This is a genomic window from Pseudomonas fildesensis, from assembly GCF_001050345.1.
Taxonomy (GTDB): domain Bacteria; phylum Pseudomonadota; class Gammaproteobacteria; order Pseudomonadales; family Pseudomonadaceae; genus Aquipseudomonas; species Aquipseudomonas fildesensis.
In genome coordinates this window covers 57,036-114,706 of sequence record NZ_LFMW01000006.1, presented here as the reverse complement: position 1 = coordinate 114,706, position 57,671 = coordinate 57,036, and the positions used below count along the sequence as shown (strand labels likewise).

Genomic DNA, 57,671 nt, shown 5'->3' with positions numbered 1-57,671 from the left:
GGTGCCAACACCTGCGCTGTACTACGCCGCCAACGTACTGGCGGGCAAATCCGGGGTAATGCTCACCGGCAGCCATAACCCGTCGGACTACAACGGCTTCAAGATCGTCATCGCTGGCGACACGCTGGCCAACGAACAGATCCAGGCCCTGCACACGCGCCTCAAGACCAACGACTTGACCAGCGGTACCGGCAGCATCACCAAGGTCGACATCCTTCAGCGCTACTCCGACGAAATCACCGGCGACATCAAACTCGCGCGCCGCCTGAAAGTGGTAGTGGACTGCGGCAACGGCGCCGCCGGCGTGATCGCCCCGCAACTGCTCGAAGCCTTGAACTGTGAAGTGATTCCGCTGTTCTGCGACGTTGACGGCCACTTCCCCAACCATCACCCGGACCCAGGCAAACCTGAGAACCTGGTGGACCTGATCGCCAAGGTCAAGGAAACCGGCGCCGACGTTGGCCTTGCCTTCGACGGCGACGGCGACCGCGTGGGCGTGGTGACCGAAACCGGCGAGATCGTGTTCCCGGACCGCCTGTTGATGCTGTTTGCCCGCGACGTCGTGGCGCGCAACCCAGGTGCCGAGATCATCTTCGACGTCAAATGCACCCGCCGCCTGACGCCGCTGATCAAGGAATACGGCGGTCGTCCGCTAATGTGGAAGACCGGTCACTCGTTGATCAAAAAGAAAATGAAGGAAACCGGCGCCCTGTTGGCCGGCGAAATGAGCGGCCACGTGTTCTTCAAGGAACGCTGGTTCGGTTTTGACGACGGCATTTACAGCGCCGCCCGTCTGCTGGAGATCCTCAGCAAGGAAAAATCCACCGCAGAAGATCTGTTTCAGACCTTCCCGAATGATATTTCTACGCCTGAGATCAATATCCATGTGACCGAGGAGAGCAAATTCAGCATCATTGACGCATTGCACGATGCGCAATGGGGTGAAGGCGCCAACCTGACCACCATTGATGGTGTGCGAGTCGATTACGCCAAAGGCTGGGGCCTGGTTCGCGCGTCCAACACCACACCGGTGCTGGTCCTGCGTTTCGAGGCGGATACCGAGGCTGAGTTGCAGCGCATCAAGGACGTATTCCACGCCCAGTTGAAACGTGTTGCCCCTGATCTCCAATTACCGTTCTGATTTTTTGCACCGGAGCCCTGAATGACCCTCGAACGCGAAGCCGCTGCCAACACCGCCAAGGTCCTTTCCGAAGCGTTGCCCTACATTCGACGCTACGTCGGCAAGACGTTGGTGATCAAGTACGGCGGCAATGCCATGGAAAGCGAAGAGCTGAAAACCGGCTTCGCCCGCGACATCGTGTTGATGAAAGCCGTGGGGATCAACCCGGTCGTTGTTCACGGTGGTGGCCCGCAAATCGGCGACCTGCTCAAGCGCTTGTCGATCGAGAGTCACTTCATCGATGGCATGCGCGTCACTGACGCGCAGACCATGGACGTAGTGGAGATGGTCCTTGGCGGCCAGGTGAACAAGGACATCGTCAACCTGATCAACCGCCACGGCGGCAGCGCCATTGGCCTGACCGGCAAGGACGCCGAGCTGATCCGCGCGAAAAAACTGACCGTGACCCGTCAGACGCCGGAAATGACCCAGCCGGAAATCATCGACATCGGCCAAGTGGGCGAAGTGATCGGCATCAACACCGACCTGCTGAACCTGCTGGTCAAGGGCGACTTCATCCCGGTGATCGCGCCGATCGGCGTGGGCGCCAATGGCGAGTCCTACAACATCAACGCCGACCTGGTGGCCGGCAAGGTCGCTGAAGCGCTGAAGGCTGAAAAGCTGATGCTGCTGACGAACATCGCCGGGCTGATGGACAAGGAAGGCAAGGTGTTGACCGGCCTGACCACCCAACAAGTGGACGAGCTGATCGCCGACGGCACCATCTACGGCGGCATGCTGCCGAAGATCCGTTGCGCACTGGAAGCGGTGCAAGGCGGCGTCGGTAGCTCGCTGATCCTTGATGGTCGCGTACCGAATGCGATCCTGCTGGAAATCTTCACCGACACCGGTGTGGGCACGCTGATCAGCAACCGCAAGCGTCCTTAAAGCGCCCTAAAACAAAAGGCCCCGTTCAATGTGATTGAACGGGGCCTTTTTATTGTTCGGCAATTATTGAACGCCGAACTGCTCGCGGTACGCCTTGACCGCCGGAAGGTGTTGCTTGAGCTGCGGGTCGTCTTCCAGGAACTGCAACACCTGGTTCAACGACACGATGCTCACCACTGGAATGCCGAAATCACGTTCCACTTCCTGGATGGCCGACAATTCACCGTTGCCGCGCTCCTGGCGATTCAGCGCGATCAGCACGCCGGCAGCCTTGGCGCCGTCCTGGGAAGCGATGATCTGCATCACTTCACGGATGGCGGTGCCGGCAGTGATCACGTCGTCGATGATCAGCACGTTACCGGTGAGCGGTGCGCCCACCAGGCTGCCGCCTTCGCCATGGGCCTTGGCCTCTTTACGGTTGAAACACCACGGCAGATCCTGCCCGTGATGTTCAGCCAGGGCCACGGCGGTCGTGGCGGCCAGGGGGATGCCCTTGTAGGCCGGGCCGAACAGCACGTCGAAGGAAATACCGCTTTCAACGATGGCTGCCGCGTAGAAACGACCCAGCTGAGCCAGGGCCGAACCCGAGTTGAACAAGCCTGCATTGAAGAAGTACGGGCTGGTGCGCCCGGACTTGAGGGTGAACTCACCGAAGCGCAAAACGCCGCGATCGATGGCAAAACGAATGAAATCGCGTTGATACGCCTGCATGAAAAAAGCCTCAGATACCACGGATTTAGCTAATTAGGTAGACGGCGTGTATCATACACGCACGCGATTTTTGGGGCCATTTATGCGGATCATCAGTGTGAACGTCAATGGTATTCAGGCTGCAGTCGAGCGTGGTTTGCTCAGTTGGCTGCAAGCACAGAATGCCGACGTCATCTGCCTGCAGGACACCCGCGCCTCCGCCTTTGAACTGGACGACCCAGCCTTCCAACTGGATGGCTACTTCCTTTATGCCTGCGATGCCGAAGTGCCCACCCAAGGTGGCGTGGCTTTGTACTCGCGGTTGCAACCCAAGGCGGTCATCAGCGGCCTCGGCTTCGAGACAGCCGACCGCTACGGGCGCTACCTGCAAGCCGATTTCGATAAGGTCAGCATCGCGACCTTGCTGCTCCCTTCGGGGCAGAACGGCGATGAAGACTTGAACCAAAAGTTCAAGCTAATGGACGATTTCGCCCGTTACCTGGATAAACAGCGACGCAAACGTCGCGAGTACATTTATTGTGGCTCGCTGTACGTGGCGCAACAGAAGCTGGATATCAAGAACTGGCGCGACAGCCAGCAATCCCCGGGCTTCCTGGCGCCGGAACGTGCCTGGATGGACGAGATTGTCGGCAACATGGGCTATGTCGATGCCCTGCGCGAAGTCAGCCGCGAAGGCGACCAGTACAGCTGGTGGCCGGACAACGAACAAGCCGAGATGCTCAACCTGGGCTGGCGCTTCGACTACCAGTTGCTGACCCCAGGTCTGCGCCGGTTTGTTCGCAGCGCACGCTTGCCGCGCCAGCCACGCTTCTCGCAGCACGCGCCGCTGATCGTGGACTACGACTGGACACTGACCATCTGAGGTCTTTTTCCAGGTACAAAAAAACCGACATCACTGTCGGTTTTTTTGTGGGCGCTCATTATTTGATCAGGCGCCAGGTCCACGGATAACGGTAAGCGGTGCCGTTGTTGGCCTTGATACCCCCAATGATCGTCAGCACCAGCGCCGCAACCACCAGAATCAACATCAACAGAAAGCCAATCACCACAAACCCCAGCACCATGCAGACCAACCAGGCGATGGCCACGGTGATCTGGAAGTTCAGCGCCTCCTTGCCCTGATCATCGATGAGCGGGTCCATGTCCTTCTTGATTTGCCACAGGATCAACGGCCCCAGCAGGCTGCCGAAAGGGAATACCAACCCTAGAAACGCCGCGAAGTGACACAACATGGCCCACTGCCGCACTTCCTTGGACGGTGCCGGGACCGGCAATTGACTGTCATTCATGGCGTTGCTCCTTGAGGCCGACTCAGTCAGCCAGTGCGGCGTTCTGCAGTTCGAAGATTTCGGTCATGCCTTTCTGGGCCAGGGCCAGCATGGCATTCAGGTCAGCTGGCTGGAACGGTGCGCCTTCGGCGGTGCCCTGCACTTCGATGAAGCCACCGGTGTTGGTCATCACTACGTTCAGGTCGGTCTCGGCAGCCGAGTCTTCCAGGTAGTCCAGGTCCAGCACAGGCTCGCCCTGGTACATGCCCACCGACACAGCAGCGATCATCGGCTTGAGCGGGTCGCCGGCTTTCAGGCCGCCACGTTTCTTGATCACTTTCAGCGCGTCAACCAGGGCCACCATGGCACCGGTGATGGACGCGGTACGGGTGCCGCCGTCGGCCTGGATCACGTCGCAGTCGACGTACAGGGTCACGTCGCCCAGCTTGGACATGTCCAGGGCGGCGCGCAGGGAGCGGCCGATCAGACGCTGGATTTCCAGGGTACGGCCGCCTTGCTTGCCACGGCTGGCTTCACGCTGGTTACGCTCGCCGGTGGCGCGCGGCAACATGCCGTATTCGGCGGTCAACCAACCCTGGCCCTGGCCCTTGAGGAAACGCGGCACGCCGTTTTCGACGCTGACGGTGCAGATCACCTTGGTATCGCCAAACTCGACCAGTACGGATCCCTCGGCGTGTTTGGTGTAGTTGCGGGTGATGCGGATCGAGCGGAGCTGATCGGCAGCGCGACCACTTGGACGTTTCATAGGGGATACCTGTACTGAGGACGAAAAACTGCCGAGCATTATAGAGCCGCGAGCCGATTCGGGGCACTTCTAAAAATCCGGTTACGAAAGACCGGCTTGTCGCGCTTTGTTAACGCCAGCGTTTGGGGCCTCCCGCCCCACTGCGCTACACTCCTGCGCCTTCGCAGCCTGTCGGCTTCAATTTACCCATCAGCCCGCTTTTGCGGGACTGCAACGCGAGGTACCTCCATGGTGCACAGCATGACCGCCTTCGCCCGCGTCGAAAAAGCCGGCGCCCAAGGCACCCTGAGCTGGGAACTGCGCTCGGTCAACAGCCGTTACCTGGAGCCGCACCTGCGCCTGCCGGAATCGTTCCGCGACCTCGAAGGCGCCGTCCGTGAAGCCCTGCGCCAGGGTATTTCTCGCGGCAAGCTGGAATGCACCCTGCGATTTACCGAAGAAACCACCGGCAAACCGCTGCAGGTCGACCGCGACCGCGCCGCGCAACTCGTCGCCGCCGCCGAAACCATTGCCAGCCTGATCAAGCAGCCTGCAGCGCTGAACCCACTGGAAGTACTGGCCTGGCCCGGCGTGCTGGTGGCCGACGCGAGCGACCCGCAAGCTCTCAACGCCGAAGCTCTCGCCCTGTTCACACAGGGTTTGAAGGAGCTCAAGGCCGGCCGCGAGCGCGAAGGCGCCGAGCTGGCCCGCCTGATCAACGAGCGCCTGACCTCGATCGAAGCAGATGTGGTCACGTTACGCGAGCTGGTGCCGCAGATGCTTGCCACCCAGCGCCAAAAGGTCCTCGACCGTTTCGCCGACATGAAGGCCGACCTCGACCCGGTACGCCTGGAGCAGGAAATGGTCCTGCTGGCGCAAAAGAGTGATGTCGCTGAAGAGCTCGACCGTCTAAGCACCCACATCCTCGAAGTGCGCCGTGTGCTCAAGTCCGGCGGTGCCGCCGGTCGGCGCCTGGACTTCCTGATGCAGGAACTCAACCGCGAAGCCAATACACTGGGTTCCAAGGCGTTTGATCCGCGCAGCACCACCGCGGCGGTCAACCTCAAAGTGTTGATCGAGCAAATGCGCGAACAAGTACAGAATATTGAGTAAGGCAACCTCCATGACCCACAGCACCGGCACCCTTTACATCATTTCCGCCCCCTCGGGCGCGGGCAAGAGCAGCCTGGTCAAGGCCTTGACTGACGCTGACGAGCAGATCCGCATCTCCGTCTCCCACACCACCCGCGCCATGCGCCCGGGTGAGGTGAACGGCGTGCACTACCACTTCGTGGAGCGCACCGAGTTCGTCAAGATGATCGAACATGGTGACTTCCTGGAGCGCGCCGAAGTGTTCGGCAACCTCTACGGCACCTCGCAAAGCCACCTGCAGCAGACCCTGGACGAAGGCCACGACCTGATCCTGGAGATCGACTGGCAGGGCGCCGAGCAAGTGCGCCAGTTGATGCCCAAGGCGCGTTCGATCTTCATCCTGCCGCCATCCCTGGAAGCCCTGCACCAGCGCCTGACCAACCGTGGCCAGGACAGCGACGAGATCATCGAAGGCCGCATGCGTGAAGCCGTCAGTGAAATGAGCCACTACGTCGACTACGACTACCTGATCATCAATGACGATTTTGCCCACGCCCTGGACGACTTGAAGGCGATTTTCCGCACCAATCAGCTCCAGCAAAAGCGCCAACAGCAGCGTTTCGGTAAATTACTCGCCGAATTGCTCGGCTGATTGGCGCTTCCCAAAACCGCTGTAAGGGCTTTACATTGGCACTTGCAGCGGTTTTCAGGGAACTTGGAAAAATCAGCGCTTCCCTAAACGCTGGTGATTTTTTAAACTGTTCAGTCCGCTCGCCCAACCGGGCAGCGCGCATCTTGCATCCGCTCCGAGGAATATCATGGCCCGCGTAACCGTTGAAGACTGCCTAGACCACGTGGCAAACCGCTTTGAGCTGGTCATGCTCTCTACCAAGCGTGCCCGTCAACTGGCCACTGGCGGCAAAGAGCCCCTGGTCCAGTGGGAAAACGACAAGCCTACCGTTGTAGCCCTGCGTGAAATCGCTGAAGGCCTGATGAGCTACGAGTTCATCGCCAACGCCGAAATCGTTGAAGACGAACCGCTGTTTGCAGCGTTCGAGGACGAGTCCAACGAGGCCGTCTAAGCCTATGCCTGGTCGACGTAGCACGGCGCGGGGTCACAGCCAACGGCAGGAGTTAACACTTTGCCGAGCATAGACGCCCTCGCCGATCGCTTATCGACCTACCTCGGCCCAGACCAGGTCAACCTGGTCCGCCGAGCGTATTTCTACGCCGAACAAGCCCACGACGGCCAACGCCGCCGTAGCGGCGAGGCGTATGTCACCCATCCTCTTGCGGTGGCAAATATTCTGGCCGACATGCACATGGACCATCAGAGCCTGATGGCTGCGATGCTGCATGACGTGATCGAAGACACCGGCATCGCCAAGGAAGCGCTCAGTGCGCAATTTGGCGAAACCGTGGCCGAACTGGTCGACGGGGTCAGCAAACTGACCCAAATGAACTTCGAGACCAAGGCCGAAGCCCAGGCGGAAAACTTCCAGAAAATGGCCATGGCCATGGCCCGCGATATCCGGGTGATTCTGGTCAAGCTGGCCGACCGGCTGCACAACATGCGCACGCTGGAAGTGCTGTCCGGCGAAAAACGCCGGCGCATTGCCAAGGAAACCCTGGAAATCTACGCGCCCATCGCCAACCGGCTGGGCATGCATGCCATTCGTATCGAGTTCGAAGACCTCGGTTTCAAGGCCATGCACCCGATGCGTTCGGCGCGTATTTACCAGGCGGTCAAGCGCGCCCGCGGCAACCGCAAGGAAATCGTCAACAAGATCGAAGAGTCCCTGAGCCATTGCCTGGCGATTGACGAGATCGAGGGCGAGGTCAGCGGCCGGCAGAAGCACATCTACGGCATCTACAAGAAGATGCGCGGCAAGCGTCGAGCCTTCAACGAGATCATGGACGTGTACGCGTTCCGGATCATCGTCGACAAGGTCGACACCTGCTACCGCGTGCTGGGCGCTGTACATAATTTGTACAAACCCCTGCCGGGCCGCTTCAAGGACTACATCGCCATTCCCAAGGCCAATGGCTATCAGTCGCTGCATACCACGCTGTTCGGTATGCACGGGGTGCCGATCGAAATCCAGATCCGCACGCGGGAAATGGAAGAGATGGCCAACAACGGCATCGCCGCCCACTGGCTGTACAAATCCAGCGGCGACGAACAGCCAAAAGGCACACATGCCCGCGCCCGCCAGTGGGTCAAAGGCGTGCTGGAAATGCAGCAACGTGCCGGCAACTCCCTGGAATTCATCGAAAGCGTGAAGATCGACCTGTTCCCGGACGAGGTCTACGTGTTCACGCCCAAGGGCCGGATCATGGAGCTGCCCAAAGGCTCCACGGCGGTCGACTTTGCCTACGCGGTGCACACCGATGTCGGCAACAGCTGCATCGCCTGCCGGATCAACCGTCGCCTGGCCCCGCTGTCCGAACCGCTGCAAAGCGGCTCGACGGTGGAGATCGTCAGCGCACCGGGCGCCCGCCCGAACCCGGCGTGGCTTAACTTTGTGGTCACCGGCAAGGCGCGCACTCACATCCGTCACGCGTTGAAACTGCAGCGCCGTTCCGAGTCCATCAGCCTCGGCGAACGCCTGCTGAACAAGGTGCTCAACGGTTTCGACAGCGCCCTGGAAAAGATCCCGGAGGAGCGCGTGCAAGCGATGCTCCACGAGTACCGCCAGGAAACCATCGAAGACCTGCTGGAAGATATCGGCCTGGGTAACCGCATGGCCTACGTGGTCGCCCGCCGCCTGCTGGGCGAAGGCGAACAGTTGCCAAGCGCCGAAGGCCCGCTGGCGATTCGCGGCACCGAAGGCCTGGTGCTCAGCTACGCCAAGTGCTGCACGCCGATCCCCGGCGACCCGATTGTCGGCCACCTGTCTGCCGGCAAAGGCATGGTCGTGCACCTGGACAACTGCCGCAACATCAGCGAGATCCGCCACAACCCGGAAAAATGCATCCAGCTCTCGTGGGCCAAGGATGTCACCGGCGAATTCAACGTCGAACTGCGGGTCGAGCTGGAACACCAGCGCGGCCTGATCGCCCTGCTGGCCAGCAGCGTCAACGCGGCCGACGGCAATATCGAGAAAATCAGCATGGACGAACGCGATGGTCGCATCAGCGTGGTCCAACTGGTGGTCAGCGTACACGACCGCGTGCACCTGGCCCGCGTGATCAAGAAACTGCGCGCCTTGACCGGGGTCATCCGCATCACCCGTATGCGTGCATAGCTCTTCAAATGAGCCCATCCATTACAAGGAGTCATTCATGACCAAGACTGTTATCACCAGCGACAAGGCCCCGGCCGCGATCGGTACTTACTCCCAGGCGATCAAGGCGGGCAACACCGTCTACATGTCCGGCCAGATCCCGCTGGACCCAAAGACCATGGAACTGGTTGAAGGCTTCGAAGCCCAGACCGTACAGGTCTTCGAAAACCTCAAGTCCGTGGCTGAAGCCGCTGGCGGTTCGTTCAAGGACATCGTCAAGCTGAACATCTTCCTCACCGACCTGAGCCACTTCGCCAAGGTCAACGAGATCATGGGCAAGTACTTCGAACAGCCTTACCCTGCCCGCGCCGCCATCGGCGTTGCTGCCCTGCCAAAGGGTGCGCAGGTTGAGATGGACGCGATTCTGGTCATCGAGTAAAACACCGGCGCAGCCTCCACGGGCTGCGCCGACTTCGTTTTAAAAGGATTTCGTGATGCGCAAAGCGCTTGTAGCCTCTTCGTTGCTCGCCCTGTTGCTCGGCGGCTGTGCCAGCAATCCCGCCGACCTGGATGTGAGCGGCACCTGGGTCAACCAGGTCGCCATCGATGCGGCAGCCAAGGGCGGCCCTTTGCGTGAAGCGTTGCAGAGCTTTGGCCCGAACCTCGAATGGGAGGTCAACACCAAGGCGTCGCAGGCGCGCTACTACAACGGATTTGAAGTCGCCGAAGGCAAGCTGCTCGGTGAAAAATCCGGCGCCTGGAGCGTTGATTTCTACGGCAGCTCCGCCACCGAACTCAAGCGCAAAGGCAAACAACTGCTGCAAGTGGCCAACGATAACGAGCCTGAGCAGCTGTTTGCACGCGCCAAGGACCCCGCTCCGGAGGGCGCGCCACTGGGTGCCAACTTCGAACGGGCGCTGTACGCAGCCTATATGGGCGGCGACTGGAAGATCACTGACGGCTTCGGCAACGGCGCCACGGTGCAGTTCCAGGCGGACGGCAAGGTTGCCGGCTTGCCTGGCGTCGACCGCTACTCGCTATGCCTGGCGGGCGATTGCGCTTCCATGAGCGGCGGCTACGACAGCATCTGGCTGCAACTCAACGGCCAGGGCAACCCCTGGATCTTCGCCCGCAAGGGCAAGCAGCTGGAGATATTCCAGGCGATCAACACCGCGCAGACGGACGAAGTGCCTTCGTTTACGCCCGGGCCGCGACAGTGGTTACTGGAAAAACAGTGATACAGAACAAAGGAGCCCACGGGCTCCTTTTTCTTTAGTCTGCGACATGGTTTTTACCCCTTCCCGGATTGCCCCATGCGCACACTACTTATCTTTAGCCTGATACTCCTGGGCGGTTGCTCCCCCAAACCCCTGGCAACAGACATCAGCGGCCTCTGGATCAACCAAGCGGCCATTGATAGTGCAGCCCAAGGCCGCTCATTACTTCAAGCCATCGGCGCCAATGGGTTGAACCTGGAGTGGAATATCGATACCCGCACCGGCAAGGCCCAGTTCAGCAATGCATTTGAAGCGGCTGACGGCCAGTTGCTGCCAAACGCTTCCGGCAACTGGACAGTCGACTACAACGGCCACGGCACCGACGAACTGCAATCGGACGGTACGCAACTCACTCAGCTGCCTACAAAAAGTTATCCCGGGCAAGTGTTCCGACGGGCTGCACAACCAGCGCCTGCCGGTGCAAGGTGGGGCACGACTTTCAGGCAGGCACTGAACGCAGCCTATATGGCCGGCAAATGGAAAATCATTGAAGGCCCTGGCGCCGGCAACACCGTAGAGTTCACGGCTGACGGGCGCTTGTCAGGCCTGACGCAAAATGATCGTTACGAGTTATGCCTCGGAGGAGGCTGCGCCACGCAAGGCGCAGGCAATGACACCCTGCTTTTAGGCAATGTTTATTCGGGAGACGGTTTTATTTTCGTCCGCTACGGAAAACGGATGGAGTTACTGAAGCAGATCAACCTGTCCCGGCCGGACGAAATCCCGCAACTCACTCCTGGCCCGCGCCAATGGCTGCTGGAAAAGCAGTGATAAAAAAGGAGCCTGAGGCTCCTTTTTCATTTAGCGCTTTCCTTCAAGGATCGCCGCATACCCTTCCCGGTAACTCGCATACGTCGGCACCCAACCCAGCGCCTTGGCCCGTGCATTGCTGCATTGCTTGCTGCCGGCACGGCGCACGCTGGCGTCTTCGGACCATTGCGTCACGCCCAGGTATTCGCGCAGCCAATCCACCACCTCCGCCAACGGCGCTGGCGCATCATCAACGCCGATGTAGATCTTCTCCAACGAACCGCCCAGCTCAACCCGCCGCAACAAAAAGGCCAACAAGCCTGCCGCGTCATCGGCATGAATCCGGTTGCCATATAAAGGTGGATCAATCGCCACGCGATAACCCTGGCGCACCTGGGTCAGCAACCACTCACGGCCCGGGCCGTATATCCCGGTCAACCGCACGATGCTCGCCGGGATACCGCTGTTGAGCGCCACCTGCTCGGCTTCAAGCATCACCTGACCGGAATAACCCTTTGCCTGGGTTTCGGACGTTTCGTCGACCCACTCGCCGTTTAGCTGCCCATAGACGCTGCTGCTGGACACAAACAGCAAATGCTTGGGCGTCTGGCCGTAATCCTCCAGCCACTCCAGCACATATTTCAAACCTTGCACATAAGCCGCGCGATAGCCGGCTTCGTCGTGGTCCGTCGCAGCGGCGCAATACACCAGATAGTCCACCCCGCCAATCGGCCAGGTGTCAGGGCAGTCCTTATTGAACAGATCGCCAGCGATGCCGATCACACCATCGGGCAGGCGCGAAATATCGCGCCGCAGGCCGTAAACCTCCCATTCCGAGGCCAGCAATTGGCTAGCCAGCCGACTACCCACATCGCCGCAACCGGCAATCACAACAGAAGGCACAGACATCACAAAACTCCGCTCTTAAAGGTCTAGATTAGCCCTCACAGATGACCAACGGCCAGAAAAAGGGCAAATAAAGTTACTGTATTACTTCTGTTAACAAGAATTACTTGCAATAATAACGGCCCATTTGTCCTCGACCCCTCCAAGGGTCTGGCAGGACGATCACTCTTTTTTTCCTCTCAGGTCCGGCCAGCATGACACGTAATACAACCCCCGCTTCGCCAACCAAGCCTCACAGCCCATCCCGCGCCTGGCGCGCGATTGCTGCGTTGCTGTTCAGCGTAATGCTGGCACCGACCGCCGCATTCGCCGATGCCACCGCACCCGCTGCTCCGGCTGCCGCCGAGCAGAATGCTGCCACCCCGGCTACTCCCGCCGCCGCGCCAGCCGCCACCGATCCGGCCCAGGTTGCAGACCCTGCCGCCGCCGACGAAACCGGCGTTGTGCTGGAAGAAAACAACACCCTGGGCATGGCCCACGACCTGTCACCTTGGGGCATGTACCAGAACGCCGACATCATCGTGAAGATCGTGATGATCGGCCTGGCCATCGCCTCGATCATCACCTGGACCATCTGGATCGCCAAGGGCTTCGAGCTGCTGGGCGCCAAGCGTCGTCTGCGTACTGAAATCGTCCACCTGAAAAAGGCCACCACCCTCAAGGAAGCGAGCGAAAGCGCGACCAAGAAGGGCACCCTGGCCAACACCCTGGTGCACGATGCGCTGGAAGAAATGCGCCTGTCGGCCAACACCCGCGAAAAAGAAGGTATAAAGGAGCGCGTGGCGTTCCGCCTGGAGCGCTTGGTCGCTGCCTGCGGTCGTAACATGAGCAATGGCACCGGCGTGCTTGCCACCATCGGTTCAACCGCGCCCTTCGTAGGCCTGTTCGGTACCGTGTGGGGCATCATGAACAGCTTTATCGGCATCGCCAAAACCCAGACCACCAACCTCGCCGTTGTGGCCCCCGGCATTGCCGAAGCCCTGCTGGCAACCGCCCTCGGCCTGGTTGCCGCGATTCCTGCGGTGGTGATCTACAACGTCTTCGCCCGTTCGATTGCCGGCTACAAGGCCCAGGTATCGGACGCGTCGGCAGAAGTCCTGCTGCTGGTCAGCCGCGACCTCGATCACTTGCCTAACGAGCGCAGCTCGCAACCGCACATGGTGAAAGTGGGGTAATCGGCCATGGGCCTGCATTTGAATCAAGGCGACGACGAGCTCGTCGAGAACCACGAAATCAACGTCACGCCGTTTATCGACGTGATGCTGGTGCTGCTGATCATCTTCATGGTGGCAGCACCGTTGGCCACCGTGGACATCAAGGTTGACCTGCCCGCCTCCAGCGCCAAGCCGACGCCGCGGCCAGAGAAGCCGATTTTCCTCAGCGTCAAGGCGGACCAACGTCTGTTCCTGGGCGAAGAAGAAGTCAAAACCGAAAGCCTGGGCCCGGTGCTGGATGCCAAGACCCAAGGCAAGAAAGACACGACGATCTTCTTCCAGGCCGACAAAGGCGTGGACTACGGCGACCTGATGAGCGTGATGGATGCCCTGCGGGCAGCCGGCTACCTTAAGGTAGGCCTGGTCGGACTTGAGACGGCAGCCAAGAAATGATCACGACGCGCCACAAACTGACGCGTTATGGCACCAGCCTTGCCGTCGTGCTGGGCGTGCACGCCGTCGCGATTGCTATCGCGCTCCACTGGTCGGCCCCGCGCTCGGTCCAACTGCCACCGGCGGCCATGGTCATCGACCTGGCACCCGCGCCGGCACCACCGCCTCCGGCTCCGCCGAAAGTGGTGACGCCGCCGCAACCGCCCGCACCGGTGGAAGAACTGCCACTGCCGAAGCTGGCTGAAGCGCCCAAGCCGACGATCCAGGTGCCCAAGCCGGTCAAGCCCAAGCCCAAACCTCAGCCGCCCAAGCCTGTGGAGAAGAAGCCCGACCCGCCCAAGGAGAAGCCTTCCGAGGACCCACCGAGCGAATCGCCACAGAACAATGCGCCGGCGGAAAAATCGGCCCAGCCCGTGCCCGGCCCATCGCCCCAACAGGTCGCGGCCAAAGCCTCCTGGGAAGGCACCCTGCTGGCGCACTTGCAGAAGTACAAGAAGTACCCGGCGAGCGCCCAGGCCCGTGGCAAGGAAGGCCTGAACCGCTTGCGCTTCGTGGTCGACGCCGAAGGCAACGTGCTGTCGTACGAGCTGGTGGGGCGCTCCGGCAACGCCGACCTGGACCGTGCAACCCTGGACATGATCCGTCGTGCCCAGCCACTGCCCAAGCCACCGGCCGACATGGTGAAGAGCGGGAGCGTCGAGATCGTCGCACCGTTCGTTTACAACATCGAAAAGCGTCGCCGCTAGAGACATAGCGGGGGCAATGTGGGAGGGGGCTTGCTCCCGATAGCGGTAGATCAGTCGATATCTCTTTGACTGACACACTGCCATCGGGAGCAAGCCCCCTCCCACATTTAATTGCGTACAACCAAAATCTCGCGCATTCCCCGCTCAATCCTCTCCAAAGTTCTGATAACGTGCGTCTATCGATTGCAGCCGGTATGCTTGGCCCGCAACCTCATGGACGCCCGCTATGACTCTTACAGAATTACGCTACATCGTGACCCTCGCCCAAGAGCAGCACTTCGGCCACGCGGCCGAGCGTTGCCATGTCAGCCAGCCGACGCTGTCGGTGGGTGTGAAAAAGCTTGAAGACGAACTCGGTGTGCTGATTTTCGAGCGCAGCAAAAGCGCCGTGCGCCTCACTCCGGTGGGTGAAGGCATCGTTGCCCAGGCTCAGAAGGTCCTTGAGCAGGCACAAAGCATTCGCGAGCTGGCCCAGGCCGGCAAGAACCAGCTGACCGCACCGCTCAAAGTCGGCGCGATCTACACCGTCGGCCCGTACCTGTTCCCGCACCTGATTCCGCAACTGCACCGCGTCGCGCCGCAGATGCCGCTGTACATCGAAGAAAACTTCACCCACGTGCTGCGCGACAAACTGCGCAACGGCGAGCTGGACGCGATCATCATCGCCCTGCCGTTCAACGAAGCCGATGTACTGACCCTGCCGCTCTACGACGAGCCGTTCTACGTGTTGATGCCGGCCTCCCACCCGTGGACGCAGAAAGACACCATCGACGCCGGCCTGCTCAACGACAAGAGCCTGCTGCTGCTCGGTGAGGGCCACTGCTTCCGCGATCAGGTGCTGGAAGCCTGCCCGACCCTGACCAAGGGCAATGACGGCGCCAAGCACACAACCGTGGAATCCAGCTCCCTGGAAACCATTCGCCACATGGTCGCGTCCGGCCTGGGCATTTCGATCCTGCCGCTGTCGGCGGTGGACAGCCATCACTACGCCCCCGGCGTTATTGCAGTACGCCCACTCACGCCGCCGGTGCCGTTCCGTACCGTGGCGATTGCCTGGCGCGCCAGCTTCCCACGGCCGAAAGCGATTGAGATCCTCGCCGACTCGATCCGCCTGTGCTCGGTGGCCAAGCCGCCCGCTGCGAGCTAAGCAACCGTATGACTGAGCTGTCGCAGGTGTCGGTGACGGCACTCAAGGGTGTCGGTGAAGCCATGGCCGAGAAGCTAGCCAAGGTCGGCCTGGAAAACCTCCAGGACGTGCTGTTCCACCTGCCCCTGCGCTATCAGGACCGTACCCGTGTCGTGCCCATCGGCCACTTGCGCCCAGGGCAGGACGCGGTAATCGAAGGCACCGTCAGCGGCGCCGACGTGGTGATGGGCAAACGCCGCAGCCTGGTGGTGCGCCTGCAGGACGGTACGGGCGGCCTGAGCCTGCGCTTCTACCATTTCAGCAATGCGCAAAAGGAAGGCCTCAAGCGTGGCACCCGCGTGCGCTGCTACGGCGAAGCCCGTCCTGGCGCCTCCGGCCTGGAAATCTACCACCCGGAATATCGCGCCATTACCGGCGACGAGCCACCACCGGTCGATACCACCCTCACACCGATCTACCCGCTGACCGAAGGCCTGACCCAGCAGCGCCTGCGCCAACTGTGCATGCAGACCCTGACGATGCTCGGCCCGAAAAGCCTGCCCGACTGGCTACCCGAGGAACTGGCCCGCGACTATCAACTGGCGCCGCTGGACGATGCGATTCGCTATTTGCATCACCCGCCCGCCGATGCCGATGTCGACGAGCTGGCCTTGGGTCATCACTGGGCGCAACACCGCCTGGCCTTCGAAGAGCTGCTGACCCACCAACTGTCCCAGCAACGCCTGCGCGAAAGCATGCGTTCCCTGCGTGCGCCGGCGATGCCCAAGGCCACGCGCCTGCCGGCGCAATACCTGGCCAACCTCGGTTTTGCGCCAACCGGTGCCCAGCAGCGGGTCGGCAATGAAATCGCCTACGACCTCAGCCAGCATGAACCCATGCTGCGGCTGATCCAGGGCGACGTGGGCGCGGGCAAAACCGTAGTCGCCGCCCTCGCCGCCTTGCAGGCGCTGGAAGCCGGTTACCAGGTGGCGCTGATGGCGCCGACGGAGATCCTCGCCGAACAGCACTTCATCACCTTCAAACGTTGGCTCGAACCCCTGGGCCTGGAAGTGGCGTGGCTGGCCGGCAAGCTCAAGGGCAAGGTCCGCGCGGCGGCGCTGGAACAGATCGCCGGCGGCGCACCGATGGTGGTGGGCACCCACGCGCTGTTCCAGGACGAAGTGAAGTTCAAGAACCTGGCCCTGGTGATCATCGACGAACAGCACCGCTTCGGTGTGCAACAGCGCCTGGCCCTACGCCAGAAAGGCGTGGGCGGCCGCATGAATCCGCACCAGTTGATCATGACTGCCACCCCGATCCCGCGCACCCTGGCCATGAGCGCCTACGCCGACCTCGACACCTCGATCCTCGACGAACTGCCGCCCGGCCGTACTCCCGTCAACACCGTGCTGGTCACCGATACCCGGCGTGTGGAAGTGATCGAGCGCGTGCGCGGCGCCTGTGCCGAAGGGCGCCAGGCCTATTGGGTGTGCACGCTGATCGAAGAGTCCGAAGAGCTGACCTGCCAGGCCGCTGAAACCACCTATGAAGACCTCACCAGTGCCCTTGGCGAGCTGAAGGTCGGGCTGATCCACGGCCGCATGAAGCCAGCGGAGAAAGCCGCGGTGATGGCCGAGTTCAAGGCCGGCAACCTGCAACTGCTGGTGGCCACCACGGTGATCGAAGTCGGGGTAGACGTGCCCAACGCCAGCCTGATGATCATCGAAAATCCGGAGCGCCTCGGCCTGGCGCAACTGCACCAATTGCGTGGCCGCGTCGGCCGGGGCAGCGCCGCCAGCCACTGCGTGCTGCTGTACCACCCGCCGCTGTCGCAGATCGGCCGTCAGCGCCTGGGCATCATGCGCGAGACCAACGATGGTTTTGTCATCGCCGAAAAAGACCTCGAATTGCGCGGCCCCGGCGAAATGCTCGGCACCCGCCAGACCGGCCTGCTGCAATTCAAGGTCGCCGACCTGATGCGCGACGCCGACCTGCTGCCCGCCGTGCGTGATGCGGCGCAAGCACTGCTTGAGCGCTGGCCCGATCATGTCAGCCCGCTGCTGGATCGCTGGCTCAGGCACGGCCAGCAATACGGCCAGGTCTGATCCGCTCCGCACCCGGCGCATCCCTGTAGGATCGGCGTACGACAGCCGACCACGTCACAAACCACAGTTAGTCGACCAACACCTGTAACAAGCTGGTTATACTCCAACGACTGTAGGAAATTGGATCAGGCCATGTCAGAAGTTGCCCTCGCCACAGCCCCGCTCACCGCTCCGCCGGTCATTCGGGCCCTGCTCGCAAAGCTCGCCATCAGCTACACGGAAGTTGCCGAACATACTGGCCTGAACCCTGCACGAAAGATCCAGGCGGTGCTGCTGGAAGATGCGGTGGGCGCACTCATGGTGCTGTTCCCCCAGAGCCAGTTGCTCGACCTCAACCGCCTCGCCGAACTGACCGGCCGCCGCCTCACGGCCGTGTCACCCGATCGCGTCGCGCGCATGCTGGGCAAACATGACCTGAGCCTGCTGCCGGGCCTGCCGCCACTGACCAGTTCGCCATGCCTGTACGAAGGCAGCCTGCTCAACGAGCCGAGCTTGCTGGTGCATTCGGGCCAGGCCGGGCTGCTGCTGGAAATCTCCAGCGACGCCTTCAAGACCATGCTCACCAAGGCCAGCGCCGCGCAATTCGGCGAGCCGCTGAGCAATATCCGCCCCAACCTCGACCGCCCCAATGATGACCGCGAGGAAATCACCCAGGCAATGCAGGCGTTTACCGCTCGCCGTATCCAGCAACGCCTGGAAGCGACCATCGAGATTCCACCGCTGGCCGACACCGCGCAGAAGATCATCAAGCTGCGCGTCGACCCCAATGCCACCATCGACGACATCACCGGCGTCGTGGAAACCGACCCAGCCCTGGCCGCCCAAGTGGTGAGCTGGGCCGCGTCGCCGTACTACGCATCGCCGGGCAAGATTCGCTCAGTGGAAGACGCCATCGTGCGCGTGCTGGGTTTTGACCTGGTGATCAACCTGGCACTGGGCCTGGCCCTCGGCAAGACCCTGAGCCTGCCCAAGGACCACCCACACCAGGCCACGCCTTACTGGCACCAATCGATCTACACCGCTGCCGTCATCGAAGGGCTGACCCGTGCCATGCCGCGCGCCCAGCGCCCGGAAGCCGGTCTGACTTACCTGGCGGGCTTGCTGCACAACTTCGGTTACCTGCTCCTGGCCCACGTGTTCCCGCCGCACTTCTCACTGATTTGCCGGCACCTGGAGGTCAACCCTCACCTGTGCCACAGCTATGTCGAGCAACACTTGCTGGGCATCAGCCGCGAGCAAATCGGCGCCTGGCTGATGCGCTACTGGGACATGCCGGACGAACTGTGCACCGCCCTGCGCTTCCAGCACGACCCAACCTACGACGGCCAATACGCCGAATACCCGAACCTGGTGTGCCTGGCCGTGCGCCTGCTGCGCAGCCGTGGCATCGGCTCTGGACCGGATGAAGCGATTCCTGACGAGTTGCTTGAGCGTTTGGGGCTGAGCAGGGACAAGGCTGAGGACGTGGTCGCCAAGGTGCTGGATGCTGAGGTGCTGTTGCGCGAGCTGGCTTCGCAGTTCAGCTAGACCTGAAACTGATCGTTCCCACGTTCTGCGTGGGAATGCATCCTGGGACGCTCCGCGTCGCGACTTTAAGAGCGGACGCAGAGCGTCCAAAGCGGCATTCCCACGCAGAGCGTGGGAACGATCAGACGCTCTGCGTGGGAACGATCAGAGTTAGCCCTTCTTTTTCTTCGGCTTCAAATACTTGGTCAATCCCTGGAACCAGATCACCAGCGCCGGGTTGCCCTTGATCTGGATCGACTTGTCCTGAATTCCTGTCATGAACGCCAGTTGCTTGTTCTTCGCCTGCATCGTGGCGAAGCCGTAGGCGGCGTCTTTAAAGGCAATGGCGAAGGCCGGCGCAGGATGGACACCCGAGCGGCTGGTGATGCGCTGGTCTTTGACGATGAAGTGACGGGCAACCTTGCCGTCGAGGGTCTGCAACTGGAACGCCAGGTCTTTGTCACCCAGTTGTTGCTGGAAGGCAGGATTGGTGCGGCTGGCTTTGCCCATCATCAGGCCCAGCACCCAGAGGAGAAGACGAAATTTCATGCACACGGCCTCGGTCTAATTATTGAGTGGCCGCAGCAGTGTAACGATTTGCAAGCGGAACGCCACCGATCTCGTACTTTTAGCGGGAGATCGGCAGGCGTTTAACGCTTATAGCAACATGTTACTCAGACGTTAGGGCAAGGTACCGGTGCCCAGTCAGCCAGGTTCGGATCGCGGCAAGTGCCTTCGATCTGTGCCTTGCCAGCGCTGGCGACCTGCTTGCTTTCAGCTTGCTTGGTCTGGGCGGTCTGGATAGTTTTTTCGGTGGCGACCGCTTCTTTCGGCACAACCGGCAGCGGCGGACGCTTGGTCACGACTTTGGCGGTCGACTTGCCTTTCTTGGCCGGTACGACAGCCGGAGTGACATCCGCTGTAGCAACAGTGACGACGTCGTTACGCTGCACGCCCACTTGTTGCAGGTCTTTCTCGTAGGCCTGGGTGTAATTGTTCAGGTCTTCGCTGGCCTTGCCGTTGACTGCAACGATCAGGTCATTCGACTCTTTCAGGCCCGACACGATTTCCGCCAGGCGTTTACGGCCTTCGGTGTCGTTGACGGTCTTGGCCTTGCGGTCGGCCACCAGCTTGGTGAACGCGCTCTGGTAGCACTGCTGGGACGCTTTGGCGTACGCAGTGCTGCGGTCGATGTCGGAGGCGCTTTTGTTGACGTCAGCTGCGTAGGACGCAATGCGCTGGTTGTCATCGCTGATCTGCTTCTGACGCTCGGTGTAGTAACCCGCAGCGCCACCCGCCAGGGCGCCGCCTGCGGCGCCAATAGCGACGTTACGGCCACGTTTGTCCTTGTCGCCGGTCAGGGCGCCCAGCAGTGCACCGCCGGCAGCGCCGATGGCCGCGCCGGTGACGACCGACTTGGTCATGTCCGAATCGGTCGCACGCAGGTGCTGCACCGGCTCGTAGCAGTTCGGGTAGTACTCGACCTTGGTGCTTGACGCGACCTTGGAAGCCGGCGACGTGGCGCAGCCGGTGAGTACGGTACTGAAACCGGCCGCAATCAGCAGCAAGTGACGCTTGGAAACCGCCTTACGTGAAAAAAGCATAGGTGTGTTCTCTTTTAAGTTTGACTTGCCCAGCACGGCCCACCGCCGCCTGAGTCCCTTCCAAGCTCGCTTTACAGCCAACGATCAAGACCGCTGAGCGCTCGCTGCGAGCAATTCCTTCAAGATCGTTGCCGGGTCGGCCCGCTGTTGCTTGCGGTAGTTGCCGACATGACGAACGAACAATGTCGCGCGCGTCACCAGGCTTTTTCCGAGCACTGGCTTGCGATCCAACTCTTCCTTGATTCGTTGAAACTGCGCCTGGATCACCGCATCGGTGTAACGCGTGCCGGTGGCCAGGTTGTCGATATAAATCGCCACCGCGCCGTCGAGGGCGCTGCGTCCGTTGGTGATGGCCATGTCAAACAGTTGCGCGCTGGCGTCGTCCTTGTTGTCGACGGCTTGCTGGCGACTCTTCTGCAAATTGGTCAGGCGGATGTTGTAGTTATTGATGGTCTCGGCCACCAGGGCCGCCGACTGGATCAGGTTCCCGGCCGCTTCTTCGCGTTGCTGGGCGATGAGCGAGACGTTGCGCTTGAGCTCTTCGTTGACCATCCCCAGTTCGGCTTGCAGGCGTGGGTCGACGCTGGCGGCGATGATGCTGTCGAGGCGTTTGGTCGGGTCCTGGGCGTCGTCGATGGCGTCGGTCAGCGAGGCCAGGCGGCCTTCTTTCTGCCACTGCGCAAACAGCTCCTTGTAACGCGAACGCGGTGCCGACAACGCGCCAATCGCCACGCGGAAACCGGTGGTCTCGTTGCTCTGCTCGGTGCCATCGGCGGCGAACAACGGGTACTCGCGGCGCATGCCGGTGAACAGCGTGCCCTCGCCTTCCAGGTAGTTGCCGCCCTTGACCACAAAGCCGCCGTAGGTGCCCTGGCGGCGCCCGGCGTGCACCAGCTGGAAGGATTCCTGGACCATTTCCGCCGCGTTACCGATCACGTCGAACAAGCCAATCGGGTTGGGCAACTTGGTGCCGATGGGCATCAAGCGCGCAGCCTGGCCAGTGCCGCCGGCGACCTGGTTGAACACTGCGTAATCACCGAGCGGGCCGTCGCTTTCGCTGCCTTCAACGCGCCGTGGAAACAGACGCCCCTCCAGGTCCTGACGGCTGACCGCCTGGCCACCGCGCGCGGCAAATTCCCATTCCACTTCGGTGGGCAGGCGCACAAAGCCCAGGCCGCCGTCGTCCGCCGACGAACCACGGCCGCTGACCGGTAGCAATTCGCGGTGGTATTTCATCAGCCAGGCGCTGTAAACCGCCGAGAAGCGCTCGGCTTCGAAGCGCGATAGTTTCACCTTGGGCAACCGCCCGGCCATGCCGGTGGGCGCATCGCACGCAGGCGCCGGTTCACCACTGGCCAGCGACTGCGCCTGGGACATCACTTGCGCGTATTGGCGTGCCGTCACTTCGTACTTGCCGATGAAGTACAGCATGGGCTTGAGCGGGGTCTTGGCGTCGGTCTTCGGCATCAGCGGCGCGATGACTTTGTTCCAGTCCCTGGGCAAGTCCTTGAGGGTGAACTGACCGTTGATAAAGTCGCGGCGGTAGCCGGAAATAAACGACTGCTGATAGCCCGCCTCGCCTTCGGCGAAGGGGTAGCCGAGACTGATCTCACGGTCATCCAGCGTGCCCTGCGCCAGCACATAGGCGTAGCGGAACACCATGTTGCCTTCGCAGGGCAGCGGCAGGCTGACGTCGTCCGGCAGCGGCTTTGGGTTGTCGAGTTTGTCGCTTGCTTCATCAGCCCAAGCCATCGAGGCCAGGCTCAGCGCCACGGCGGCGCCCAGTAACTTATACATCTCTGATTCCTTCAGAAGCCTGGATACGCGCCACTCGCCAACCCCCACAGGCCGCCGCCACGGCGCTGACGCCGAGGACTGCAACCAGGGCCAGGCCGTAATGACGCGCCAGCAGGTGACTGGCGTGTTCGCCCGGCACCTGCACGAATAATTGATTCAAACCCGCCTCGGCCAGGCCATACAGTCCGGCACTGAGCACAGCGGCAACACCTGCGCTGTACAGCGCCTGCACCACCACGAACAGCAACAGCGCACCGGTGGAAAAGCCCAGCAGACGCAACACCGACAACTCCCGACGCTTACGCGCCACGGCGGCCAACGCTCCGGCGAAGATCGCCGCAAACGCCCCGGTCAAGGCCAACCCGGCGATGATCCAAAATACGAGAGACAGGTTGCGGCTCAACGACTGCACCTGAGCGATGCTCAACGCCTGGGTCGACACCAGCAGATTCTGCCCGGCGAAATACACTCGCAGCGGCTCCACATCGGTGAGGCTGCGCGCATACAAGCGAAACGCTGGATACACCCGCTGCTCGCTCACGCCCACCGCGTCACCGTCCCAACCCAGCGCCGGCACAGCGCGGCCGTCGCGATAATCTTCCGCCGCTTCCAGCAGGCTCAACGCTGCAAACAAACCGTCGCGGGCGAAGGCTTCCAGCGGCAATACCGCCAGCACCTGCACCCGTGTGCGCTGGGCCTCGATGCGCCCCGCTACCTGCCGCGCAAAACTGGTTTCCAGCCAATCCCCCGGCCGCGCCGCGAGCTTCTCGGCAGCGGTATGGCTCAGCACGATCTGGTCCAGGCCCCGAGGCATCGGCAGGCCGGCGAGCAACGGATCACCCGGCGCGGTCGGCAACATTTCCAGGCTCAACGTGCCCACCTGCGCCGTCGCCGCAATCTGCCGCGTGCGCGGTATCGCAAACGCCACATCACTGCGCCGGCCAAGCTGCTCGACCAACGCACTGCTAAATCGACCACCGCCCAACGGAATAATTTCACGGGTAGCGGGGTCAGTCTCCAAACGTTCGGTCAAACTGCTGACCAGTCCAAATTTCAGGCCAAATAACACCAGCAACGGGGCGATGACAGCGACCAGCGCCAGCACCGAACAGGCCGACAGCCAGGCGTCGTTGCGGTAATCCTGCCAGGCCAGGGAAGCCACCAGAGGGATACGCATCAGCCGGCCTCCCCGAGGGTCGCGGTGACGCCGCCGTCGGTGTCGCGACGGCAACTGATGCGCCGTACCTGCAAACCACTGGCGCGGGCCAGCGGCTCGTCATGGGTGGCGATCACACAGGCGGCGCGGTGTTCGCGGGCCTGAGCCAGCAGCGCCTGCATCACCCGCTCGGCATTGAGAGGGTCGAGGGACGCGGTCGGCTCATCCGCTAACACCAGTTGCGGCGCATGGGCCAGCGCACGGGCGCAACTCACGCGCTGGCGCTGGCCCACTGACAACGCAGCCGGCTTCTTGGCCAGCTGATCGCTGATTTCCAGCTGCTCGGCCAGACGCGCCACGCTGCCATCGTCTTTCAAGCCGAGCAGTTGCCGGGACAAGGCGATGTTGCTGCGCACATCGAGAAAGCCCAGCAGCCCGCCGGTTTGCAGCACATAGCCCAGGTGACGGCTGCGCAGTTCGGCCAATGCGGTTTGCTTGTCGGCACGCCACAGCTCGCCGATATCGGTGTGATTGAAGTCGAATTGGCCCACCTGATCCGGCGCCAACACCAGCGCCAGCAGGTCGAGCAAGGTGCTTTTACCGCAGCCACTCGGCCCGACAATCGCCAGTTGCTCACCCGCGCACAGCGTGAGCGCCGGAATCACCAGGCTATAGCGCTGGCTACCGAGGCCCCGGCTCTTGTGCACCGCGCTCAGGTTCAGCATTACGGCAGCGTCGACAACGGCACGCGGTACAACGCATCGCCCGGTTCTGCATCGCCGAAACGGACCCAGTTGGCCACATCATTGTGGAAGGTTTCATAGAGGCGGATTTTCGAATCCAGCTCGTCGATAAAGTCTTCCTGCTCGGCCACGCTCAACGACAACCACAAATCCTGGGTCATGTTCAGCGACTTGCTGCGGTACGGCAGGCCTTCCAGGTATTCGCCGAGGATACCGCCGTCGGCCAGATTGCCACCCTTGCGCAGCGCCTGCGGGTCTCGGCTCATATAAGCCGAAGCGCTGGCGATTTCCTGGAAGAAATCCTTGGGAGAGGTCTGGGTTTTACGCGCGGCGTCGACGATCAGTTTCAGCGACTGCTGCAAATCGTTGAGCTGCAACTTGGTCAGCATCACGCACACCTGGAACGCCGGCAGCGCCGGGTTGGTCAGGTCGCGGTCGGCGGTCCAGGCACTGACGAGCTGCGGCGCCTGGCTCGCGGTTTTGCGGCCGAGGAAGTCCATGTGCATCGCGTAGCCAACCGCTGTGGACTTGTCCGCCAGGCTCGGCGCTGAACTCAGCAACGGCACGGGTTGCGGGGTGTTGCTGCGCACCTGGTGTACGAGATTGGCGAATACGCTGCCAATCTCATCCACACGCTCACCCAACTTGCGCACATCGCCACCGGGCACCGGCGTGTACAGGTCGCCGATCTGCGGGTTGGCGTCGGCGGTGAGGATGCGGTATTGGCTTTCGGCACCGGCGTGGGTTTTCTTGCCAGCGTCGGTGCGCAGGTGCAGGGCGTAGATCTTGATCTGCTTGCCCAGCGCCGCCTGGCGCACTTCGGCTTCGTTCATCTGGGTGGCGGCGAACGGGTCGTTCTTGCGCAGCGCACCGGCGTCGGTGACCAGCAGGATCAGGCGCCCGCCGTAACCGGACCAGTCCATGCCGTCCACGGCCTGCATTACCCCGGCAAACGCGTCTTCGTTGAACGAATGGCTGGACACGGTGGACGCTTTCACCTCGCGCGCTATGTCGAGGAAGCGTTGCGGGTCGCGGCCCTGGTCGAGGCTAATCAGGGTCTTGGCGACGTATTCCAGGCCAGGGGTTTTCTTGACGCTGCTGCGAAAACCCACCAGGCCGAAGCTCACGCTGTCCAGCTCGCCGCGTTCGGCGATGCGGGTTTGCAGCTCGTGCACCACATCACGAATCTGGTCGATGTAGGGCTGCATGGAAACGGTGGTGTCCACGACCAGCACCACGGCGGTGCGGAAAGCGTCGGCATTGGCGTTGATCACCGGCGTCGAGGGCTTGGCGACCGCGCTGCTGCCGGGGTCAATGGACGCGACATTGAGCAACTGCACCGGCTGGCCGTTTTCGTCGAAGCTCTCTTTGGAATCGAAGATCGGCAGCAGGTAGAACTGATTCTGCGGCACTGCACTGGCAGTCGGTTCCAGGGCCAGGACCTGGCCGTTGTCTTCGCTGTTTTTCTGCGCCTTGGCCAACACGCCTTTGGCGGCGGCAGGATCAGCGAGCAGCTTTTCCACCTCGCTGGATTGGCGCAGGAACATCACCGGGGCACGCCCTGAACGCTCGGTGAACTTGAGCACCAGGCTCTGTTTCCAATCGCTGACCTGGGACGCCGGCAACCAGCCGTCGCTGCGCCCATCGGTGGCGGTGCCGACGCGTACCCACGGGCTGCCGTCGACGTCTTTGCGCTGATACACATAGAGCACGGAAAACGCCGGCAGGGCTTTGCCGGGCGCGCTGCCCGCATCGCTGGACAGCTTGGCGCCGGGCTTGCTGAGAACGCGCTGGAACAGGGTTTTCTTACCGGCCATCAACAATGGACGTTGACCGCCATCCGCCTCCGCTACCACTGCGGCTGGCGTTACCTTGGGCACGACAGCCGCAGGCGGTTTGACAGGCTCATCGCTACCGCTCAACCACCAGTAACTGCCGCCACCGATCGCCAGCGCAACGGCGACCGCTACAGCAGCCAGCGCCAGCACCGGGCCACGGCGCTGCTCGGATACGGCGCTGTGTTGCGTCGGCGTCACCACCGGTTGGCGTACCGGTTGCGGCTGGGGTTTGTCGGTCGGAATGTCGATGGTGACCGGGGTCATGCCCGCCAGATCAAAGCTCAGCGGGATCGGCAACGGCCGTACCCGCGTGGCTTCCGGCGAGTCCACCGGCAGTTGGTCCAGCGCCAGCAGCAACGCCGCCGCATCCGGGAAACGCTCCGCCGGGTCCTTGGCCAACAGCTTACGCAGTACGCCCTGATAACGCCCGTGGTGCACCGGCAATTCCGGCAACGGTTCAGTCAGGTGCGCCAACGCTGTAGAGAGCGCATCGGTGCCGTTATACGGCAGCTTGCCGACCAAAATTTCGTAGAGCACCACGCCCAGCGCATACAGGTCGGCGCGGCCATCGATCTCCTGGCCCCGCGCCTGTTCCGGGCTCATGTAGCTCGGCGTGCCCACGGCAAAACCCGCCTGGGTGAACTGGGTGCGATCATCCAGCGACTTGGCGATACCGAAGTCCGACAGCACGGCCGTGCCGTCGGCGCGGAAAAGAATGTTCGCCGGCTTGACGTCGCGGTGCACCAGCCCTTGGGCATGCGCATAACCCAAGGCCGAGGCGATCTGGCGGATCAGCGTGAGGCCCTGCTCCGGCGTCAGGCCGGCGGCAATGCGTTCCTTGAGCGTGCCGTTGGGCAGGTATTCCATAGCCATGTAATACAGCTCACCGACATTGCCGATGTCATGGATGGTCACCGTGTGCGGGTGCGACAAACGCGCCAGGGTCTTGCCCTCGCGCAGGAAGCGCTCGCAGAAGCTCGGGTCGGCTGCCAGCGCGGCGGCCATTACCTTCAGCGCCACCTTGCGCTCCAGCGAGCGCTGGGTCGCCAGGTACACGCTGGCCATGGCGCCTTCGCCAATTTCGCCGTCGATGTCATAACCCGGAATCACGATGTTCATGGCGATACCTTCACGACGATGGCGGTGATGTTGTCCGGCGCGCCCCGGTTAAGCCCCAGGTGCACCAGGCTACGCACGATTTCATCCGGCGCGTTGTGACTGAGCACTTCGCGGATCTCATGGTCTTCGACGGTTTTGTTCAAGCCATCGCTGCACAGCAGGTAGCTGTCACCGGGGGCGATCAGCAGGTCGACGACTGCCAACTCAAGTTGCGCTTCCACGCCAATCGCGCGGGTGACGATATTGGCGCGCGGGTGCACGCGCGCTTCGGCTTCGCTGAGCAGGCCGCTGTCCTGCAGGTCCTGTACGTAGCTGTGGTCGCGGGAAATGCCTTCGAGCACGCCATCGCGCAGGCGGTACAGGCGACTGTCGCCGGCCCACAGGCACACGCCGCGCAAACCTCGGGCGGCGAGCACCACCACGGTGCTGCCCATCATGGTCACACCACGGTTGGCGGTTTCTTCACGCACGGCGGCGTTGATACGGCTCAGGTCGTTGCGCAGGGCCGCCGCGTACTCGTCGAGGGAACGGCCCACGGGCACACTGCGCAGGCTGTCGACGATCAGGCTGCTGACGTAATCCCCCGCCGCATGCCCGCCCATACCGTCGGCCACCACCCACAGGCGGTTTTCCGGCAGGTCCAGGCAGGCGTCTTCGTTGACCTGGCGAACCATGCCCACATGACTTTTGCTCGCGGATTTGTACGTCGACCCCATCTACACCACACCTTCTTGTCCGAGCAAAAACTGCGCAAAATCGCCAGCGGCAGGCAAGCCCTGACACCGCAATAAACCAGGGGAAATCGTCTGCGAGCCACGGCCCCACCAAAGACTTGCGCCGTCGCAGGCCTGTTCGGCGAGTGCGGCCATACGCTGATGGGGCACGCTGGCCGCCACGCGCTGCAGGCCGGCGAAACGGCTGTCCACCGCACGCGGTTCAGTCGCCGGCAAGCCCAGGGCGTCGAGGCCATCGTTGAAATCTTCAAAGCTGGCGCGGGCATCCAGAGTGCTGAGCAACAGCTCTTCGGCCTGCTCGAACCAGCTGTCCGGCCCGCCCACCAGGGAGGCGGGATTGGTGTCGTGATCGAGCAAGCTGACCACCGCCAGCGGGAAGTACCGCCCAACCCGATCAATGCTCGGCATCACCACGCCCGCCGCCGCGTCCGGCCCGCACACACCCGGCGCCAGCACAAAGCGCCACAGCGGGCTGACCAGGTATACGTTGAGCCAATCGGCGCCGAGGCGGTGTTGACTGGCAAGCAAACCCGCCGCCAGCCAGCTGTCCCACGGGCCAACAAAACTCTGGGGCAAGGCGCGGCTGACAAAATCACCGCGGCTGGCCAACTTGCCGTAGAAACCCAGCGTCGTCATAGCCGCTCCGGCAGGCTGAAGCCACTGAGCACGCGGCTCTTGAACGGGTTGAAGGCACTGTTGGCGCGTAGCTCATAGGCGATGCTCGCGCCGTCGACCCGCAGGCGCAGGTTGAAGCGATCCGGCGAGTTACCCGCCGTGAGGTCCGATTGTTCCAGCAGGCGGAACCAGGCCCACGGGCCTTCCAGGGTCACGCCGGAACGCCCGCTGGCCGATGGCGGCATGATCGAAATACGCACCACGCCAATGCTGCCAGGGTTCGGCCATTGCATCGCCACCGGGCGGCTCGGGCCGTGGTCGTAGCTCAATTGCTGGCCGTCGAGGTCGAGCAGGAACTGGGTGATGGTCGGGTCCATCGACACCGGCTTGAGTTCGAAACGCACGATCGGCTGCGTGCCCCCCGATCTAAAGAACGCGTCACGAATAGCCGCCGCGCGCTGGAAGGTTTGCAGCACGCCAGGGCCAATCCCGAGCTTCTGCGCGGCGCCCGGCTGCCAGCGCCAGGTCTGTGCGGACGTATCGACATAAGGCTGCAGGTATTTGCGGAAATAGTTGTCCATCACCCCGCCCACACCGAAGAACTGACCGAAGTCATCCAGGGTGGCGTCCCGCGAACTGCCGGGCGACATCGGGTAACGCCCGGCCAGGGACTGGCGGTACACGTTGACCACTTCGCTGACCCAGGCCGCGTTCAGCTGGTTGCGCACCCCGCCCATCATGCTGTTGGTGGTGGAATTGACCACCGACTTGACCATGCCCTGCACCAGCGGCGGCTGGCGTTCGGCATTCAGGCTGACCCGCGTGGCCGCAGCCGCTGCCTGGTTCTTTGCCTCGCCGAGCAAGGCATCACCACTGGCGCCGACCATGGCGCTGACCTGCACATACAGCGCGTTCATGTCGGCCAGCAGGCCGTCGATGGCCGCTGGTTCGCCTTCGTTCTTGCTGACGATGCTGTTGAGTTCGGCAAAGTGCGCGGTCACCGGATCGTCCGCTGCTTGCGGAGCATTGGCGGTCGGTTGCTCCTGACCGAGCAGGCTGCCGAGGCGCTCCTTGAGTTTGTCGACACCGCCTTCCACCGGCACGCCCTTGGCGGCCAATTGGCGTTCTTCAGCTTGCAGATCGGTTTCCTTGGCCACCGCCACCAGCAGCTTTTTCAGCGGCGAAGTCGGGCCGGAAATCACCCGCAGCACGTCGGCGGCCTGGGCCACACTGGTGATTGGCACAAAGTCGATGTCGGCGAGCAAGGCGTCCCACTGACGCTGGTAGTCCTGGAAATACTGGCGGCGCACATCGGCGGCCAGGCTTACCACGTTCTGTTGATCGGCCTGTTCATGGCCCAATACCCATTGCTCTTCAGCGAGGGTGCCGGTCTGGTTCAGGCTGCTCAGAAGGAACGCCTGGCGATAACCCTTGGCGGTGAAAAACCCACTCAACGGCTCACCCAACGGCTTGCCACTCTTGCGGCTGAACACCAGAGCGGCGTCACGGCCAGCGGCTTCGTTGAGGCGAAAGTCAGGGATGCCTTCAGGCAGTTTCTGGCGCTTGACGCGGTCGTACACGCGCTGGGCCACCGGCAGTTGTTGCAGCTGGCGACGCAGGTCATCGATCAAGCGCGGGTCGAGGCGCGCGTTCGGCGGATGGCGTTCGAACAGCGCCTGCAAGTGCCCGGTCAACGCCTGGCGCTGATCGGCCGGGAGGTCGCGTGGCAGGTTACGGTCCCAATCGAGGGCGATCCAGGCCTTGATGAAGTCCGGGTCGTAATGCTCGGCATCGGCCAGCATCAGGTAAGCCTTGAGACCTTCGTAAAGGAAGTCGGAATTACCGCCGCCGTGCAGTTGCTCTTCGATGCGCGTCACCAGGCGTGGCGCGAATACAGCGATCAACAGCTTGCGATAGACGCTGGCAGACTCGGCTTCGAGCATATCGCCCTGGTACAAGCCCAGGCCCTCGGACCAACTGGGCGAATCACCCGCCAGGTTCTTCACGGCGTTGAGCAACGGCAGCACGGCGAGCACTTCACGCTGCGCCGGGCTCAGGTTTTGTACAGTCTGGCCCAGTGGCGCAACCTTTTGGTCGACCTGGGCGATATACGCCTGGTTGGCGCGATAACTCACCCACCACAGGCTGCTGACCACGACCACCAGGGCCACGGTGGCAGCCAATACGCCGCGAGCAAGCCATTTACGGCGACGCTCAACCTTCGGGTTCACACCCACCAGCCCACGCTCGGCAAAAGCCACAGCGGTGAACAGTTTTTCGATGAAGTAACTGCGCCCGGTGCCGCTCTGGCGCGCCAGGTGCTGGCGGTCCAGGTTCATGCTCTGGGCCATGGCGCCGATCAAGCGATCAATCGGGCTGCCTTCCTGGGTGCCGCTGGTGAAGTACACACCGCGCAGCAACACGCGCTCTTCAAAGGCGTTGGGCTTGAACACGCCTTCGAGGAAGCTTTGCAGGCAATCCTTCAATGCGCCGAACTGCTGCGCGAAGCCGTAGATCAGGTCGCGCCGCGCCGGGTCGCGCTCCTGTTGCAGGCGCTCCACCAGGCGTTCGTTGAGGCGTTGTTCCAGGCCGGCGAATTCGCTTTGCAGGTGCGCCAGCGGGCTGTCGCTGTTTTTGCCGTCGTCCAGGGCAAAGGTCATGCCCCACACCTGGGCGCGGTCTTCCTTGCTCAGGTTGTCGAAGAACTCCATGAAGCCCGGCACCAGGTCGAGCTTGGTCAGCATCAGGTAGATCGGGAAACGCACGCCCAGTTGGGTGTACAGCTCCTGGATGCGCAGGCGGATGGCGGCCGCATGGGCGGCGCGTTCGGCATCGCTGCCCAGCAGTAAATCCGACAGGCTGATGGCGATGAAGGCACCATCAATCGGACGGCGCGAGCGTTGTTTTTTCAGCAGGTCGAGGAAGCCCAGCCAGGCGGCTTTGTCCACCGTGGAGTTGCTGTCCTGGGTGGTGTAACGGCCAGCGGTGTCGAGCAAAACTGCCTGATCGGTAAACCACCAATCGCAGTTGCGCGTACCGCCCACGCCACGCACCGCGCCGGCGCCCAACTGAGCCGCCAGCGGAAAGTGCAGCCCGGAATTGACCAGCGCAGTGGTCTTGCCCGAGCCCGGAGGGCCGATGATCACGTACCACGGCAGCTCGTAGAGGTTGCGGCGTTCATCACCGCCCAGCTTGGCTTTTTTCAGCAGCGCAAGCGCTTCGTCCATGCGTTGGCGCAGGGTCGACAACTCTTCGGCAGTGGCCACGTTGTTGGGGTCGGCCGGGGTTTGTGCCGCCAGGCTGCGCATGACTTCGGCGGCCTGTCGCCGCGCCTGGATAATGCGGAACACGCGGTAGGCGAGCCACACCGCGAACACCAGGATGATCAGCGCCCAACGGCGCCCTTCCGGCACCAGCACGTCGAGCAAAGGCCCGACAAACCAGATGATCAGGCTCAGGGCGATCAGGCCCAGCACGGGGATCACCCAGCGAATCATAAAACTGAAAAACGCCTTCACTCGACGCCCTCCGCCAATACGGTGATTTCAACCCGACGATTGCGGGCACGGCCTTCTGCGGTGGCGTTGGTGGCCACCGGCGTGGTGTCGCTTCTGCCCTCAGCGCTGAAGCGGTCGGCCTGGCCGGTCTTGGCCGCCAGAATCTCCAGCACCGACTTGGCCCGCGCCTCGGACAAGGCCCAATTGGACGGGAAACGCAGCGTGGCAATCGGGCGGTTGTCGCTGTGCCCGGTGACGCGCACCTGGCCCTTGACCTTGCGGATAGCATCGGCGATGCGCAGCATCAGTGGCTGGTAGTCATCGACGATGCTGGAGCTGGCGGACGCAAACAGTTCATCACCGCGAATGGTCACGACGGACCGGTCGACCTTGTCTTCAACGGCAACACGGCCGGCCTTGATGTCTTCCACCAGGAAGCCCGCCAGGCGCGGCCGCTCGATGACTTTGGGCTGCGCCACCGGACGGTCGATGGCCTGCACCGGGATCTCACCCAAGGCATGGATATTCTTGAACACCGGTTCGGCGTCCGAGGCCAGCTTCATGCGCAGGCCAAACAGCAACGCCAACAGCAGCGCCAGGCCAATGGCCACGGCGATCCACGGCGGCATGAACTGCGCCAGGCGATCACGCGCCACGGTCACGCCGCGCCAGTGCGGCGACAGCTCACGCTCGTGCTCGCCACGGGCACTGCGAATTGCCGCAGCGGTACGTTCACGTAACGCTTCCAACTGACTGCGACCGTCATTCATCACGCGGTAGCGGCCTTCAAAACCCAGGCACATGCACAGGTAAAACAGCTCCAGCAGGTACAGGCGCTCCCGTGGGCTTTGCAGGCAGTGGTCGAGCAACTGGAAGACTTTTTCGCCGCCCCAGGCTTCGTTGTGCACGGTGATCAACAGGCTCTGCTTGCCCCAGTCGCTGGTGCTGCCCCACGGCGTGCTCAACACGGCTTCATCAAGAGCGGTGCACAGCGCGTAACGCGCCAGCAGCACTTCGTTGCGCGCCACACCGGCGGCTTCGGCGCGCTCTTCGAACTGGCGCAGGTAGGCCAGCAACTGCGCGCGCAGGCTGGCCGGCGCCGGATGGGCAATGGTGTTGCGCAGGCGCGTCAACAGCGCCAACAGCGGTCCGGCGGCGCTTTCCAGCGGGTTCAGGCCCTGGCTTTTGCCGGTGAGGATCGGCGCGGCAGGCATCGACAGCGGTGCCGGTTCGGCACGCGCAGGCGCAGGCTCTCGGCCGCCTGGTCGCGGCATGAACTGGGTGCGGTCATCATCATTGGGGTGCATCGCGGATTATCCTCGGATCGCCCAGAAGGCCAGGTTCAAGCCCGGGAACTGCCCGGCGATGTGGAAGGCAAAACCGCCGGAATTGCTCAGCTGCTGCCAGTGCTCGCTGCCCCGGTCCAGTTCGTAATAGGTGGAGCCTGCGTGGTAGGGAATCTGGCGAGGCGCCACTGGCAGCGGCAGCAGGCTGATGCCCGGCAGTTGCAGGTTGACCATGTCGCGGATGTGCTCCACCGAGCCGACCTTGCTCTGCTGGCCGAAGCGCGCGCGCAGGGTTTCGCCGGGCACATCGGCACGCACCACGAGGATGAAACTGGCGCTGTCGAGCAGGGTCTTGTCGGCCAACATGGCCACGTGAACGCCATAGGCTTTCTCGACAATCGGGATCGGCGTGGCTTTGCTGTCGATCAGCATCGACAGCGCTTCACGCAGCGCCTGCATCACCGGAGCGAAGCTCAGGACCAGGTCGTCGTGCTGGTATTGCGGGTATTCCTGGGGGCGTCGGCCCGAGGTGGAGAAGGTCGAAAACTCACCGGCCAGGCTTACCAGTTCGCTGAAGAAGCGCTCCGGGTGCAGCGGGCTCAACTGGCTGAAATGCTGGATCAACGGCTGGGCGCGATTGACCAGTTGCAGCAGCATGAAATCGGCAATCTCCGACGCGCCACCGGCGCCCGAGGCCACCACGCGGCCGGCCAGGGCTTCGCCGCGCTGGTGCAGCAGGCCGAGCAGTTCGCTGCGAAAGGCCGTCAGCGGTTTGCTCGCGGCCACGTCTAAAACGGGTGGGATGTAGGTGTCGTCAAGCACCAGCGCGCGGTCGGCGCGTTTTTCCTTGATGCGCACCAGGCCGATGGCGGCGTAATCGCTGATGCCGTCCTGCGCTGTCAGCAGGCGCAGCGCCCGCGAACCCACGGCGACCGGCGCGCGGTTTTCGAACGGCGCGTTGTCGTCGCGCACTTCGCGTACCTGGCTTACATAACGCGCGGCGCCAAGGTCTTCGCCGTCGTCGACGGTGTCGCGGGCGCCAGCGCGCTTGAGCGGCAAGGCCAGGTACACCAGGCCGTCGCGCAGGTTGTCGTCGATGTTCAGCGGGCTCGGCGCCAGGTCATCCTGGGGGATATTGAACGGCGTGCCGTCGGGCAACAGGCCGCGCGCCGACACGATCGCCAGCTTGCCCTGGGCCAGCAGGCCCTGGTCGATCAGCAACTCGGAAAAGCCCCAGGCGCCGGCGGACAACGGGCGGCTGCGGGCGTCGATCAGGTTTTCCAGGTAACGGTCATGCTGCTGGAAGTGCTGCGTTCCGATGAACATGCCTTCCGACCAGACCACGCGATTGTTCCAGGACATGGGAGCTCCGATTGCTTCTTATTGGGCAGGGCTGGATGGGGAAACCACGACGTCCGCACTCACCGCGCGCACATCGAGGCTGATCTGGTATTCGGTGTATTGGCGCGCCGGCACGTTGATCACCGTGCGCCATTGCGCGCGGTCCAACTCTCGGTAACCCACCAACAGCCCGATCTGGCGGGTGGACGGGTCGAGGTCGCGCTGCACGCTCAGTTGCTGGCCGGGCTGGACCATCACTTCGTCCTGGTCGAGCAGGTCCAGCCCGAGGGTGGACTGCGCGCGGTCAGCGAGGGCGAAGTAATCGGCGCGGCCGAAGGTGGCGGCGTTTTTCAGTTCGAAGATGCGCACGCGCACAGGGGCGGCCTGGCCGTTGGCGCCGGGGTTAAGCCCGGCAATCGCGTGGAAGTGCAGCTCGACGGCGGCGGTGTTTGCCTCGGCATCGCCAGCCGCTTCGGGTTTGACGGCATCCTTGGCACACGCCGTCAGCAGCAGCGCGGTGGCCACTGCGAGTAAAAACCTGGGAATCATCCTGCGTCCTCAATGACGTACTTAGCTATCCGTTGATCCTTTGTCGCGTCGCTGTCAGCGTCGCTGTCGTGCGCTGTGCTCTTCGTAGGCCCGGCTGAATTCGCGGCCAAACAGGTCCTGGAAATCTTCCTGGGCCTCGCGGGAAATATTGCTGTAGAGCTCAGTGAACTGCTGCCAGTACTGGGCCTGGCGCGAGCCGTTGAAAATGCTCGAGAGCCCGCCGGGTTTGCCCATGCGCTCTTCCAACTGCGCCGGTTCGAAACGCATCAGCAGGTGCTTGATCGCCGCTTCCACGCCGGCCATCACCGCCAGTTGGTGGGCGCGCAGGTCGTCGAAACTGTCGCGCACTGCAATGTCCGGTGCCATAAACGCTTGGTTGCCATGGCGAAGCAGCAGCAGTAACGCTTCGTCGGCATTCGGGGCGAATTTCAACGGATTGTTTTCAGCAGGCTGAATCATGGTTTGCTGCATGCGGAACTCGCCCTTGAGGCTGGCACGGGCGCGCAACACGTCGATCAGGCCTTCGACCATCAGCCGGTAGCTGCGGCCGATGCTTTCCATCTGGGCTTCGGCCTGGGCCTTGTCCAGGCGCAGTTGGTCGAGGCCGGCGCCACGCAGGAAGGCTTGCAAGAGATCGGGCTGTTGGGTGTCGGCCACGGGGAGCGAAGGCTCGACCACGGGTGGCGGTTGGATAACGGGCGCCGGTGGTGGCGGCGGTGCGCCAATGGCCGGTGCGGGTGTGTCGCCCAGCAGGTCCCAGTCCTCGGGTATCACCGAGCTCGCTACCACGGGTTTTTCGACCACGGGCACAGCCACCGGGGTCGGCGGGCGGAAATCGTGTTGCTCGGAGGGCACGTGGTCCGGCACGGTCGGCGGCGGCACGGCGGTGGGGCTGAGGAAGTCGAACAGGTCCGGCATGGTTTCCATCGACGAGGCACCCTGGAACTGCGGCGCGATCACCGGTGTCGCTGCCGGCGCACTCACAACGGCGCCCATCAGCGCTTCAAAGCTGTTCGGCGAATCACCGGCAAAGGGCCGGCTATCAACGGCTTGCACATTGAAATCGATGCGCACCTGGATCTCGTAATCGCCGATGCGGATCAACTCGCCATCTTGCAGCGGTTCGCTGTTACCCCGGCGCAAACGAATGCCGGCGCTAACCAACTCCACACCGTTGGTGCTGTTATCGGTTAAATAATACCGGCCATCCTTGTATTGAATAACGCAGTGTTGCGAGGAGACCAGACGCTCAGGATCAGGCAATACCCAGTCATTTTCCGAACTGCGGCCGATCGCCATCGAGCCCTGGTTCATGGACTTTTCCGAGCATTGCCCGGGGGTAATCTTGTGATAACTAGTGATAGTCAAACACAGCGACATCTCGCCTCCTTGCTGATACTTCGCGCGCAGTCGGTTCCCGGGGCAGCGTTTCCCGAGACATCCCCACCCAATGGTGAAAACGACCTTCACACCTGCTTTTACCAGCGTGATCGCTGATGTTAACCGGGCCCCATGACAAAAATCCTTCCCCTGCGTGCCACTCGACCCACCAGTCGCGCAGGGTGTTAAGCACCGCACATCTGTCACAGAGCGCGAATAGCTTACCTTGACAAGGCGTAACTACTACACCAAAAATGCACAACTTCTTGAATACCAGTAATGGCACAGTAGTGGCATCTTGCTTATATAACCAAGAAAACATGCACAGTTCCTCGCGCAACTAATGCATGCATTGCCCGCCATCTAACGGGCTGATAGGGAGATCAATTTCAGTGGATGTGCCGTTGCTGCTCACCGCCGTTTCCGCGACTTCGCCGTGTGGCGAAGATATGGAATATGACGCGGACTTTCTCCACCTGGAGCGTGCCGCCAAGGGCCAACCCGAGCGCAGCATGGGCGACTCGATCCTGCCTGCCGAACCGCCGGAATGGCGCAGCGTCCAGCAGCAAAGCCTCGACTTGCTGCAGCGCAGCAAAGACCTGCGTATCACCCATTTTCTGCTGCAAAGCTCGCTCGCCCTGCAGGGTGTCGCCGGGCTGGCCGAAGTGCTCACGCTGATCAATGCGTTGCTGCGCGAATACTGGGCCGAGCTGCACCCGCGCCTGGATGCCGACGACAACAACGACCCCACCGTGCGCATCAACGCCCTGTCCGGCTTGACCAGCGACGCGACCATTCGCCTGCTGCGCGAAAGCATTCTCACGCGTTCGCGCACCTTCGGCCCCGTGAGCCTGCGCGCAGCGCTGAACGCCAGCGGCCTGATGAGCTTTCCCGATGAACAACTCGGCGCCCAGCAGCTGAACGCAGCGTTCCTCGACAGCGACCCCGAGCAACTGCACGCCACCCGCGACGCCTTGAGCGCCGCACGTGGCGCCTGCGAAGCCATCGAACAACAGGTCAGCGACCAGGTCGGTTCGGCCCAGGGCGTCGACCTCAGCCTGTTGAAGCAACCGCTCAAACAGGCGCTGCAAATCCTCAGTCAATTTGTTCCGAACAGTGAAACCAGCAGCGAACCCGAGGCCGTCAGTGAAGACACAGCCCCCTCGGTCGATTTCGCCGCTGCCCCCGCCGCACCCCGCCCGAGCGGCGACATCGCCAACCGCGATGAGGTGCTGCGCAGCCTCGACAAGATCCTTGCGTACTACACCCGACACGAGCCTTCGAGCCCGCTGCCAGTGCTGTTGAACCGGGCGAAGAATCTGGTGCACGCCGACTTCGCGGCCATCGTGCGCAACCTGATTCCCGACGGCATGTCCCAATTTGAAAACCTGCGTGGCCCGGACGGCGAGTAAGCCGCCCGATTGCGCAGTAACAACACCGTCGCTCAAGCGACCAGGAGCAGCAACGTGGCGAAGCAAAGTTCTCAGAAATTCATCGCGCGCAACCGCGCGCCTCGAGTGCAGATCGAGTACGACGTCGAGCTTTACGGCGCCGAGAAAAAGGTCCAGCTGCCCTTCGTGATGGGTGTGATGGCCGACCTCGCCGGCAAGCCTGCCGAGCCACTGGCGCCCGTGGCTGACCGCAAGTTCCTTGAAGTGGACGTCGACAACTTCGACTCGCGCCTCAAGGCCATGCAGCCACGCGTGGCGTTCCACGTACCGAACGAGCTGACCGGCGAAGGCAACCTGAGCCTGGACATCACCTTCGAAAGCATGGACGACTTCAGCCCGGCCGCCGTGGCCCGCAAGGTCGACTCGCTGAAGCAACTGCTCGAAGCCCGCACCCAGCTGGCCAACCTGCTGACCTACATGGACGGCAAGACCGGCGCTGAAGAAATCATCATGAAGGCGATCAAGGACCCGGCATTGCTCCAGGCACTTGCCAGCGCGCCGAAGCCTGCAGGGGACCAGTAATCATGACCGAGAATACCGCCCGCGAAGGCGTCCAGAGCCTGGGCGCCACTGAAGAGACCAGCGAGTTCGCATCCTTGTTGATGCAGGAATTCAAGCCCAAGACCGAGCGTGCCCGCGAAGCCGTGGAAACCGCCGTGCGCACCTTGGCCGAACAGGCTTTGGCGCAAACGGACCTGGTGTCCAACGACGCGATCAAGTCGATCGAATCGATCATCGCCGCCATCGACGCCAAGCTCACCGCCCAGGTCAACCAGATCATTCACCACCCGGACTTCCAGCAGCTGGAAAGCGCCTGGCGTGGCCTGCACTACCTGGTCAACAACACCGAGAGCGATGAGCAGCTGAAGATTCGCGTGCTCAACATTGCAAAGCCCGAACTGCACAAGACCCTGAAGAAATTCAAGGGTACCGCGTGGGACCAGAGCCCGATCTTCAAGAAGATGTACGAAGAAGAATACGGCCAGTTCGGCGGCGAACCGTACGGTTGCCTGGTAGGCGATTACTACTTCGACCAGTCGCCTCCCGACGTCGAGCTGCTGGGCGAGCTGTCGAAAGTCTGCGCCGCCATGCACTCGCCGTTCATCGCTGCCGCCTCGCCGACTGTGATGGGCATGGGCTCGTGGCAGGAACTGTCGAACCCGCGCGACCTGACCAAGATCTTCACCACCCCGGAATACGCCGGCTGGCGCTCGCTGCGTGAATCGGAAGACTCGCGCTACATCGGCCTGACCATGCCGCGCTTCCTGGCGCGCCTGCCGTACGGCGCCAAGACCGACCCGGTGGAAGCCTTCGCCTTCGAAGAAAACACCGACGGCGCCGACAGCTCCAAGTACACCTGGGCCAACGCCGCCTACGCGATGGCAGTGAACATCAACCGTTCGTTCAAACTCTACGGCTGGTGCTCGCGCATCCGTGGCGTGGAATCCGGCGGTGAAGTGGAAAACCTGCCGGCGCACACGTTCCCTACCGATGACGGTGGCGTGGACATGAAGTGCCCGACCGAAATCGCCATCAGCGACCGCCGTGAAGCGGAACTGGCGAAGAACGGTTTCATGCCGCTGCTGCACAAGAAAAACACTGACTTCGCCGCGTTCATTGGCGCGCAGTCGTTGCAGAAACCGGCCGAATACGACGACCCGGACGCCACCGCAAACGCCAACCTGGCCGCGCGCCTGCCGTACCTGTTCGCCACCTGCCGTTTCGCGCATTACTTGAAGTGCATCGTGCGCGACAAGATCGGTTCCTTCAAAGAGAAGGACGAGATGCAGCGCTGGTTGCAGGACTGGATCCTCAACTACGTCGACGGCGACCCGGCGCACTCCACCGAAACCACCAAGGCCCAGCACCCGTTGGCTGCCGCCGAAGTGATCGTGGAAGACGTCGAAGGCAACCCGGGTTACTACAACTCGAAGTTCTACCTGCGCCCGCACTACCAGCTCGAAGGGCTGACCGTGTCGCTGCGCCTGGTATCGAAGCTGCCTTCGGCCAAAAGCGCCTAAGTAACTCGCTCGTTCCCACGCTCCGCGTGGGAATGCCGCCCGGGACGCTCCGCGTCCCAGTGACGCAGAGCGTCACACGATGCGTTACCACGCAGAGCGTGGGAACGATCACCCACTTCAGTGGCCCGTGCCACACAGGGAGAAAACATGGCTGTTGATATTTTCATCAAGATCGGCGACATCAAGGGCGAGTCCATGGACAAAGCCCACAAGGACGAAATTGACGTATTGAACTGGAGCTGGGGCATGGCCCAGTCCGGCAACATGCATGTCGGCGGTGGCGGCGGCGCGGGCAAGGTGAATATCCAGGACCTGTCGCTGACCAAGTACGTCGACAAGGCCTCGCCAAACCTGATGATGCACTGCGCCAGCGGCAAGCACATCGACAAGGTCAAGCTGACCGTGCGCAAGGCCGGCGGCGAAAGCCAGGTCGAGTACATGGTAATCAACCTGGAAGAAGTGCTGGTCACGTCCCTGAGCACCGGCGGCTCGGGCAGCGATGATCGCCTGACCGAAAACGTCACCCTGAACTTTGCCCAGGTGATGGTCGACTACCAGCCGCAGAAAGCCGACGGCACCAAAGACGGCGGTCCGATCAAGTTTGGCTGGAATATCCGGTCCAACACCAAGCGTTGATCCGATACACCTCTGGCGCCATGCGCCGGAGGTTTGGTGCTTGCTCGCATTCGACCTCTTCCTCTTCGGTATCTGAGTCATGGCCAAACCTTCGTTCATCAATTTGTGGAAAGCGTATTCCGATCTTCTGGTTACGCATCCAAAAGCAGACCCTTGCAATGGTCCCTGGGCCAATCAATGCGCTATCCGCATGAGTCTGGTGCTCAACGCCGAGCTGACCATCAAGGTCAACAAATCTACCTATACCGAGCCCAAGTGTGCCCATGAACACGCCAGGGGTGCCGAGTCGTTGGCTAATTGGCTGTGGAAAAGGCATCTGGGACGACCCGCCATTTTGGGTAACACCGCCGAAGACCGTCGCACGCTGATGGGCAAAACCGGGCTCATCTTTTTCAAGGATTGTTTCCAGCAATCAGGCGAGTCCCTGGATAACCGTACCGGCGATCATATTGATCTATGGAACCGAGGAATAACCCAAACTGGCGATCTCTTTTTCCGCTCCAGAGCTGTCTGGTTTTGGGAGCTCACATAATGAAAAAACCACTACTCACCCTCTGCCTGACCATGAATTTGATCAGTCTGAGCGCTTGCGCCGAACATGCCGAGAATCCAGCGACCGAGGCCGTCTTCGTCGGGCAACAGCTCAAGCTGATTGATGAACAGGGCCAATGCACGCTGGTCAAGCCAGACCAAAACCACATAAAGCTGGACATGGCGTGGCCTTGCAGCTTCAGCCTGGATAGACAGCAAAAACTGCGCGTAGAGACCTTCAACGACATTCCGATTTTTGCGGTCTGGCATAGCGAGCATATGCCTGCGCCGAGCCGCGACTGCCTCAGCAAGATGCAAGCTATTCGTCAGTCTCAAGGGCTGTTTGAGGCGGCCCCCGTTAGTACATTTGCATCCTGCGGCTCGGGTGGCGACCAAAAAATGTATGTGGCGCCCTTTACGTGGTAACCGAAATCGCCACCCGCGACCGTCTGCAACCATCCCTGCTGGACCGGTTGACCGACGACGACCCGACCAATCCCAAGGAAAGCGCCGACAAACGCGTGCTGTCCCTGACCCAATTGAAAGCCTCGGTTTTGCGTGACCTGGCGTGGTTGCTCAATACCACGTCGTTGCTCGATGCCGATGCCACGCTGCACACCCCGGCCGGTACCTCGGTGATCAACTACGGCCTGCCGGCCCTGGCGGGCAATAGCGCGTCCAGTGTGGATATCAAGGCCCTGGAAGCCCTGATCTATCAGGCGATCGCCACTTTTGAACCGCGCATTTTGCGCCATACCTTGCGCGTGAAAGCGCGCGTCGGCCACGGTGAAATGAACCACAACGCGCTGAGTTTCGAGATCGAAGGCGACCTGTGGGCACAGCCGGTGCCCTTGCGCCTATTGCTGCAAACCGACCTGGACCTTGAGTCCGGCCACGTACGCGTCGTGAATGCCGACCAGCGGAGGCGCCCGTGAACCCGCGCCTGCTGGAGCTGTACAACCAGGAACTGCATCACGTGCGCGAAAGCGCCGCCGAGTTCGCCAAGGAATACCCGAAGATCGCCAGTCGGCTGACCCTGTCCGGCATGGACTGCGCCGACCCCTACGTCGAACGCCTGCTCGAAGGTTTTGCCTACCTCACGGCCCGCGTGCAGCTCAAGCTCGACGCCGAGTACCCGACCTTCACCCACAACCTGCTGGAAATCGCCTACCCGCACTACCTGGCGCCAACCCCGTCGATGACGGTGGTGCAATTGCAGACCGACCCTGATGAGGGCTCCCTCGCCAGCGGCTTCCCCCTGCCCCGCGATACCGTACTGCGTGCCGCCCTGGGCCGCGAAACCCAGACCTGCTGCGAGTACCGCACCGCACACCCGGTGACGTTGTGGCCGTTGCAGGTCAGCGGCGCCGAGTACTTCGGCAACCCCGCCGCCGTGCTCGGACGCCTGGCGGCCAGCGAGCCGAAAGCCAAGGCCGGGTTGCGCCTGACCCTGCGCACCGGCGCAGAATTACCCTTCAACAGCCTCGAGCTGGACAACCTGCCGCTGTACCTCAGCGGCGCCGATGAGCAACCGTTCCGCCTCTACGAACAATTGCTGGGCAACGCCTGCGCGGTGTTTGCGCGCAAGCCCGGTGGTGATTGGGTTGAACGCCTGCCGCAGGACGCGCTGCGCTCGCGGGGGTTTGACGATGCCGACGCCGCCATGCCGGTGGTGGCGCGGGCGTTCCAGGGCTATCGGCTGTTGCAGGAATACTTCGCCCTGCCCCACCGCTTCCTGTTCGTCGAGTTCGCCGAACTGAGCCGCGCAGTCAAACGCTGCGACGGCCAGGAACTGGAGCTGATCGTGCTGTTCGACCGCCACGAACCGAGCCTGGAAGGCAGCGTCGGCGCCGCGCAATTCCTGCCGTTCTGCACGCCGGCGATCAACCTGTTCCCCAAGCGCGTCGACCGTATTCACTTGTCCGACCGGGTCAACGAACACCATGTAATCGCCGACCGCACGCGGCCGATGGATTTCGAGATTCACTCGCTGAGCGGCATCACCGGCCACGGCACGGGGCCGGAGCAGCCGTTCCTGCCGTTCTATGCTGTACGCGATCCGTCACGTTACGGCCGCGACCAGGCGTACTACACGGTGCGCCGCGAGCCGCGCGTGCTGTCCAGCGACCAACGTCGAAACGGCCCGCGCTCAACCTATGTGGGCAGCGAAACATTCGTCAGCCTGGTAGACAGCCGGCAAGCGCCCTACCGCCACGACCTGCGCCAACTCGGCGTGACTGCGCTGTGCACCAACCGCGATTTGCCGCTGTTCATGGGCGTGGGCAACGGCAAGACCGACTTCACCCTCGCCGACAGCGCGCCGATATTGGCCGTGCGCTGCGTCGCCGGCCCGAGCCGCCCGCGCGCCAGCCATGCCCACGACGCCAAGGCCTGGCGCCTGATCAGCCAGTTGTCGCTCAACTATTTGTCCCTGAGCGAACAGGGCCAGGGCGCGGCCGCCTTGCGCGAATTGCTGCGCCTGTACGGCGACAGCAACGACGCCGCCCTGCAATTGCAGATCGAAGGCCTGCGCGAGGTCAGCAGCAAAGCGGTCACCCGCCGTCTGCCGATGCCCGGCCCGATTGTGTTTGGCCGTGGCCTGGAAATTACCCTGGAATTTGATGAAAACGCGTTTCGCGGTACCGGCGTGTTCCTGCTCGGTGCGGTGCTGGAGCGCTTCCTGGCACGTTACGTGTCGATCAACAGTTTTACCGAGACGGTGATCCGTACCACCGAACGCGGCGAGATCATGCGATGGAAAGCCAAGCCCGGGCGTCGTCCGACCCTGTGAGTACCCTCGATGCGATGCATCAGGAGCCCTGGGAATATGACTTCTTCCAGGCGCTGCGGCGTATCGAGTGCGAATCGCCGGACCTGCCGCGCCTGGGCCATTCCCTGCGCCTGGCGGATGACCCGTTGCGCCTCGGGCAACAGGCCGATTGCACCTTCGCCCCGGCGACTCTCGCGTCCGTCGATCCTGGCGGTGACGGCAAGCCCGCGCGTCTCGAACAGTTTTTCTTCGGCCTCGGCGGCCCCAACGGCCCGTTGCCACTGCACATCACCGAGTACGTGCGTGAGCGCCAGCGCAACAACGCCGACAGCACCAGCAAGCAGTTCCTGGATGTGTTCCATCATCGCCTGCTGAGCCTGTTTTATCGCGCGTGGGCCGAGGCGCGGCCGACGGTCAGCCACGACCGCCCGGACGATGATTACTGGTCCGCACGCCTCGCTGCCTTGAGTGGCCGGGGCATGCCCAGCCTGCTCAATCAGGGCCTGATCCCGGACACGGCGAAGCTGCATTACAGCGGCCACCTGTCGGCGCAAACCCGCTACCCGGATGGTTTGAAGGCGATTCTCGGCGAGTATTTCGGCCTGCCGGTGGAGATCGAAGAGTACGTCGGCCAATGGCTGGAACTGCCCGAACGCAGCCGCGTGAGTGTCAGCGCCAACCAGCTGGGCGTGGACTTCTGCCTGGGCAGCCATGTGTGGGATCGCCAGCATAAATTTCGTATCCGCCTGGGTCCGCTCAAGCTCGATGACTACATGGGCATGCTGCCCGGCCACTCGCCGTTCAACGAGCTGGTGGCGTGGGTGGCCGAGTACCTGGGCCATGAACTGGACTGGGATTTGAACCTGGTTCTGCAACAACCTGAAGTCCCGAAACTGCAGCTTAACGGCCAGTTTCGCCTGGGCTTTAACACGTGGCTCGGCCAACCCGCGCACGACGCCAACGACCTAATCCTGGCCCGGCATTACGCCGATCACGCCACCACCTCAAGGAATCCAGAGCATGGGTGAAATCAGTCGCGCCGCACTGTTCGGCAAACTCAACAGCGTGGCCTACAAGGCCATCGAAGCCGCCACCGTGTTCTGCAAGCTGCGGGGCAACCCGTATGTGGAACTGGCCCACTGGTTTCACCAGTTGCTGCAACTGCAGGACTCGGACCTGCACCGCATCATCCGCCAGTTCAACGTCGAGCCGGCGCGCCTGGCCCGCGACCTGACCGAAGCCCTGGACCGCCTGCCGCGCGGCTCGACCTCGATCACCGACCTGTCGTCCCATGTGGAAGAAGCCGTGGAGCGCGGCTGGGTGTATGGCAGCCTGATGTTCGGCGAAAGCCAGGTGCGCACCGGCTACCTGGTGCTGGGTATTCTCAAGACCCCAAGCCTGCGCCACGCGCTGTTGGGTTTGTCGTCGGAGTTCGACAAGATCAAGGCCGAGGCCCTGAGCGAACGCTTTGACGAATACGTCGGCGACTCGCCCGAAAATGCCTTGAGTGCCAGCGACGGTTTCAACGCCGGCGCCGTGCCGGGCGAAGCCAGCGGTGCCATGGCGCCGAGCGCGATGGGCAAGCAGGAAGCGCTCAAGCGTTTCACCGTCGACCTGACCGAACAGGCGCGCAGCGGCAAGCTCGACCCGATCGTCGGCCGTGACGAAGAGATCCGCCAGCTGGTGGACATCCTGATGCGTCGTCGCCAGAACAACCCGATCCTCACCGGTGAAGCCGGCGTGGGCAAGACCGCCGTGGTCGAAGGTTTCGCCCTGCGCATCGTCGCCGGCGACGTGCCGCCTGCGTTGAAGGACGTGGAACTGCGCAGCCTCGATGTGGGCCTGCTGCAAGCCGGCGCCAGTATGAAAGGCGAGTTCGAACAGCGCCTGCGCCAGGTCATCGAAGACGTCCAGGCGTCGCCCAAGCCGATCATCCTGTTTATCGACGAAGCCCACACCCTGGTGGGTGCCGGTGGCGCCGCCGGGACCGGTGACGCGGCCAACTTGCTCAAACCCGCGCTGGCCCGTGGCACCCTGCGGACCGTGGCTGCCACCACCTGGGCCGAGTACAAAAAGCACATCGAAAAAGACCCGGCCCTGACCCGCCGCTTCCAGGTGGTGCAAGTCGCCGAGCCGTCGGAAGACAAGGCGCTGCTGATGATGCGCGGCGTGGCTTCGACCATGGAGAAGCACCACCAGGTGCAGATCCTCGATGAAGCGCTGGAGGCTTCGGTGAAGCTGTCCCACCGCTACATCCCGGCGCGTCAGTTGCCAGACAAATCCGTGAGCCTGCTGGACACCGCCTGCGCCCGCGTCGCCATCAGCCTGCATGCGGTGCCGGCCGAAGTGGACGACAGCCGCCGCCGCATCGAAGCCCTGGAAACCGAGCTGCAAATCATCGCCCGCGAGCATGCCATCGGCATCGCGATTGGCGCGCGTCAGAGCAACAGCGAGGCCTTGTTGAGTGCCGAGCGCGAGCGCCTGGCGACGCTTGAAAGCCGCTGGGCCGAAGAGAAAACCCTGGTGGATGAGCTGCTCGCCACCCGTGCGACCTTGCGCGAAAAAGCCGGCGCCGTAGACAGTGGGGACGACGCCTTGCGTGAGCAACTGGTCGACCTGCAGCAGCGCCTCAGCGCCCTGCAAGGTGAAACGCCGCTGATTTTGCCGACCGTGGATTACCAGGCCGTGGCCTCGGTGGTCGCCGACTGGACCGGCATCCCGGTGGGCCGCATGGCGCGCAATGAATTGGAGACGGTGCTCAACCTCGACCAGCACCTGAAAAAACGCATCATCGGCCAGGACCATGCCTTGCAGATGATCGCCAAGCGCATCCAGACCTCCCGCGCCGGCCTCGATAACCCGAGCAAGCCGATTGGTGTGTTCATGCTGGCCGGCACGTCGGGTGTGGGCAAGACCGAAACCGCCCTGGCCCTGGCTGAAGCCATGTACGGCGGTGAGCAGAACGTGATCACCATCAACATGAGCGAGTTCCAGGAAGCCCACACCGTGTCGACCCTCAAGGGCGCGCCACCGGGCTATATCGGCTACGGCGAAGGCGGCGTGCTGACCGAAGCGGTGCGACGCAAACCCTACAGCGTGGTGCTGCTGGACGAGGTAGAAAAAGCCCACCCGGACGTGCATGAGATCTTCTTCCAAGTGTTCGACAAGGGCGTGATGGAAGACGGCGAAGGCCGGGTGATCGACTTCAAGAACACCCTGATCCTGCTGACCACCAACGCCGGTACCGAGCTGATTTCCCGCGTCTGCAAAGACCCGGCGAACATCCCCGAGCCGGAAGAAATCGCCAAGGCCCTGCGCCAGCCGCTGCTGGAAATCTTCCCGCCGGCATTGCTCGGCCGCCTGGTGACTATTCCCTACTACCCGCTGAGCGACGAGATGCTCAAGGCGATCACCCGCCTGCAACTCAACCGCATCAAGAAGCGCGTGGAGAATACGCACAAGGTCGCTTTCGACTACGACGATGCGGTGGTCGACCTGATCGTCTCGCGCTGCACCGAAACCGAAAGCGGCGGGCGCATGATCGACACTATTTTGACCAACAGCCTGCTGCCGGACATGAGCCGTGAATTCCTCACGCGCATGCTCGAAGGCAAGGCGCTGGCGGGTGTGCGGATCAGCAGTCGGGATAACGAGCTGCATTACGACTTCAGCGATTGACCTGAAGGAACACGGCTCAAATGTGGGAGGGGGCTTGCTCCCGATAGCGGTGCACCAGTCACCCAATGTATCAACTGACACACTGCTATCGGGAGCAAGCCCCCTCCCACATTTTTGAACCGGCGCCTTCAGTTATTTAGTCATTTACGGATTAACCGATGCTTTTTAACCAAGCCTCACGCCTGGCCAAAATCACCAGCCCCCTCGGGCCGGATGTGCTGCTGCTCAATCAAATGAACGGTGGCGAAGAGTTGGGGCGGCTGTTCACTTATGATCTGCAACTGACGTCCCTGGACGCCAACATCGACCTCAACCAGTTGCTCGGCAAGCCAATGAGCGTGGGCGTGCAACTGGCGGATGGCGGCGAGCGGCACTTCCACGGCATCGTCGCGCAGTGCAGCCAGAGCATCGACCAGGGCCAGTTCGCCAGTTACCAGGTGACGCTGCGCCCGTGGCTGTGGCTGCTGAGCCGCACCTCGGACTGCCGGATTTTCCAGAACCTGAGCATCCCGCAGATCATCAAGCAGGTGTTCCGCGACCTGGGTTTTTCCGACTTCGAAGACGCCCTGAGCCGGCCGTATCGCGAGTGGGAATACTGCGTGCAGTACCGCGAGAACAGCTTCGATTTCGTCAGCCGCTTGATGGAGCAGGAAGGTATCTACTACTTCTTCCGCCACGAGCAGGACCGCCATGTGCTGGTACTGGCCGACGCCTATGGCGCCCACACCACCGTGCCGGGCTACGCGTCGATCCCGTACTACCCCAGGGACGAACAGCAGCGCGAACGCGACCACATGCACGACTGGCACCTGGCGCAGCAAGTGCAGCCGGGCTCGCTTGAACTCAACGACTACGACTTCCAGCGCCCCAGCGCCAGCATCGACGTGCGCTCGGCCATGCCGCGCCCGCATACCGCCGGCGACTACCCGCTGTACGACTACCCCGGCACCTACGTGCAAAGCGCAGACGGCGAACACTACGCGCGCACCCGCATCGAAGCCCTGCAAACCCTGCATGAACAGATCGACTTCAGCGGCAATGCCCGAGGCCTGGGTTCGGGTCATCTGTTCAGCCTCACCGGCTTCAGCCGCCAGGACCAGAACCGCGAGTACCTGATCGTCGGCATCCGCTACAACATCGTCCAGGAAAGCCTGGAGAGCGGTGGCGGTTCAGGCTCGGCACAGTACGAAAGCAGCCTCACCTGCATCGACGCCCAGCAAAGCTTCCGCCCGCTGGCCAACACCTATCGCCCCATCGTCAAAGGCCCGCAGACCGCCCTGGTGGTCGGCCCCAAAGGCGAGGAAATCTGGACCGACCAGTACGGCCGCGTGAAGGTGCACTTCTACTGGGACCGTCATGACCAGTCCAACGAAAACAGCTCGTGCTGGATACGTGTGTCGCAGTCGTGGGCCGGGAAAAACTGGGGCTCGATGCAGATTCCGCGGATCGGTCAGGAAGTGATTGTGAGCTTTCTGGAAGGGGATCCGGACCGGCCGATCATTACGGGACGGGTGTACAACGCGGAGCAGACGGTGCCTTACGACTTGCCGGAAAACGCGACCCAGAGCGGGATGAAGAGTCGTTCGAGCAAGGGCGGCACGCCGGCCAACTTCAATGAAATCCGCATGGAGGACAAGAAGGGGTTGGAGCAGTTGTATATCCATGCCGAGAGGAATCAGGACATCGTGGTGGAGGTGGATGAGAGCCACTCGGTGGGGCATGACAGGAACAAGAGCATTGGGCACAACGAGACGGTGACGATTGGCAATAACCGCCTGCGCATCGTTAAGCAGGAAGACATCCTCTCGGTGGGCCAGAAGAAGACCGATAGCATCAGCCAGAGCTACGTCATTGAAGTGGGTGAAAACCTGCGCCTGGTCTGCGGCGAAAGCATCCTGGAGTTGAACGCCAGCGGGCAAATCAACCTCACCGGCGTGCAAATCAGCTTCTACGCCAGCGGCGATGCCGAGTTCAACACCGGCGGCGTGCTGCACTTGAACAACGGCGGCGGGCCCGGCGCCACACCCGATGGCCAGGGCAAAAAAGCCAGCATCGACGCCAATATCAAAGCCGCGTTCCCCGCGCCCAAAAGCTCCTGACGAGACCTGTTTTCCATGACGTACCGAATCAACGAATTCCAGTTTCAACTGCCGGCCAGCGAGTTGCAGGACGCGACGATCAACATCCTCAAGTTCCCCGAGCTGGGTACTTCCCTGATCGTCAGCCGCAGCCTTCTCGCCGAGGGAGAAACCCTGCACAGCAACTTCGACGACCAGCTCAAGCGCCTGGAAAAACAGGTGCAGGACTTGCGCTACCAACCGGGCGTCGACGTGCGTCTGGGCGCCGCGCAAGAGGTCGAAGGCATCGAGCTGCGAAGCCAGTTCAACAAGGGCAATGACAAGGTGTTTCAGTACCAGCTGGCCTTGGTGATACCGGGCACACGCAAGATGCTCGCGTTGAGTTATGTGAAGGCGGATACGCTGGGGGATGCCGAGGCAGCGCATTGGGCGACGATTAAAAATTCGTTGTCGTTCGACGTGCCACAGTGACGAAACCTCTGGATGTCTGACGCCCTGCTCTGGGCCGCACGGTTGGGGGATGGCTTGTCCCATACCTCAGTGATGGCCGATATCCTTGGCGGCGTGCTCGAAGTCGCCGCTAACGTGGCGATCACTGCGTTGGCCACGGCTGCCGTGGTAGCGGCGACCGGGATCACCGTAGCGACGGGTGGGCTTGGCGCGTGCGTGTTGGGCGCCGTCGTCGGCGTTATTGTCGGCGTCGCCATGAGCAAGACCGGTGCTGACAAAGGGCTGAGCGCCATGTGCGAGGGTATCGGCAACGCGCTGTTCCCTCCCGCAGTCATGGCAACGATAGTCAGCGGGTCGACAAACACCCTGATCAACTCAATACCTGCGGCGCGAGCCGCCGGTGCCGTACCGTCCCACGTTGCCCCGGCGGGCACCGAAAACGAAGCGCCTGCCCCCGCGTCTGACGATGCCGAAGAACCAGGCTACCTGGATATGGCCAAAGGTTTTTTCTCCCAGATGTGGCGCCCCACTGTCGCCACCCCCGCACCAGGTGCCGTTCCCAAACCCCTGGATCTGGTGACCTGCACCAAACATCCACCGATGCCACCGCAGTTTCTTGCAGAAGGATCGGAAAAGGTCACGGTCAACGGCCAGCCGGCTGTGCGCAGCGGCGACCGCAGCACGTGTGATGCGACGGTTGTGTCAGCGGGACTTATTTCGCCAAACGTGACCATCGGCGGTGGTTCAGTGGTGATACGCGAGATTCGCAGCGGCAAGACACCGGGAGTGGGCCTGGCTGTGACCGCACTGATGATGCTCAAGGGTGGCAAGGGCAAGTTTCTGAGTAATCTGCCCTGCATGCTGCTGGCGGGCGTCAACTCATTCGTCGTCAGTCAAGCCATGGGCGCCTTGGCCAATGCGGCCATGGGCTCATCCAACCCCGTGCATGCCAGCACCGGGGCCAAGGTGCTGGGCGGCCCGGAAGAGCTGGACTTTGCCCTGCCCGGCATCATGCCGATCGATTGGCAGCGGTTCTACAACAGCCGGGACGAACGCCGCGATGGTCTGTTCGGGGCTGGCTGGAGCGTGTCCTATGAGGTCAGCGTCCAGCTTCTCCCCCACCCGGAGGGTGGTGAGCAACTGCTATACATCGACGAGCAGGGGCGGCGCATAAACATGGGGTTCATTCCCTTGGGCGGCGCGGTGTTCAGTGCTGGCGAGGGGCTGAGCGTGCGACGCCACCTAAGTGGCCAACTGCTGATCGAAAGTGCTGATGGCTTGTATCGACTGTTCGAACCAGCGCCGCAGGATACTTCGCTGCTACGCCTGAGCCAGCTGGGCGATCGCAATGACAACCGTATTTACCTGGACTATGACGACAACGGCCGGCTGCGGCAGCTGCGAGACACCTTCGATCTGGTTAAGGTCGAACTGAATTACGACGCCACCTGGCCAAGCCGTGTCAGTCATATCGAGCGGCTGTACCCTGATCAGCACCGCGAAGTGCTGATGCATTACGCCTACGACAGCTGCGGCGACCTGGCGGCCGTGCGCCAGTCCGACGGGCAGGTGAAACGCCGGTTTGCCTATGACGCCGGCCGGCGCATGACCGAGCATCAATTACCTACCGGGCTGCGCTGTTTCTACCAGTGGGCATGGGTGGATGAACGCGAATGGCGCGTGGTTCGGCACTGGACGGATAGCGGCGATGCCTACCGATTCGACTATGAGCTGGACAGCGGTATCACCCGTATCATCGACGGGTTGGAGCGCGTCAGCACCCGTCGCTGGGATGCACGGCACCAGATCATCGAGTCCATCGATGCGCTGGGACGTACCTGGGCGTTCCAATGGAATGCTGAAAGCCAACTGCTGGGCGCGACCGACCCAAGCGGTGGGCAATACCAGTTCAGCTACGATGAAGCCGGTAATCTGAGCGAGACCACCGACCCGCTGGAGCGCAGTGAATCAACCCTGTGGCTGGAACATTGGGCGCTGCCGCTGGTGGAGACCGACGCCACCGGCAACGCCTGGCAGTACCGGTATGACTCGCGTGGCAATTGCATCGGCGAAACTGATCCGCTGGGCCACGTGACGACTTATCGCCACGACGCTCACGGACAAGTCCTGGAAATTATCGATGCCCGTGGTGCAAGCAAAACCTTGCGCTGGACGCCCTTGGGTCAACTCAGCGAGCACACCGACTGTTCCGGCCTGACGACCCGCTTGAGTTACTGCAAGCGTGGGCTGCTGCTAAGCAGTACCGACGCCCTCGGCGAGCGCACGAGCTTCGCTTATGACGATCAGGGGCGACTGACCAGCAAACAGTTGCCAGATGGCCGCAGTGAGCACTATCAGCGTGACGCCAGTGGGCAATTGGTCAGTTACAGCGACCCCGCCGGTCATACCACGCACTTCCAACACTCTCCAAGCGGCCTGTTGCGCCAGCGTACGGACGCCCACGGCCGCCGTGTGGAGCTGAGTCATGATGCCTACGGTCGCCTGCTGGACCTGACCAACGAGAACGGCGAGCGCTATCGCTTCGACTGGGATGCTGGCGATCGACTGACCCTGGAGCAGCGCCTGGACGGCACGCTCAAGCGCTATGACTACGATCCACTGGATAATGTCACTCGCGTGGAGACGGTTGCATCGCCTGGCGCCGAAGACTCCATCACTCACGACTTGGAGCGAGACGCTGCCGGGCGACTGATCACGAAAACCACCGCCGATGGGCGTACCGAATATAGCTATGACGAACAGGATCAGGTCACAGCCATCTCCTTCACCGGCCATGACGGCGAGCAACAAAGCCTGGAGTTCGGGTACGACGCCCTCGGCCAGCTGATTCTTGAACAGAGTACCGGCGGCCGCCTGGAACACCACTACGACGAGTTGGGCCACCTGATACAGACGCAGCTTCCCGATGGCCGCTGGCTCAACCGATTGCGCTACGGAAGTGGCCACCTGCATCAGATAAACCTGGATGGCCAGGTGATCAGTGATTTCGAGCGTGATCGGCTGCACCGCGAAGTCGTGCGTACCCAGGGACGTATCAGCACCCGCAGCGAATACGATCGTTGCGGCCGGATTCGTGTTCGCCAGCGTCGGCAACAGGGCCAATCGGTACTGCTACCAGCGGGACAAACCCGATACGGCTATGACACCAGCGATCAATTGGTGGAGCGCGTTGACAGCCAACCAGGCGCAACGCACCGCCAACTCCTGCATTACGACGCTACCGGACGTATTCTCGCCAGCCAGGACAGCCTTCAGGGCCAGCGGGAAGCCTTCGCCTATGATCCAGCCGCCAATTTATTGGACGGCACGGGGCGCGTGGCCCACAACCAGTTACTGACCTATCGCGACAAGCGCTACCGTCACGATGGTTTCGGCCGGGTAGTTGAAAAACGCAGCGCTCGGCGCGGTACCCAGCGCTTGAGCTATGACGCTGAGCAACGCCTGGCCCAGGTACACAATGACGACGGTTCTGTGGTCAAGATGACTTACGACCCGCTCGGTCGACGCATCGCCAAGACCACCTTCGACCGCCAGGGTACGCAGCAGAGCCAGACCCGTTTCACCTGGGATGCGATGCAACTGCTGCAGGAGCACCACGGCCCGCAGACCAGCCTCTATCTCTATGCCGATGAAGGTTATGAGCCCCTGGCCAGGATTGATGGTCTGGGTGACCAGCAAAAGGTGCGCTACTACCACAACGACCTCAACGGCCTGCCCGAGCAACTCTCGGAAAGCGACGGCCATATGGTGTGGAACGCGCGTTACGAAGTCTGGGGCAATACCGTCGAGGAAGTGCGCGAACCCTATTACATCGAAGAGCAGAACCTACGGTTCCAGGGTCAGTACCTGGACCGGGAGACTGGACTGCACTACAACACCCTGCGCTTTTATGACCCAGACATCGGGCGCTTCACTACGCCCGATCCAATCGGTCTGGCGGGCGGCCTTAACCTCTACCAATACGCGCCCAACCCGGTGAGCTGGATCGACCCCTTGGGCCTGATGAAATGCTCAAGCCCACCCAAGGGCCGCAAGGTCAATCGCACAGTGTATCGATTCGAGGAGCCTGGGCGCATCGGTACGACCTGGCAGGCACATAAGTGGAATGTGGAGTCCCGACACCGGTACACGGCCAAGGGACTGGGTGGCGTGTATGGCGCCAACTCGCGGAAGACCGCATTGGGCGAAGTTAGCCATTGGGGCGTGGACCTGTCCTCGCGGGTACTGGTCAGCAAAAAGGTGCAGTTAAACAACGTGCTGGACTTAACGCGCGCCGACGTACGCAAACAATTAGGCGTATCACTCAAAAGCATTACGGGTAACAAATACACCGAAACTCACCAGATCGGCAGTTGGGCAAAAGCCAATGGCTATGATGGGATTCTTGCCCCATCCGCGCGAAACCCGACCGGCAGCAACTTAATATCATTTGCAGGGTTCTGATCATGCCACTTGAAGATGAATACCCCGGCGATGCCGATTGGCAAAGTACGGTAGAGCTGTACAAAGAAGACTATCTCGACGAAGACGCACACACCCTGGCGCAAGCATTGGGTGGCGACCTGGACTTGGCCGTTGTGCTGCGTGGCAGGCGTGGGCTCAAGGAAGGGCTGTGGTGGATCGAGCGCAAAGTTCCTGCCCTCGACAACGTACGGCCTGTCGACTGCCTTGAGGATCCGCGGCTGATCAGGCGCCTGCGAACAGCTTTGATGAGCATGCCGTAACCAGACGGGGGTAGCTGACTGACTATGGAAAGTCTCAATAGAATCGACACGTCCCTGGGCACCGCGCATGTCTGACGCACTCTGGGCCGCCCGCATGGGCGATGCACTGTCCCACACCTCGATGATGGCCGACATCCTTGGCGGTGTGCTGGAGGTGGCGGCCAATATCGCGATCACCGCCTTGGCGACCGCGGCCGTGGTCGCGGCCACCGGCATTACCGTCGCCACTGGCGGGCTGGGTTGCTTCCTGCTGGGCGCGGTGGTGGGCACGATTGTCGGCCTGGCCATGAGCAAGACGGGGGCAGACAAAGGTCTGACGAATTTATGCGATAGCTTCAGCAATGCGCTGTTCCCGCCCACGGTGCAGGCGAACATTCTCACGGGTTCCACCGACACCCTCACCAACAACATCCCCGCCGCCCGTGCCGCCGGGGCGATCAGCTCCCACGTCGCGCCGGCCGGTACCGAGTTGGAAGCGCCCGAGCCTGAGCCAGAAGCCAGCTACCTGGACATGGCCGAGAGTTTCTTCTCACAGATGTGGCGCCCTACAGTTGCAACCCCCGCTCCCGGCGCCGTGCCAAAACCACTGGACCTGGTGGTGTGCATGAAGCATCCACCTATGCCACCGCAGTTTCTTGCCGAGGGGTCGGACAAGGTCACGATCAACGGCCAGCCGGCGGTACGCAGCGGTGATCGCAGTACGTGCGATGCGACCGTGGTGTCGTCCGGGTTGATTTCATCCAACGTGACCATCGGCGGCGGCTCGGTGGTGGTGCGCGAGATTCGCAGCGGCAAGACCCCGGGTGTGGGGCTGGCGGTGACGGCGTTGTTGATGCTCAAGGGTGGCAAGGGCAAGTTCTTCAGCAAGCTGCCGTGCATGTTGATCGGCGGCGCGACCTCGATGGCCGTGAGCAGTGCGATGGGGGCGATGGCCAATGCGGCCATGGGCTCGTCGAACCCGGTGCATGCGGCCACCGGTGCCAAGGTGTTGGGCGGCGATGATGAGCTGGATTTCGTACTACCTGGCATTCTGCCGATTGATTGGCAACGTTTCTACAACAGTCGCGACGAACGCGCCGGCAGTCTGTTCGGCACGGGCTGGAGCGTGCCCTATGAGGTGTGTGTCGAAGTCCACCCTCATCCCGAAGGCGGCGAAACGCTGGTGTACACCGACGAGCAGGGGCGCCCTATCGACATGGGCTCCATTCCTCTGGGCGGGGCGGTGTTCAGCGCCGGTGAGGGGCTCGCCGTGCGCAGGCACCTCAACGGGCAATTGCTGATTGAAAGCGACGATGGTCTGTACCGCTTGTTCGAACCTTCTGCGACCAATACAGCGTTGCTACGCCTGATTCAACTCGGTGACCGCAACGACAACCGTATCCATATCGACTATGACGAGGCCGGGCGCCTGGTAAGGCTGCGCGACACCTTCGATCTGGTGCAGGTCGAACTGACCCGCGACCGCGACCACGTGGCCCAGATCGAACGCCTGTACCCCGATAAACGCCGCGAAGTACTCGTCAGTTACGGCTACGACGCTATTGGCAACCTTGCAGAGGTACGCGATGCCACCGGCCAGGTGCAGCGGCGCTTCCGCTATGACAGTGGTCGGCGCATGGTGGAGCATCAGTTGCCCACCGGTTTGCGTTGCTTCTACGAATGGGCGTTGGTTGAAGGCGTGGAATGGCGTGTGGTCCGGCACTGGACCGATGAGGGCGACGCATACCAGTTCGACTATGACCTGAACGCGGGTCTCACTCGTATCACCGACAGTTTGCAGCGCGTCAACAAGCGGCACTGGAACACACAGCACCAGATCATTCGATACAGCGATAACCTCGGGCAAACCTGGCTGTTCGAGTGGAACGACGAACGTCAGTTGCTCAGCGCCACCGACCCGCAGGGTGGTCGCTATGAATACAGCTACGACGAAGCCGGCAACCTGATCGGCGAAACCGACCCGCTTGGCCGCAGCGACGCCACCTTGTGGCTAGAACACTGGGCATTGCCGCTGGTGGAAACCGACGCCGCCGATAACAGCTGGCAGTATCGCTACGACCCGCGCGGTAACTGTATTGCCGAAACCGATCCGCTGGGCTACGTCAACCGTTACCGCTATGACGACCATGGGCAGGTCGTGGAGATCATCGACGCCACCGGCAAAAGCAAAAAGCTGCGCTGGAACCCGTTCGGGCAACTGGTTGAGCATATTGACTGCTCGGGTTACCCGACGCGTTTCAGCTACGACGAACGCGGTTATTTGCAAGTCATCACCGATGCGCTGGGCGAGCGTACTCAGTTCAGCTACGACGTTCAGGGGCGCCTGCTCAGCAGCCAACTGCCGGACGGTCGTACCGAGCAGTACCAACGCGATGTCAGCGGCCAACTGGTGGGTTACACCGACCCGGCCGGCCACACCACGCTCTACCAGCACAACCATCGTGGCCAGGTGCGTCAGCGTACCGATGCCCACGGTCGTCAGGTGCAATTCGGCTACGACAACTACGGACGCCTGCAA

At 62.2% G+C, this 57,671-nt stretch carries 47 protein-coding genes and 1 pseudogene (2 of these 48 cut by a window edge); 31 read left to right on the top strand and 17 right to left on the bottom strand.

The genetic code is table 11. The features are described from left to right. Together ACR52_RS10215 and argB are read left to right on the top strand one after the other, a co-directional pair. Positions 1 to 1,141, top strand: a pseudogene (locus tag ACR52_RS10215) (phosphomannomutase/phosphoglucomutase) (its annotated part extends 266 nt beyond the left edge of the window); the annotation flags it as partial. 21 nt (positions 1,142 to 1,162) lie between these two features. After that, positions 1,163 to 2,068, top strand: coding sequence for an acetylglutamate kinase (gene argB / locus ACR52_RS10210; RefSeq protein ID WP_017735763.1), 906 nt, complete (start codon positions 1,163 to 1,165; stop codon positions 2,066 to 2,068). Between the two features lie 63 nt (positions 2,069 to 2,131). Here argB and pyrE read toward each other — a convergent pair whose 3' ends face one another. Further along, positions 2,132 to 2,779, bottom strand: coding sequence for an orotate phosphoribosyltransferase (gene pyrE, locus ACR52_RS10205; RefSeq protein WP_048723617.1), 648 nt, complete (start codon positions 2,777 to 2,779; stop codon positions 2,132 to 2,134). An 82-nt stretch (positions 2,780 to 2,861) separates the two neighbouring features. Here pyrE and ACR52_RS10200 point away from each other — a divergent pair, with 82 nt between their 5' ends. Next, positions 2,862 to 3,641: an exodeoxyribonuclease III gene (locus tag ACR52_RS10200; RefSeq protein WP_003195493.1), complete on the top strand. Its 780-nt coding sequence runs from the start codon at positions 2,862 to 2,864 to the stop codon at positions 3,639 to 3,641. Positions 3,642 to 3,699: 58 nt separating this feature from the next. Here ACR52_RS10200 and ACR52_RS10195 read toward each other — a convergent pair whose 3' ends face one another. Further along, positions 3,700 to 4,068: a DUF4870 domain-containing protein gene (locus ACR52_RS10195; protein ID WP_048723616.1), complete on the bottom strand. Its 369-nt coding sequence runs from the start codon at positions 4,066 to 4,068 to the stop codon at positions 3,700 to 3,702. Positions 4,069 to 4,090: 22 nt separating this feature from the next. Next, the gene (gene rph / locus ACR52_RS10190; RefSeq protein WP_048723615.1) at positions 4,091 to 4,813 is read right to left on the bottom strand and encodes a ribonuclease PH; all 723 of its coding nucleotides are present in this window, start codon (positions 4,811 to 4,813) and stop codon (positions 4,091 to 4,093) included. A gap of 228 nt (positions 4,814 to 5,041) precedes the next feature. On the opposite strand from rph, the gene ACR52_RS10185 reads away from it, so the two are divergent. From ACR52_RS10185 to ACR52_RS10155, 7 genes are all read left to right on the top strand, one after another. Further along, a complete protein-coding gene (locus tag ACR52_RS10185) occupies positions 5,042 to 5,905 on the top strand; it encodes a YicC/YloC family endoribonuclease (RefSeq protein ID WP_048723613.1) in 864 nt (287 codons plus the stop codon). A 10-nt stretch (positions 5,906 to 5,915) separates the two neighbouring features. After that, a complete protein-coding gene (gmk, locus tag ACR52_RS10180) occupies positions 5,916 to 6,536 on the top strand; it encodes a guanylate kinase (protein ID WP_010168203.1) in 621 nt (206 codons plus the stop codon). 166 nt (positions 6,537 to 6,702) lie between these two features. Then, positions 6,703 to 6,966: a DNA-directed RNA polymerase subunit omega gene (rpoZ, locus tag ACR52_RS10175; protein WP_017735757.1), complete on the top strand. Its 264-nt coding sequence runs from the start codon at positions 6,703 to 6,705 to the stop codon at positions 6,964 to 6,966. A gap of 60 nt (positions 6,967 to 7,026) precedes the next feature. Then, a complete protein-coding gene (spoT, locus tag ACR52_RS10170) occupies positions 7,027 to 9,132 on the top strand; it encodes a bifunctional GTP diphosphokinase/guanosine-3',5'-bis pyrophosphate 3'-pyrophosphohydrolase (RefSeq protein WP_048723610.1) in 2,106 nt (701 codons plus the stop codon). A gap of 37 nt (positions 9,133 to 9,169) precedes the next feature. Then, positions 9,170 to 9,550 (top strand): RidA family protein, encoded by a 381-nt coding sequence (locus ACR52_RS10165; protein WP_003176922.1) that lies wholly within the window; start codon positions 9,170 to 9,172, stop codon positions 9,548 to 9,550. 55 nt (positions 9,551 to 9,605) lie between these two features. Continuing rightward, positions 9,606 to 10,349, top strand: coding sequence for a hypothetical protein (locus ACR52_RS10160; protein WP_048723607.1), 744 nt, complete (start codon positions 9,606 to 9,608; stop codon positions 10,347 to 10,349). A 75-nt stretch (positions 10,350 to 10,424) separates the two neighbouring features. Further along, positions 10,425 to 11,159, top strand: a complete 735-nt coding sequence (locus ACR52_RS10155; protein WP_048723604.1) for a hypothetical protein — start codon at positions 10,425 to 10,427, stop codon at positions 11,157 to 11,159. A 30-nt stretch (positions 11,160 to 11,189) separates the two neighbouring features. Here ACR52_RS10155 and ACR52_RS10150 read toward each other — a convergent pair whose 3' ends face one another. Continuing rightward, complete coding sequence (locus ACR52_RS10150) at positions 11,190 to 12,047, bottom strand: SDR family oxidoreductase (RefSeq protein WP_048723602.1); 858 nt, start codon at positions 12,045 to 12,047, stop codon at positions 11,190 to 11,192. 191 nt (positions 12,048 to 12,238) lie between these two features. Between ACR52_RS10150 and exbB the strand changes: the two genes are divergently transcribed. From exbB to ACR52_RS10120, 6 genes are all read left to right on the top strand, one after another. Further along, positions 12,239 to 13,219, top strand: coding sequence for a tonB-system energizer ExbB (gene exbB / locus ACR52_RS10145; RefSeq protein WP_048723600.1), 981 nt, complete (start codon positions 12,239 to 12,241; stop codon positions 13,217 to 13,219). 6 nt (positions 13,220 to 13,225) lie between these two features. Beyond that, positions 13,226 to 13,651: a TonB system transport protein ExbD gene (exbD, locus tag ACR52_RS10140; protein ID WP_048723598.1), complete on the top strand. Its 426-nt coding sequence runs from the start codon at positions 13,226 to 13,228 to the stop codon at positions 13,649 to 13,651. Beyond that, positions 13,648 to 14,397, top strand: coding sequence for a TonB family protein (locus ACR52_RS10135; protein WP_048723597.1), 750 nt, complete (start codon positions 13,648 to 13,650; stop codon positions 14,395 to 14,397). The genes exbD and ACR52_RS10135 overlap by 4 nt, the downstream gene beginning before the upstream one ends. Positions 14,398 to 14,623: 226 nt before the next feature. Continuing rightward, positions 14,624 to 15,544 carry a hydrogen peroxide-inducible genes activator gene (locus ACR52_RS10130; protein ID WP_003213305.1) on the top strand — a complete coding sequence of 307 codons (921 nt, stop codon included), beginning with the start codon at positions 14,624 to 14,626 and terminating at the stop codon, positions 15,542 to 15,544. Between the two features lie 8 nt (positions 15,545 to 15,552). Then, positions 15,553 to 17,628: an ATP-dependent DNA helicase RecG gene (gene recG / locus ACR52_RS10125; protein WP_048723733.1), complete on the top strand. Its 2,076-nt coding sequence runs from the start codon at positions 15,553 to 15,555 to the stop codon at positions 17,626 to 17,628. Between the two features lie 132 nt (positions 17,629 to 17,760). After that, the gene (locus tag ACR52_RS10120; RefSeq protein ID WP_048723595.1) at positions 17,761 to 19,155 is read left to right on the top strand and encodes an aminoacyl-tRNA deacylase and HDOD domain-containing protein; all 1,395 of its coding nucleotides are present in this window, start codon (positions 17,761 to 17,763) and stop codon (positions 19,153 to 19,155) included. 150 nt (positions 19,156 to 19,305) lie between these two features. Here ACR52_RS10120 and ACR52_RS10115 read toward each other — a convergent pair whose 3' ends face one another. The 13 genes from ACR52_RS10115 to tagH all read right to left on the bottom strand — a co-directional run bounded on the left by ACR52_RS10115 (position 19,306) and on the right by tagH (position 36,793). After that, positions 19,306 to 19,683: a hypothetical protein gene (locus ACR52_RS10115; protein WP_025856364.1), complete on the bottom strand. Its 378-nt coding sequence runs from the start codon at positions 19,681 to 19,683 to the stop codon at positions 19,306 to 19,308. Positions 19,684 to 19,808: 125 nt separating this feature from the next. After that, a complete protein-coding gene (gene tagQ / locus ACR52_RS10110; RefSeq protein WP_048723592.1) occupies positions 19,809 to 20,738 on the bottom strand; it encodes a type VI secretion system-associated lipoprotein TagQ in 930 nt (309 codons plus the stop codon). Positions 20,739 to 20,822: 84 nt separating this feature from the next. After that, positions 20,823 to 22,535 (bottom strand): formylglycine-generating enzyme family protein, encoded by a 1,713-nt coding sequence (locus ACR52_RS10105; protein WP_048723590.1) that lies wholly within the window; start codon positions 22,533 to 22,535, stop codon positions 20,823 to 20,825. Further along, the gene (locus ACR52_RS10100) at positions 22,528 to 23,712 is read right to left on the bottom strand and encodes an ABC transporter permease (protein WP_048723588.1); all 1,185 of its coding nucleotides are present in this window, start codon (positions 23,710 to 23,712) and stop codon (positions 22,528 to 22,530) included. Before ACR52_RS10100 ends, ACR52_RS10105 begins: the two co-directional genes overlap by 8 nt. Continuing rightward, positions 23,712 to 24,416: an ABC transporter ATP-binding protein gene (locus ACR52_RS10095; protein WP_048723587.1), complete on the bottom strand. Its 705-nt coding sequence runs from the start codon at positions 24,414 to 24,416 to the stop codon at positions 23,712 to 23,714. The genes ACR52_RS10100 and ACR52_RS10095 overlap by 1 nt, the downstream gene beginning before the upstream one ends. Further along, a complete protein-coding gene (locus ACR52_RS10090) occupies positions 24,416 to 27,391 on the bottom strand; it encodes a serine/threonine-protein kinase (RefSeq protein ID WP_048723586.1) in 2,976 nt (991 codons plus the stop codon). Before ACR52_RS10090 ends, ACR52_RS10095 begins: the two co-directional genes overlap by 1 nt. Continuing rightward, the gene (locus ACR52_RS10085; protein ID WP_048723584.1) at positions 27,388 to 28,107 is read right to left on the bottom strand and encodes a PP2C family protein-serine/threonine phosphatase; all 720 of its coding nucleotides are present in this window, start codon (positions 28,105 to 28,107) and stop codon (positions 27,388 to 27,390) included. The genes ACR52_RS10090 and ACR52_RS10085 overlap by 4 nt, the downstream gene beginning before the upstream one ends. Continuing rightward, positions 28,108 to 28,761 carry a type VI secretion system-associated protein TagF gene (tagF, locus tag ACR52_RS10080; protein ID WP_048723583.1) on the bottom strand — a complete coding sequence of 218 codons (654 nt, stop codon included), beginning with the start codon at positions 28,759 to 28,761 and terminating at the stop codon, positions 28,108 to 28,110. It abuts the gene before it with no gap. Then, positions 28,758 to 32,258, bottom strand: a complete 3,501-nt coding sequence (tssM, locus tag ACR52_RS10075) for a type VI secretion system membrane subunit TssM (RefSeq protein WP_048723581.1) — start codon at positions 32,256 to 32,258, stop codon at positions 28,758 to 28,760. The genes tagF and tssM overlap by 4 nt, the downstream gene beginning before the upstream one ends. Then, positions 32,255 to 33,544: a DotU family type VI secretion system protein gene (locus ACR52_RS10070; RefSeq protein WP_048723579.1), complete on the bottom strand. Its 1,290-nt coding sequence runs from the start codon at positions 33,542 to 33,544 to the stop codon at positions 32,255 to 32,257. Before ACR52_RS10070 ends, tssM begins: the two co-directional genes overlap by 4 nt. 6 nt (positions 33,545 to 33,550) lie before the next feature. Next, positions 33,551 to 34,885 (bottom strand): type VI secretion system baseplate subunit TssK, encoded by a 1,335-nt coding sequence (tssK, locus tag ACR52_RS10065; RefSeq protein WP_048723578.1) that lies wholly within the window; start codon positions 34,883 to 34,885, stop codon positions 33,551 to 33,553. Between the two features lie 18 nt (positions 34,886 to 34,903). After that, the gene (gene tssJ / locus ACR52_RS10060) at positions 34,904 to 35,413 is read right to left on the bottom strand and encodes a type VI secretion system lipoprotein TssJ (protein ID WP_048723576.1); all 510 of its coding nucleotides are present in this window, start codon (positions 35,411 to 35,413) and stop codon (positions 34,904 to 34,906) included. A 54-nt stretch (positions 35,414 to 35,467) separates the two neighbouring features. Further along, positions 35,468 to 36,793: a type VI secretion system-associated FHA domain protein TagH gene (gene tagH / locus ACR52_RS10055; RefSeq protein ID WP_048723575.1), complete on the bottom strand. Its 1,326-nt coding sequence runs from the start codon at positions 36,791 to 36,793 to the stop codon at positions 35,468 to 35,470. 392 nt (positions 36,794 to 37,185) lie between these two features. Between tagH and tssA the strand changes: the two genes are divergently transcribed. The 15 genes from tssA to ACR52_RS09980 all read left to right on the top strand — a co-directional run. After that, on the top strand, positions 37,186 to 38,205 hold the full coding sequence (gene tssA / locus ACR52_RS10050; RefSeq protein ID WP_048723573.1) for a type VI secretion system protein TssA: 1,020 nt from the start codon (positions 37,186 to 37,188) through the stop codon (positions 38,203 to 38,205). Positions 38,206 to 38,259: 54 nt separating this feature from the next. Beyond that, positions 38,260 to 38,766, top strand: a complete 507-nt coding sequence (gene tssB / locus ACR52_RS10045) for a type VI secretion system contractile sheath small subunit (RefSeq protein ID WP_017135823.1) — start codon at positions 38,260 to 38,262, stop codon at positions 38,764 to 38,766. Between the two features lie 2 nt (positions 38,767 to 38,768). Then, positions 38,769 to 40,265 (top strand): type VI secretion system contractile sheath large subunit, encoded by a 1,497-nt coding sequence (gene tssC / locus ACR52_RS10040; RefSeq protein ID WP_048723570.1) that lies wholly within the window; start codon positions 38,769 to 38,771, stop codon positions 40,263 to 40,265. Positions 40,266 to 40,412: 147 nt separating this feature from the next. Continuing rightward, positions 40,413 to 40,901, top strand: a complete 489-nt coding sequence (locus ACR52_RS10035) for an Hcp family type VI secretion system effector (RefSeq protein ID WP_048723567.1) — start codon at positions 40,413 to 40,415, stop codon at positions 40,899 to 40,901. 79 nt (positions 40,902 to 40,980) lie between these two features. Beyond that, the gene (locus ACR52_RS10030) at positions 40,981 to 41,433 is read left to right on the top strand and encodes a type VI secretion system amidase effector protein Tae4 (RefSeq protein WP_048723566.1); all 453 of its coding nucleotides are present in this window, start codon (positions 40,981 to 40,983) and stop codon (positions 41,431 to 41,433) included. Next, positions 41,433 to 41,858 (top strand): hypothetical protein, encoded by a 426-nt coding sequence (locus ACR52_RS10025; RefSeq protein WP_048723565.1) that lies wholly within the window; start codon positions 41,433 to 41,435, stop codon positions 41,856 to 41,858. The genes ACR52_RS10030 and ACR52_RS10025 overlap by 1 nt, the downstream gene beginning before the upstream one ends. Then, positions 41,852 to 42,367 (top strand): type VI secretion system baseplate subunit TssE, encoded by a 516-nt coding sequence (gene tssE, locus ACR52_RS10020; RefSeq protein WP_048723564.1) that lies wholly within the window; start codon positions 41,852 to 41,854, stop codon positions 42,365 to 42,367. The genes ACR52_RS10025 and tssE overlap by 7 nt, the downstream gene beginning before the upstream one ends. After that, a complete protein-coding gene (gene tssF, locus ACR52_RS10015) occupies positions 42,364 to 44,223 on the top strand; it encodes a type VI secretion system baseplate subunit TssF (RefSeq protein WP_048723563.1) in 1,860 nt (619 codons plus the stop codon). The genes tssE and tssF overlap by 4 nt, the downstream gene beginning before the upstream one ends. Then, positions 44,187 to 45,230 carry a type VI secretion system baseplate subunit TssG gene (tssG, locus tag ACR52_RS10010; protein WP_048723561.1) on the top strand — a complete coding sequence of 348 codons (1,044 nt, stop codon included), beginning with the start codon at positions 44,187 to 44,189 and terminating at the stop codon, positions 45,228 to 45,230. Before tssF ends, tssG begins: the two co-directional genes overlap by 37 nt. Then, positions 45,223 to 47,880: a type VI secretion system ATPase TssH gene (gene tssH / locus ACR52_RS10005; protein WP_048723560.1), complete on the top strand. Its 2,658-nt coding sequence runs from the start codon at positions 45,223 to 45,225 to the stop codon at positions 47,878 to 47,880. The genes tssG and tssH overlap by 8 nt, the downstream gene beginning before the upstream one ends. 158 nt (positions 47,881 to 48,038) lie before the next feature. Continuing rightward, entirely contained in the window at positions 48,039 to 49,979 is a 1,941-nt protein-coding gene (locus ACR52_RS10000) for a type VI secretion system Vgr family protein (protein ID WP_048723558.1), read from the top strand. A 15-nt stretch (positions 49,980 to 49,994) separates the two neighbouring features. Next, complete coding sequence (locus tag ACR52_RS09995) at positions 49,995 to 50,429, top strand: DcrB-related protein (protein ID WP_048723557.1); 435 nt, start codon at positions 49,995 to 49,997, stop codon at positions 50,427 to 50,429. A 12-nt stretch (positions 50,430 to 50,441) separates the two neighbouring features. Further along, positions 50,442 to 54,872, top strand: a complete 4,431-nt coding sequence (locus ACR52_RS09990; protein ID WP_048723555.1) for an RHS repeat-associated core domain-containing protein — start codon at positions 50,442 to 50,444, stop codon at positions 54,870 to 54,872. Positions 54,873 to 54,874: 2 nt separating this feature from the next. Beyond that, positions 54,875 to 55,153 carry a hypothetical protein gene (locus ACR52_RS09985; RefSeq protein WP_048723553.1) on the top strand — a complete coding sequence of 93 codons (279 nt, stop codon included), beginning with the start codon at positions 54,875 to 54,877 and terminating at the stop codon, positions 55,151 to 55,153. Between the two features lie 67 nt (positions 55,154 to 55,220). Beyond that, positions 55,221 to 57,671, top strand: partial view of an RHS repeat-associated core domain-containing protein gene (locus ACR52_RS09980; protein ID WP_152687610.1) — the 5' portion only. Its footprint extends 1,944 nt past the window's final position; 2,451 of the gene's 4,395 nt are visible here — the first part of the coding sequence; the start codon lies at positions 55,221 to 55,223; its stop codon lies off the right edge, out of view.

Coding starts and splice junctions, on each gene's coding strand:
- argB (WP_017735763.1), top strand. CDS start 1,163: ATGACCCTCGAACGCGAAGCCGCTGCCAACACCGCCAAGGTCCTTTCC.
- pyrE (WP_048723617.1), bottom strand. CDS start 2,779: ATGCAGGCGTATCAACGCGATTTCATTCGTTTTGCCATCGATCGCGGC.
- ACR52_RS10200 (WP_003195493.1), top strand. CDS start 2,862: ATGCGGATCATCAGTGTGAACGTCAATGGTATTCAGGCTGCAGTCGAG.
- ACR52_RS10195 (WP_048723616.1), bottom strand. CDS start 4,068: ATGAATGACAGTCAATTGCCGGTCCCGGCACCGTCCAAGGAAGTGCGG.
- rph (WP_048723615.1), bottom strand. CDS start 4,813: ATGAAACGTCCAAGTGGTCGCGCTGCCGATCAGCTCCGCTCGATCCGC.
- ACR52_RS10185 (WP_048723613.1), top strand. CDS start 5,042: ATGGTGCACAGCATGACCGCCTTCGCCCGCGTCGAAAAAGCCGGCGCC.
- gmk (WP_010168203.1), top strand. CDS start 5,916: ATGACCCACAGCACCGGCACCCTTTACATCATTTCCGCCCCCTCGGGC.
- rpoZ (WP_017735757.1), top strand. CDS start 6,703: ATGGCCCGCGTAACCGTTGAAGACTGCCTAGACCACGTGGCAAACCGC.
- ACR52_RS10165 (WP_003176922.1), top strand. CDS start 9,170: ATGACCAAGACTGTTATCACCAGCGACAAGGCCCCGGCCGCGATCGGT.
- ACR52_RS10160 (WP_048723607.1), top strand. CDS start 9,606: ATGCGCAAAGCGCTTGTAGCCTCTTCGTTGCTCGCCCTGTTGCTCGGC.
- ACR52_RS10155 (WP_048723604.1), top strand. CDS start 10,425: ATGCGCACACTACTTATCTTTAGCCTGATACTCCTGGGCGGTTGCTCC.
- ACR52_RS10150 (WP_048723602.1), bottom strand. CDS start 12,047: ATGTCTGTGCCTTCTGTTGTGATTGCCGGTTGCGGCGATGTGGGTAGT.
- exbB (WP_048723600.1), top strand. CDS start 12,239: ATGACACGTAATACAACCCCCGCTTCGCCAACCAAGCCTCACAGCCCA.
- exbD (WP_048723598.1), top strand. CDS start 13,226: ATGGGCCTGCATTTGAATCAAGGCGACGACGAGCTCGTCGAGAACCAC.
- ACR52_RS10135 (WP_048723597.1), top strand. CDS start 13,648: ATGATCACGACGCGCCACAAACTGACGCGTTATGGCACCAGCCTTGCC.
- ACR52_RS10130 (WP_003213305.1), top strand. CDS start 14,624: ATGACTCTTACAGAATTACGCTACATCGTGACCCTCGCCCAAGAGCAG.
- recG (WP_048723733.1), top strand. CDS start 15,553: ATGACTGAGCTGTCGCAGGTGTCGGTGACGGCACTCAAGGGTGTCGGT.
- ACR52_RS10120 (WP_048723595.1), top strand. CDS start 17,761: ATGTCAGAAGTTGCCCTCGCCACAGCCCCGCTCACCGCTCCGCCGGTC.
- ACR52_RS10115 (WP_025856364.1), bottom strand. CDS start 19,683: ATGAAATTTCGTCTTCTCCTCTGGGTGCTGGGCCTGATGATGGGCAAA.
- tagQ (WP_048723592.1), bottom strand. CDS start 20,738: ATGCTTTTTTCACGTAAGGCGGTTTCCAAGCGTCACTTGCTGCTGATT.
- ACR52_RS10105 (WP_048723590.1), bottom strand. CDS start 22,535: ATGTATAAGTTACTGGGCGCCGCCGTGGCGCTGAGCCTGGCCTCGATG.
- ACR52_RS10100 (WP_048723588.1), bottom strand. CDS start 23,712: ATGCGTATCCCTCTGGTGGCTTCCCTGGCCTGGCAGGATTACCGCAAC.
- ACR52_RS10095 (WP_048723587.1), bottom strand. CDS start 24,416: ATGCTGAACCTGAGCGCGGTGCACAAGAGCCGGGGCCTCGGTAGCCAG.
- ACR52_RS10090 (WP_048723586.1), bottom strand. CDS start 27,391: ATGAACATCGTGATTCCGGGTTATGACATCGACGGCGAAATTGGCGAA.
- ACR52_RS10085 (WP_048723584.1), bottom strand. CDS start 28,107: ATGGGGTCGACGTACAAATCCGCGAGCAAAAGTCATGTGGGCATGGTT.
- tagF (WP_048723583.1), bottom strand. CDS start 28,761: ATGACGACGCTGGGTTTCTACGGCAAGTTGGCCAGCCGCGGTGATTTT.
- ACR52_RS10070 (WP_048723579.1), bottom strand. CDS start 33,544: ATGCACCCCAATGATGATGACCGCACCCAGTTCATGCCGCGACCAGGC.
- tssK (WP_048723578.1), bottom strand. CDS start 34,885: ATGTCCTGGAACAATCGCGTGGTCTGGTCGGAAGGCATGTTCATCGGA.
- tssJ (WP_048723576.1), bottom strand. CDS start 35,413: ATGATTCCCAGGTTTTTACTCGCAGTGGCCACCGCGCTGCTGCTGACG.
- tagH (WP_048723575.1), bottom strand. CDS start 36,793: ATGTCGCTGTGTTTGACTATCACTAGTTATCACAAGATTACCCCCGGG.
- tssC (WP_048723570.1), top strand. CDS start 38,769: ATGACCGAGAATACCGCCCGCGAAGGCGTCCAGAGCCTGGGCGCCACT.
- ACR52_RS10035 (WP_048723567.1), top strand. CDS start 40,413: ATGGCTGTTGATATTTTCATCAAGATCGGCGACATCAAGGGCGAGTCC.
- ACR52_RS10030 (WP_048723566.1), top strand. CDS start 40,981: ATGGCCAAACCTTCGTTCATCAATTTGTGGAAAGCGTATTCCGATCTT.
- ACR52_RS10025 (WP_048723565.1), top strand. CDS start 41,433: ATGAAAAAACCACTACTCACCCTCTGCCTGACCATGAATTTGATCAGT.
- tssG (WP_048723561.1), top strand. CDS start 44,187: ATGGAAAGCCAAGCCCGGGCGTCGTCCGACCCTGTGAGTACCCTCGAT.
- tssH (WP_048723560.1), top strand. CDS start 45,223: ATGGGTGAAATCAGTCGCGCCGCACTGTTCGGCAAACTCAACAGCGTG.
- ACR52_RS10000 (WP_048723558.1), top strand. CDS start 48,039: ATGCTTTTTAACCAAGCCTCACGCCTGGCCAAAATCACCAGCCCCCTC.
- ACR52_RS09995 (WP_048723557.1), top strand. CDS start 49,995: ATGACGTACCGAATCAACGAATTCCAGTTTCAACTGCCGGCCAGCGAG.
- ACR52_RS09990 (WP_048723555.1), top strand. CDS start 50,442: ATGTCTGACGCCCTGCTCTGGGCCGCACGGTTGGGGGATGGCTTGTCC.
- ACR52_RS09985 (WP_048723553.1), top strand. CDS start 54,875: ATGCCACTTGAAGATGAATACCCCGGCGATGCCGATTGGCAAAGTACG.